The following is a 57,222-nucleotide window of genomic DNA, read 5'->3' on the forward strand; positions in this document are numbered from 1 at the left end:
AAATGAAGAAAGCTCTGCTTTCTCCATCTGATACCTTCTTACATATAATCTTCCTTCCGATAACCAAAGTCGGACAGGTCCATCTTCCGGTCCCGCCAGTCGTTCTTGATTTTGACCCAGGTCTCGAGATAGACCTTGTCACCGAGCATGAGCTCGATGTCACGCCGGGCCAGCTGGCCAATCTTCTTGATCATACCGCCGCCCTTGCCGAGGATAATCCCCTTCTGGCTCTTGCGCTCGACAATGATGGTCGCCATGATATGGATCTTCCCGGTCTCTTCGTCCCGCTTCATGCTGTCGGTTGTCACAGCGATACTATGAGGAATTTCTTCTCTGGTCAAGAGCAGGATTTTTTCACGGATCATCTCTGAGACCAAAAAACGTTCGGGATGGTCGGTAATCTGGTCAGCCGGGAAGTACTGAGGTCCTTCGTCCAGCTTGCTTGAGAGGGTGTCAATCAGGGCTGAGGTGTTATTGCCCTGAAGTGCTGAAATCGGCACGACTTCTGCAAAATCCATCTGACTGGTATAATCTGAAACAATCTCAAAGAGCCGGTCTGGATGGACCTTATCGATTTTATTGACCACCAAAAGGACGGGCACTTCAGCCTTTTTCAAACGTTCGATAATCATGTCCTCACCGGTAGAACGAGGCTCATCGGCCGCCACCATAAAGAGGACCACGTCACATTCCCGCAGGGTCGAGTAGGCCGACTGGACCATGAAGTCACCCAAGGCATTGTGGGGCTTGTGAATTCCAGGCGTGTCAATGAAGACAATCTGCTCTGTATCGGTCGTGTAGATCCCTTGAATCTTATTTCTCGTGGTCTGTGGCTTATCACTCATGATGGCAATCTTCTGCCCCATGACATGGTTGAGGAAGGTCGATTTCCCAACATTTGGTCGCCCAAGAATGGCGACAAATCCTGATTTGAAAGTATTTTCTGTCATATCGCTATTGTAGCAAAAAAGCTGGCTTTCTGCCAACTTTGCTTTAGAACTTAATAACTAGACAACCACTCCTTCCAAACTCGCTCAAAGCCAGCCTCCACAGCCCGAGCAAAACCAGCTTCATCCTGAAAAAGCTTCGAAGCAAAGAGCTTAGAACGAAGTCCTGCCCTCAACTCACTGATCCGGTCCAAATCAAAGGCCAAATCACAACCCTTACGAATAAAGTCATCTTCATTTTTAGCAATCAGCTCGTCTAAGCCCAGGACCCGATTGACAGAAGCTGTCCCCCTCGACTGCATGGTGCTTCCTGGCATGGTCAGGGTTGGGATGCCCATGGTAGCCTGCTCGATCGTGATGGTCAAGCCGCTAAAGGGCAGGCTGTCCAGGGCGATATCGGCCAGCTGATAGGCCTGGTAGTGACTGGCCAGGCTGTCCGACCTTAAAATCAGGCGGTCTTCAGGGATTCCTAGCCCCGCAAAGTCCTGCTTGATTTGCTCTTTTTTCATGTGGCTGAACATATTGGTCCGGTAAATCAAAAGCTTGGAGTCCGGCACGGCCTTAAGGAGCCTGCTCCAGAGTTCTAGGGTCTGTTCTGAGAGCTTGGAGAGGTCGTTAAAACTGCCAAAAGTGATATAGCCATTAGCCTTGACCGGAGCCTCACCCAGCTCTGGAAGGACCTGCTCTTTTTCATTAAAGCTAAAGCGGTGGAGGCCTGAAGGCAGATAAAAGGGCTTTTCTGTGTAGCCGTCCGCCTCATTTTCCGGCAAGACAAAGTCGTCCGCCCAGATATAGTCGATTTCCTGGATGCCCAGACTGTTGACAAAGCCCAAATACTGCATCTGGATAGGGGCAGGCTTGTAGAACATGGTAAAGCTCCGGGTATGCGTATAGCCCCCCAGGTCGATGAGAATGTCTATCCCATCTGAGAAAATCTTGTCGGCAAGCTCTTCATTTGACATTGCCTGACAGTCGATAAAGGTCAGGCCGGTCGCCTTGATTCGCTCCGTGACCTTATCCGCCTCATCCGTCGTCGAATAGAGGCGGATGTTAAAACGCTCCTGGTCATGATTTTCCAATAATGGAAGGACGAACTGCATCATGGCATGGCTCTTAAAATCCGACGAAATGTAGGCGATACTGAGCTTTTCGCCCGCTTCCTTGTCAAACTTAGGATGGAAGAAGGCCGGCTTTTCCGCCAGGAGCTTGCGGCGAAAGAGCTCGACCTTGTCCTCCAACATGGCTTTGATTTGGGCCTGGCTGTATTTGCCAGATTTAAGTATTGAAATCGCCTCCGTCGCAAAAGAACCCTCGTCCAGCTTGATAGCCAACGAGCGTTCATAGTAGGCGATAGACTTGTCCGCATCATAAAAATAATAAAGCCAACCCAAAATCGAGAGAATCCCCTCAGCATCATGGTAGAGAAAAAGCGTGTTCTCATAGCAAATTCGGGCATTATCCCAGTCTTCTAGGCTAAAATAAGCGTTGCCAAATTTCCGCCAGAACTCTGCCTGCTCTTTTGGAGATAGGCCTTTCAGGTCCTTACTGGCCAGAAGATATTCCTGGACTGCCTCAAAATATTTGCCCTGGTTCAGTGCCAGGTCGCCTTGCGAGGAATGGATATCGAATGTCTTGTTCATAGTTAAATTATAACACACTCAAAAAAGAGCCCTAAGGCTCTTTCAATCTGCTGATGTTTCATAAATTTCGAGAAAAGCACTGTGAGGCCGGAAGCGAAGCTTAACGGCTTCCATTCCTAACTGTCGAGCCCAAAGGTCTCGACAGTTGCCTTCTTTCACGGTGTTTTCTCAGAATTTCTTCTACTCTACTCTACTATCTGAAAAATTTTTTATCACTCTACAAGAATAAGATTTTTCTAGGCTCTGAGAATTCTACACCGCCATCCTCCGATACTCCTCCGCCTCGTCCTCCGTCGAATAAACAAAGTGCCCTGGCACAATCTCCCGAAGCTCTCGCTCCTGGCCGTCCAGCTCTGTGGTCGGGTCGTAGACCAGCGGTGTCCGCTCCCATTCTGAAATCGGGTCAGGTGCCGGAATCGAAGAGAGCAGGCTCTTGGTATAGGGATGAATCGGATTGTTGTAAACCTCGTCCGAGGTCCCAATCTCCAGCATCTTTCCCCAGTGCATAACACCAATCCGGTCAGAGATGTACTTGACCATCGACAGGTCATGGGCAATGAAGAGATAGGTCAGGTTTTCCTGCTTTTGGATGTCCTTAAGCAGGTTGACCACCTGGGCCTGAATCGAGACATCTAAGGCCGAAATCGGCTCGTCTGCCACGATAAACTTAGGCTTCACAGCCAGGGCCCGGGCAATCCCAATCCGCTGGCGTTGCCCGCCTGAAAACTCATGCGGGTAGCGGGTCAGATGGTCCTTATTGAGACCGACCAGATTAACCAGGCTCTCGACGATGGCATCACGCTCTTGCGCTGACTTAGCCAGGCCATTCACATCCAGCCCTTCAGCAATCACATCCTTGACCCGCATCCGACCATTCAATGAAGCTTGAGGATCTTGGAAAATCATTTGTGCTTCCGCACGAAATTCCTTTAATTCTTCCCCTTTAAGATTAATGACATTCTTGCCATCAAACAAAATCTCACCACTATCAATATCTTTGTCATAGAGTTTTAAGATAGCTCGACCAATCGTTGTTTTACCTGAGCCAGATTCACCAACAAGACCAAATGTCTCTCCTTCATAGATATCAAAGGAAACATTATTGATTGCTTTATTGGCATTGCGTTTCCCCTTGTTAAATATTAAATCAATATTTTTTAACTCAACAAGTTTTTTTCTTTCTTCTACCATTTATTCAGCCTCCCCCTTTAACATTTGACTCCAGCGTTCCCAGCGCGCTTTTATCTTATCAGATGGCTCAACTTTAGGTGCACGTGAATCAAGGAGCCAAGTTTTTGCATAATGGGTAGGAGAAACTTCAAAATAAGGTGGTTCCTCTTCAAAATCAATATCTAACGCATATTTATTACGTGCAGCAAAGGCATCCCCTTTGGGAGGATTCAACAAATCAGGAGGTGTCCCTGGAATTGAAACTAGACGATCAGCATCAGAATCAACCATAGGCATAGAATCTAAAAGTCCCCATGTATATGGATGTTGTGGATTATAAAAAATTTCTTCAACCGTCCCATATTCTACAATTTCCCCCGCATACATAACAGCAACTTTATCAGCAAAACCTGCAACAACTCCCAAATCGTGAGTAATGAAAATAATAGATGATTCAATACGTTGTTGTAACTCAGACATCATGTGCATAATTTGTGCTTGAATAGTAACATCAAGCGCCGTTGTTGGTTCATCAGCGATTAATATTTCTGGGTCTCCAGCAAGTGCAATCGCAATAACAGCACGTTGGCGCATTCCTCCAGACCATTGATGCGGATAATCCTTGATATGCTTTTCAGCATCTGGGATTCCAACTTGTTTCATAAGTTCTAAAGCACGCGCGAGCGCTTCTTTTTTCTTCATTCCCTTATGCTTAATCAAAGGTTCCGCAATTTGTTTTCCAATTTGCATCGTTGGGTCTAAAGAAGTCATAGGATCTTGGAAAATCATAGAAATTTCATTTCCGCGGAGCTTTTGCCATTCTACTTCTGTATTTTTTAGTAAATCTTTTCCTTTATAGAGAAGTTGTCCTTCTGGAATTTCTGCATTTGAAGCATTTAAGCCCATCAATGTTTTAGTCGTTACTGACTTACCTGAGCCAGATTCTCCTACAATAGCTATCGTTTGCCCCTTATCCAAGTCAAACGAAACATTACGGATAGCCTTTACTTGTCCAGCATAAGTTTTAAAATTTACGTGTAGATTTTTTACTTCTAATATTTTTTCAGCCATTTCTCAGTCCTCACTAGATTTAGGGTCAAATGCGTCACGCAATCCATAACCAAATAGGAAGAATGAAAGTGACAACAAACACAGTACAACAGCAGGAACCGCCAATTGGAATGGATAAAATTGAAGACTTGAAATACCATCAGAAATCAAAGAACCAAGTGATGATGTTGGAGGTTTAACTCCAAGGTTAATCGCCGATAAAGTTGCCTCAGCAAAGATGACAGATGGAATATCAAACATGATTTGCACAATGATAACTCCAAGCATATTAGGCAACAAATGACGAATCATAATACGGAATGTACTTTCACCCAAAGTACGCGAAGCCAAAATAAATTCACGTTCTTTCCAGCTTAATGTCAGATTACGCACTTGCCTAGCAATCCCTGTCCAAATAAACATACCTATTGCCAAAATAATTGATATAACTCCTTGTCCAAAGAGCATTCCAAGCATTGTAACAATAACAAGATAAGGAATTGAGGAGATAATTTCAATAATACGTTGCATGATATTATCCACCCTACCACCTATCCAGCCTGAAATTAAACCGTAAGTAATACCGATAAATATATCAAACAAAATAGCCGAAAAAGCAATCAAAAGTGAGATACGTAATCCAACAACAGTACGTTTTGCAAGAGAACGCCCCAGACTATCTGTTCCTAAAATAAATGATGTATCTTTTGGAACTTTCTGTACTTTATAAATATTTGTTGCATCTGTATTCCCAGGAGATGTAAAGTTGCCATCCCAGCCTGGAATACCTACATTTCCAAGCTTTGGTGGCAAGTTTTTATAAACTTGCACCTTATTTGGATTGAAATTATTAGCAGATTTTTGTGGTACAATCACGATTGAAACCAGAGCAAAAAGAATTGTAAAAACAACAACAACCATTGCTACAACTGCTACTTTATTTTTCTTAAATCGACGCCAAGCATCTTGCCAAAAAGTAAGAGCAGGTTTAGAAATTAATTCCATATCGTGGGTATCTTTTGTTCCCACGAGAGTAAACTTATTATTTATATTTTCCATTTTCTACTCTCCTCTCTAGTCTAACCTTACGCGTGGGTCAACGAATGCCGTAATGATATCTGTAATAAGAATCATAGCCATAAGCATGACCGCATAAACTATCGTTGTTCCCATGATAACAGGGAAGTCTTTTGATGGAATAGAATTGACAAATTGTTGCCCAATACCTGGAATACTAAAGATAGACTCAATAAGAACTGAACCAGTCAACAAAGCAGCGGTCATTGGACCAATCAATGTCAACATAGGAATCATAGAATTACGCAATGCGTGCTTCCAAAGAACTTCTTTACTTGACAAACCTTTGGCACGTGCCAAAAGTATATAGTCCGAATTCAAAGATTCAATCATTTCAGAACGAACAAATGCAGTTACTTGCGCCATTGAAGCAAGGGATAGTGCAATCGCCGGCATAACAGAAGTGCCACTCATAAATCCATCCCAGCCAGTAACTGGCAAAGCTTGTAAGGTATAACCAAATATCAAAAGCAGAACAGTACCCACAACAAATGAAGGAACTGAGAATGAAAATGTTGAGATAAGACTCAAAATGTTATCAACCCACGTGTTTCTGTAACGAGCAGAAAGTACCCCAAAAACTACCCCAAAAACAATGGCAATAATCATGGCTTCAAGTCCAAGTTCAGCAGAAACTGGGAGACGTTGTCCAATCATCATACTTACAGGTTGATTAGTGTAAGTGAAAGATGTTCCAAAGTTACCAGTAAAGGCGTGCCCCAAATAAATAAGATATTGTACATAGAGTGGTTTATCCAACCCATAACTGTGCATCAATACTTGAAGCTGACTTGGAGACAGTTTAGGATTGTTGAAAGGTGTTCCTGGCATTACTTGCATCAAGAAAAAAGTTGCCGTAACCACCAAGAAAAGTGTCAGCACCATCAACAAAACACGTTTCAAAATATATTTTGCTAGCATAAATAAATTTCCTTATAAAAACACGAAAAAGTAGGTACCTTTTTTAGGTCCTTGCTTCTTCGCCTGTTTATTTTCTATTTTCTATTTTTTAATATAAACTGATTTAAAGTCATAATTTAGACCAGTACCATGGAATGTCAAACCTTTAAGGTCTGGGTTTTTAAGTGATGGTGTTGTACGGAAATATACAGGATTGAAGCTGGCTTCTTCATATAATGCTTTTTCTGCATCTTTATAATCTGCATTACGTGCTGCATCATCTAATACATCTGGTAATGTGGCAGCTTTATTAAACGCAGTAACATAAGCTGGATTATTAACTTTACCATCATTTTGACCAGATGTAGGCAAGAAGAGATTCAAGAATGTAGATGGTTCAGCATAATCTCCACCCCAAAGTGACATAACCATATCAAAATTCTGAGTTTGCGAATCTTTCAAACGTTGTTGGAATGGAACGATTCTTTCAGTAATTGTCAATCCTGGTAAGGCTTTAGCCAAAGATGTTTGAAGATAGTCAGCTGTTGACTTAGCGACAGGTTTGTCAGCATCAGTAGTGTAAGTAAGATTTACTTTTGTTGCTCCAATTTCTTTCAAACCTTTTTCCCAAAGTGTTTTTGCTTTTGCAACATCATAGCTATAAGGTTGTGCTGCATATTTTGAAAAGTCTTCGCCAGTTTGTGTCTTCGCCATATTTGCAGGGACAAATCCTGTAGCAGGTGTTGAGCCTGGATAGAATTGACTAACAAGGTCTTTACGATTTGTAGCAAGATTAATTGCTTGACGAATATCTTTATTTTGAAGTGCTTTAGCAGCTGTTGGATTAGAAGTTCCTTTGCCTGATTGGTTATATTCAATGTAAGCCGTTGTTGCTTCTTTCAATGGTACATAATCTTTGCCACCATTGTAATCTTTGTTTGCTGCATATAAATCTGGAGAAGCGATAGGCGTTTCATCAAGTTTACCAGATTTGAATAATTGAACTGCTGTATTAGGGTTCTTTACAACTTGGATATCAATCTCTTTAGATTTTACATCTTTTTTATCATAGTAGTTAGGATTTTTAACTAATGAGAATGATTCATTTGTACCTGTCCAGCCAGCATTTTTCTTGAAGATAAATGGTCCAGAGTAAACTGTTTTAGCTGAAGATGTACCGTATTGCTTACCATATTTATCTACTGCTGCTTTTTGAACAGGGTAGAATACAGGTTCAGCAAGTAAGAACTTGAAGTATGGAACTGGTTGTGTCAATGTAACAGTGATTACATTTCCTTTAGCAACTGCGCCCAATTGGTTAAGGTCTTTGATTTTTCCAGAATTGATTTCAGCTGCATTTTTGATATGTCCAGCATCTGAAAGGAGATAAGCATAAGCAGAACCAGTTGCAGGATTGATTGCACGTTGCCAAGCATAAATAAAGTCTTTAGCTGTAAGAGCTGTGCCATCTGACCATTTCAAACCATCTCGAAGTGTAATCGTATAAGTCAAGCCATCAGAGGACTCTTTAATACTTTTTGCGAAAGCATTTACAGCTACATTCTTATTATTAACGCGTGTAAGTCCCTCTTGTGTATTCCCTGTGATTTCACCTGAATATGTATCTGTCAATGTTGCAGAATCAAGTGTTGAAATATCCGTTGTTAATTCTAACTGCGGATTTCTTGATGAAGATGATTTTGAACCTCCACAAGCTGCAAGAACAGCTACAGAAACTAATGCTACAGTTCCTAAGCCTACTTTTTTCCAAGTTTTCATGAAATTTCCCTCTTTCATTTAACATTTTTCTGAATGTGATATCGTCAGAAAATTTATTATATTGATTATTGTACTTAATCTATTCTAAAATGTAAAGTGAAATGACGTTTATCTTTTCTATGTTCATATTAAAAATTTTTTAACTCAAATCACTGTATTTAGTTTTATTAAGTATCTTAATAATTCTCGAATTTATTCTATAGTTGTCTGAAAATTCGATATGTTTATTATTTTATCAGTTTAAATTAAGCTTGTCAAGGGCTTACAATTTTTTTATAGATATTTTTGTTTCATTTTATGGAATTTGTTTTCACAAAAAAGACGTAGTCTTTACTACGTCTCCCTTATATTTAATTATTTAAGATATGCCGTTTTCAAGTCATAAGCTAAACCTGTAGAATGGAACTGTAAACCTTTGATATTTGGATTCATCAGGGCAGGATTGGCTTGAAAATCAACTGGGTTGATATATGAGCCTTTATAAAGAGTATCTTCCAACAATTTATAATCTGCATCTGTTTTAGCTTGACTTAAAACATCTGGAGTAGTTGTCGCTGCCTTAAAAGCATCATCATATGTTTTACTTGAGAACTTTCCATCATTATAAGACTGACCTGTCGTAAAGAGTTGAAGGAAAGTAGATGGCTCTGCATAATCTCCACCCCAGACGGACATGACCATATCAAAGTTCCCGTTTTTAGAATCCTGCAGACGTTGAGCATAAGGAATGATTTTCTCTGTCAGCGTCAAGCCTGGCAGGGCCTTGCTGAGTGAGGTCTGGAGGTAGTCGGCAATCTGCTTGGCAGAAGGCTTGTCAGCATCGGTCGTGAAGGAGATGTTGAGCGAAGTCTCGTCGATTTCTTTCAGCCCTTGTTCCCAGAGGGTTTTGGCCTTAGCAGTGTCGTAGGCATAGCCTTGAGCTGCATAGCTGGCAAAGTCTTCGCCAGTGGCGTTCTTGGCCATGCCGACCGGTGTGAAGCCAGTCGCTGGCGTTGAGCCTGGGACAAACTGGTCGACGATGTCTTTCCGGTTGGTCGCAAGGCTAATAGCTTCACGGATTTTCTTGTTCTTGAGGGCCTTGGCTACAGCTGGGCTCGACGTATTTTCGCCAGACTGATTGTATTCGATGTAGGCTGTTGTTGCTTCCTTCAGGTCGATGTTGTTCTTGCCACCATTGTAGTTCTTGTTAGCGGTGTAGAGGTCTGTGGTTGAGAGTTCAGCCTGGTCCAGCTTGTCCTGCTTGAACAACTGCACAGCCGTGTTTGGATTTTTGACGATTTGGTAGTCAATCTCTTCGGATTTGACATTCTTCTTATCGTAGTAATTTTGGTTCTTGACCAGCTTGAAGCTAGCGTTAGTACCTGTCCAGCCGGCGTCCTTCTTGAACTCAAAAGGTCCTGAGTAGACGACCTTGTCTGACGCCGTCCCGTACTGCTTGCCGTATTTTTCAACCGCCCCCTTATTGACCGGCATATAGATATTTTCCGTCAAAAGATACTCAAAGTAAGGGGTTGGCTTGCTGAGCTTGATTTCAAGTTCAGTGTCGCTGAGGGCTTTGACACCAAAGCTTGACAAGTCTTTATTTTCGCCTGTGTGGATGGCTTCGGCATTTTCAATGTTGGCCATAAGGTAGGCGTATTGAGAAGCCGTCTCTGGTGCGTTGGCCCGTTGCCATGAATAAACAAAGTCTTTGGCAGTCAATGCATCACCGTTCGACCACTTGAGGCCATCCCGGAGCTTGACGCTGTAGGTCAGGCCGTCATCTGAGACCTTGATGCTCTCAGCAAGAGCGTTGGCAGGCTTGCCGTCCTTGCCGACCCGAGTCAGGCCTTCTTGTGTGTTACCAATCAGGATGCCTGAGTAGGTCGAAGTGTTCGTCGCCGAGTCAAGTGTCGTCGGGTCCGTCGTCAGTGAAAGCTGTGGGTATTGTGAACCAGAGCTTGAGTTCCCACAAGCTGCCAGAAGCGCGACCGTCGCCAGCCCTGCAGTTCCAAGTGAAAGTTTTTTCCATGTCTTCATATCAAATAATTCCTCTCTTTTTGCACTCCCTAAAGCTTTATCCAAAAGATTCTTCTTTCTCGATAACCTTCAGAAAATTATAATATGTCGTTTATTGTGTCATCTGTTTTTAATTCTGTCAACGCTTTTCTTAATAAATTTTAATTAATTTGGTCATAAGTGATTTTTATGGAAGCGATAACTTCTGCTAGATAACGCCGTTTTCAACCATTGCATTTTTATAAGAAAATTTTATTTTAACTTATCTTTCTCTAATGTCTTCTGAAAACTTAATGTTTTTTGGCCGATTAATCTAACATAATATAGTAGAAAGTTGCAGTCTAAAAAAATAGGGCATAAGAAAAAAGCCTGCCAAAGCAGACTTTGAATGCAGTAAAGGAAAAGGACCTCATGCCAGCCCGCTCCTCTGACCACGAAAGAGGAACGCTCCGCTTTCCCTATCCAAAAGCTTTTTTACAGAGTTTTGACCCTCGATGCTCCCATTGGTCGCATTGCACCTCAAAACTTCTAGCAAAAAAGCCCATCTAACGATGGACTCTCATTAAAGGCGGCGATCGGATTTGAACCGACGATTAAGCTTTTGCAGAGCCATGTGTTACCACTTCACTACGCCGCCATAACACTGACCATTATAGCGAAATTCGCCTTCAAAATCAAGACTCAGATTATTCTTCATAAAAGGATATAATTTTTTGACAATTCGATACAAATACATTATAATAAGTATCATCCTCTTACATCAGGTCAATCGACCATCAAGACATCACCCATCACTGAGGAAGTCAGCTTCAAACTGACAACATTTATTTACTTATACATTCGTTTTCGGAGGAAATTATTATGTCATTTGCAAAACGCTCGAGCTTTGACGCCTACAAACAGGCCGACACCAAGCTCGAAAAAGTCCTTGGCGTCCGAGACTTCCTGGCACTGGGTGTCGGGACCATCATCTCTACCTCAATCTTTACCCTCCCGGGTATCGTCGCCGCTGATTTCGCAGGCCCTGCCGTCGTCTTCTCCTTCCTGCTCGCCGCTGTCGTCGCAGGCCTCGTTGCCTTCGCCTATGCCGAGATGGCCAATGTCATGCCCTTTGCCGGCTCCGCCTTTTCTTGGATTTCTGTCCTCTTTGGCGAAGGCTTTGGCTGGGTAGCCGGCTGGGCCCTGCTTGCAGAGTACTTCATCGCCGTCGCTTTTGTCGGCTCCGGCTTCTCTGCCACCTTCCAAAACCTGCTGAGCCAGCTCCACATCACGCTTCCTGCGACCCTCTCGAATCCTTTCGGGACCAAGGGCGGTATCGTCGACTTGATTTCGCTCCTCGTGATTGCTATCGCCGGTGTCATTGTCTTCATGGGGGCCAATGACGCCGGCAAGGTCTCACAGGTCCTGGTCTTCCTCAAGGTCGCTGCCATCCTGGTCTTTGTCGTTATCGGTATCACAGTCATCAAGCCACAAAACTACGTACCTTTCGTCCCTGCCCACAACCCTAAGACCGGCTTCGGCGGCATGTCCGGCATCCTCTCTGGTGTCTCTATGATTTTCCTGGCCTACATCGGTTTTGACTCGATTGCTGCCAACTCTGCTGAGGCAAAAAATCCAAAGCGGACCATGCCCATCGGGATTCTCGGCTCCCTCGCCATCGCTGTCGTCCTCTTCTCAGCCGTGACGCTGGTCCTTGTCGGTATGCATCCTTATAGCGACTACGCTGGCAACGCTGCCCCTGTATCTTGGGCACTTGCCCAATCTGGCTTCAAGAATCTGTCCATCATCGTCTCTGTCGTCGCTGATGCCGGCATGTTCGTCGCCCTCCTCGGCATGATTCTTGCAGGCTCCCGCCTCCTCTACGCCTTTGGCCGTGACGGGCTCCTCCCTGCCAAGCTTGGGAAATTTGACAAACGGGGCCTGCCGTCAAACGCTTTGATTACGATCACCGTCGTTGCCATCGTCATCGGCGCCTTCTTCCCATTTGCTTTCCTGGCCCAGCTGATTTCTGCAGGGACACTGGTCGCCTTCATCTTCGTGTCATTGGGCATGTTTGCCCTCCGCCCTCGTGAAGGCAAGGACCTGCCAGAAGCCAGCTACAAGATGCCCTTCTATCCAATCCTGCCAGCCCTTGGTGCGATCGGCTCTATCATCGTCTTTGAAGGTCTCGACTCATTAGCTAAGATGACTGCCTTCATCTGGTTCCTCATTGGGATTGTGGTCTACTGGCTCTATGGCTCTAAGCACAGCAAAAATAATAAAGAGGCTTAAAAAAAAAAAGCAGATTCTTGTCGAATCTGCTTTTTTATTTATAGACTGCCGCCAAGACCAGGCTAGATAAGCGTTTCAAGAGTTGTTCATCTTCAGCCACATACTGGTTAATCTGCCGGGTCGCCTTGTCTACCTCAGAGTGGAGGACGACCTGATGGGAGCCGGGAAACTCAGCCAATAGCTTGGCAATCGCCTTGTTTTTGCTATTGTCTTGCAGGTTGAGCCAGAGCTTGCGGTCGGTCTCGACCAGCTCAGAAATCCGGTCGGCCGCCAGCTGGAGCTCGTCGTTTCTCTCAGTGACCTTGCCGGTCATGAGATAGTAGTGGCCTTGCTCTAGCCGGCCCATAAAGTGCCGATAATTTTCAGGGAATAGGGTGACACTAAAATTATTTTTACTGTCTGAGGTCGTCAAAAAGGCCATGGTCTCGCCTGTCTTAGTCCGGTGAGTCCGGATGTTTAAGAGCTCGACTAGAACCGTCTGTCGCTTGTTTTTCTCAAGCTGTTCAAGCGGGGTGAATTGGGCCAAAAACTTGCCAGCTAAACTCTGCAGAGGATGAGGCGTAATCCCCACGCCCAGCAAATCCTTTTCAAACTGATATTTCTCAGAAGGGCTAAAATCATCAGCCGTCTGATAAGAAAACTTGAGCTGACTATTGCTCTCCTTAAACAAATCCAACTGGAAGGTCTGGTGGTAGTCAATCAGCCGTTCTATATTGGCCGCGAGCATCCCCCGGTTGCTGTCTTCCAGGTCATCAAAGGCACCAACCTGGATCAAAGGCATCAGATAGTCCTTCTTCTGCCAGTTTTCAGGCAGACTCCGGACTAGGCTTGACAGGCTCTCAAAAGGCCGATTTTCGACCAGCCAGAAGGCCAGGTCACGAGGCAGGCTGTGGAGTTGTCTGAGGCCAATCGAAATCCGGTGCTCGCCGACCCGGTCATGATAGGGCATCTTGTTGACGGCCGGCTTGTCAAGTACTAAACCATTGTCCAGAGCATCAGCCAGCATGGTCTCACGCTTGCGGTCGCCCAGCTGGACCTCGTAAAATTCGTCTGGAAAATGAGCCTTAAAATAGGCCAACTGAAAGGCCAGGGCCGCATAGGCATAGGCATGGGAACGGTTGAAGCCGTAGTTGGCAAAGCGTTCAATCAGGTCATAAATCTGGCTGGCCTGGCCCTCGCTGTGGCCGAGGCTCTTGGCACCTGCCAGAAACTCAGAGCGGAGCCTTTCAAATTCGCCATCTTTCTTTTTAGAAATGGCCCGCCGTAAAAGGTCGGCACGGCCGAGCGAAAAGCCTGAAAAGCGTTGGGCCACCTGCATGATCTGCTCCTGATAAATCATGATACCGTAAGTCGGAGCAAGAATGTCCTGGATAGAGGCATCAACCTCAGGCACCGCCTCCTTACCATGTCGTCTCGCCACAAATTGCGGGATAAACTGGCTAGGTCCCGGCCTAAATATTGAAGTCGCATCGACAATATCGTCGAATTTTGTCGGGGACAGATTTCTCAAAAAACGCCGCATCTGCGGGTTTTCAAATTGGAAGATACCGAGGGTGTTGCCAGCCCTAAATAAAGCCAGCGTCTCCTCGTCTTCCAGGTCAATCTTGACCGGGTCGACATCGAGTTGCTTGCGAGTCTTAACCAGACTCCGCATCCGCTCAAGGACAGAGAGGTTTCTCAGACCCAAGAAATCGATTTTCAAGAGGCCAATCGCCTCAATGTCGCCGGCTTCGTATTGGGCCAGGGCCAGGTCATCCGATGGTTTGAGGGCCACATAGTTGACCAGCGACCGCTCAGAAAGAACAACACCAGAGGCATGGACCGAGGTCTGCCTTGGCATGCCCTCAATCCTGCGGGCGAGCTCGTAAATCTTCATCAACTGGGGGTTTTTGAGGAGCTCAGCCTTGAATCTTGGATTGCTCTCATATTCATCGGCCAGGCTACCAAAGCGGTTAGCCAAAAGTCTAGTCATCCCAGAAATCTCGATTTCCGACAGACCAAAGGCCTTAGCCACATCACGAATTGCCTGACGCTTAGCCAGGGTCGAGAAGGTAACAATCTGGGCCACATGGTCATTGCCATAGCGGTTTTTCATGTAGGCCAAAAAATCCGCCCGCTTGTCGTCTGGCATGTCGATGTCAATATCGGGCATGGCAATCCGCTCAGGGTTCAGGAACCGCTCAAAGAGCAGATGGTTCTTGACCGGATCCACCTGGGTAATGCCGAGAGCATAGGCTACGAGCGAGCCCGCCGCAGAGCCACGCCCCATCCCGCAATAAATGCCTTCTTCTTTGGCATAACGCAGGAGGTCGGCGACAATCAGGAAGTAGTCGTCAAAGCCCATCTGGTGAATGACCGAGAGCTCTCTGTCGAGGCGGTCTTGGTAGGCTACCGTATCACTCGAGAGCTGTCTCAGGGCAAGGCCAGCTTCTGCTTCTGCCCTCAGATGCTCAACCGCAGGCCTCGTCTTATCAAAGCGGGGCAGGGCCAGCTTTTCATCGGTCTCATAGCTGATGTCTGCAACTAAGATTTCTAGATTTTTTACAGCTTCTGGAAAATGCTTCTGGAAATAATCCTGGTAACTCTCTGGACGTTGAAGGAGCTCGCTCTGCCCCAGCATCCGGTCGGGGTCATAGACCAGGCCGTCGCGAATGGCGTGGAGGACCTCCAGGCTCTCAGCATCTTCAGGGTCCAGATAGCGGACGCTCGGAAAAGGCAGGGCAGGCAGGAGGAAGCGGGCCTCTTTTGAGGTCGAGCGATTGATGCCGACATAAAGCTCAGGGACAAGCTTAGCTAACTCAGGAAGATTGCCGTAGGCCTCTGGGACGACCAGAGCAAGGCCCTCCAGATAGTTCTTAATGTCCTCAAAGCTCCGCCGTTCATAATTGTGCAGGGTCAAAATCCGCAGGAGATGCTTGTAGCCAGTCGTATTTTTGGCAATGAAGGCAAAAGTAATCGGCAGACCCTGCCAACTAAAGCTCAATTCAAGACCGACCACCGCTTTGAGTCCATAGTCTTTCGCCCTAGTCATCAACTGTCTAGCTGCATAGAGATTGCCGACATCCGTAATCCCAATCGTCTCAAAGCCCAGATGCTGTGCCCGCTCAAAATAAGTCCTGGTCCTGACCACGCTGTCTAAGAAACTATATTCGGTTTTAGTATTCAGCTGGGCGAACATAGGGCTCCTTTCTGGGGTTTTCTGTCTCTGCAGGTTATTTTTCTATTTTGGTCTGACAAGTGGAGTTAGAGCCGAGCCACAAGTTGCTGTGAAAAAGTCAAATGGTGAGATCGAAAGGCTCGGTTTTTAGCAGAAGAAAAATAGTCAAACTTGAAAAAACATCTTATAAGTATTATACTAAATAATAGATAAAATATCGAAAGAAGACCTATTATGAAAGTCATTGTCACCCTATTTTGGACCCTTGTGATTGGACAAGTCGTAGGCTATATTATGACCGCTCTCGCTGGCGTGCCAGATAACCCCCTCTATGTCTTATATGCATCTATCGGATTTGCGATTTTTATCCTGATTTTTCAGGCCATCGCAGTCACTCCACAGAAGAAGGCTTAGGCCTTTTTTATTTTTGGAAATCTCTGCTGGGTGGTGCTGCTCCAGAAAACCGCCAGCAGACCGCAGTGGGCCGGAAGCGAAGCCTACGGCTTCCATTCCTAGAATTTGAGCCTTAGGTCTCAAATTCTGCCTTTTTCACTGCAGTCTGCTGGCGGTTTTCTGGAGCTACTAACTCTCAAAAATTGAATAAATCCTAATTTTATAATTATAGTCTCGCAATAGTGTAATGGAAGAAATCCTGCAAAAATGATGTAAAAAAGGCAGACGGCGAGACCGCAGGGCTCGACATCTAGCAATGAAACCGAAGGTTTGCTTGCGTGCCTCACATCATCTTTTGCAGGATTTCTGGAATGGAACGAACCCATTCATGGGACTCCCAAATTTGCATTTATACCCCCTCCGGTATATAATAAAAACTATGAAAACAATTAGTACACATGAACTCTTAAAACTCCTCCCTGAAAAGCCTCATCTGGTAGATGTTCGGGAGGATTCCGAATTCTCTGACGGTCATATCAAGGAGGCTAAAAATGCCCCATTGAGCAAGTTTAAGTTGGGCATGTTCAAAAAAGATGAGCCCAACTACATCATCTGTCGCTCTGGTGGCCGCTCGATGAAGGCCTGCGAATTTCTAGAAGCCAATGGCTACGAGGTCGTCAATATTGACGGCGGTATGATGGCCTGGAATGGAGAAATTAGTCATGACTAAGGTCTACGATGCCAAGATGGTCAATCGGCTTAAGCGGGCTGAAGGCCAGATGCGTGGCGTCCAAAAGATGATGGAGGCTGAAGAAGTCTGCGGCGACGTGGTCACCCAGCTCACAGCTGTGCGAAACAGCATTGACAAGCTCATCGGCCTGATTGTCGCTGAAAACCTCAAGACGACCGTGCTCGAAGCGGAAGAGGCTGGCGACCGGGAGGCAAAAATCCAAAAAGCCATCGACCTCATCATCAAAAAATGATAAAATGGATGAAAGAAAATCCTAATTTAGAAAAATTAAAACATGCAAAAGATAAAAATTAATGGCGGAAAACGCCTTTCTGGTAAGGTCACCGTCTCTGGTGCCAAGAACTCTGTCGTTGCGCTGATTCCGGCGACCATCCTCGCCAATGACATCGTCACGCTCGAAGGGGTCCCTGACATCTCTGACGTGGCCAGTCTCGTCGAAATCATGGAAATCATGGGGGCTGTCATCGAACGTGATGTCGATGGCGGAAAACTGGTCATCGATACCCGGCCTGTCGTCTCTAAGCCCCTGCCTTATGGAAAAATCAACTCCCTGCGTGCTTCTTACTACTTTAATGGTGCCCTCCTCGCCCGCTTTGGCCAGGCGACGGTCGGCCTGCCTGGAGGCTGTGACCTTGGTCCCCGCCCGATTGACCTGCATATCAAGGCTTTTGAGGCACTCGGAGCTGAGATGTCTTATCAAGAAGAAGCCATGCACCTGGAGAAGACTGGCGACCAGCTCAATGGAGCCAGCATCTACATGGACGTGGTCTCTGTCGGAGCGACAATCAACACCATGCTGGCGGCTGCTGCCGCTGACGGTGTGACCATCATCGAAAATGCCGCCCGCGAGCCCGAAATCATTGATGTGGCGACGCTTTTGAACAACATGGGAGCCAAGGTCCGTGGGGCTGGGACGGACATCATCCGGATTACCGGCACACAAGACTTCCACGGGGCTAGCCATACCGTCATCCCTGACCGGATCGAGGCTGGGACCTATCTGGCACTCGCCGCTGCCATGGGCGACGGGATTGTCGTTGACAATGTCATCTATGAGCACCTAGAAGCCTTTGTGGCCAAGCTCGAAGAAATGGGCGTCCGGATGACCATCCGCGAAGATTCTATCGAGGTTCATAAATCTGACAATCTTAAAAGCGTCAATATCAAGGCCGTACCATACCCTGGCTTTGCGACCGACCTGCAACAGCCAATCACCCCCCTCCTGCTTTTAGCAGAAGGCAAGGGCTGGATCATGGACACGATTTATGAAAAACGGGTCAACCACGTGCCTGAACTCGCCCGCATGGGGGCTGAAATCACAGCCGTCGGCGATCGGATTCATTATGGGGCTCCCAATAAATTGACTGGCAACCAGGTCCATGCGACCGACCTCCGGGCCGGTGCCTGCCTCGTTGTCGCTGGTGCCATTGCTTCAGGCAGTACAGTCATCAGCAATATTGAGTTTATCCTGCGAGGCTATGACAATATCATCGAAAAGATGACAGCTCTAGGAGCCGACATCCAAATCATCGAAGAAGATTGACATCTGGCTTTATTTTACGGATAAAGCCTAGGAGGACAAGATGGCAGAATTAAAATATGAAATCGTCGAGCACCTGATCACACTCTCAGAAAACAAGGCCGGCTGGACCAAGGAACTCAATCTCGTCTCTTGGAACGACGCCGACGCCAAGTACGACCTGAGAAGCTGGTCGCCTGACCACACTAAGATGGGGAAGGGGATTACCTTGACGGATGAGGAGTTTAAGGCCTTGGTTAAGGAGTTGACGAATTAGGAAAAGCAGTCGGGTGGACTGCTTTTTTCTTACTTTCTGACAACAGGAATCCAAATCTTTCCCCAATAAGTCTCGTTAGCTAAGGCTTCAGACGACAGAACCAAATTTCGTTCAGGCAGACAGGCCTTCACAAAATCCAAGAACTCTGGGCGTTCTTCTACTGCAAACGTCTCTAAATCATGCTTATAGTGGTTCTTAAAATAACGGGCATCATTCGCCCGCAAGCCAGCAGGACGAGCCTCGATGTTAAAGACGACGAGCGGTTGGACTATTTTGTGCATTGGTTGATATATTTCGGGAAAGGGATAAGGTTTAGGAAGATTCCAGAAGTTTTGCTTGGGCTTATTAAAGAGGAACTGGCCGGCTTTGATAAGATGCTTGATGAGGAATAATGAGATTGCTTTTAGATCCCCAGAGGAAATCCATATTGATAGGCCTCGAGTGGAAGAAATTCTGCAAAAACACTGCGAAACATGGCAACTGGCGAGACCAAAGGGCTCGATAGTTAGCAATGAAAGCGAAGCTTTGCTTGCGGGCCTCACAGTGTTTTTGCAGAATTTCTGGAACGGGACTCGTTCTTAACTGCTTAAAATTTTTCCTGCTTGACTCAACTCCCGCTCCTCGACAATTCCAGTAATAGCATCATTTTGCGAGAACAGAAAAAATATCCACTAGGTATAGCATTTTCTATAGGCCATAGGCTCTTAGCTTTTCCTGAATGTACTGTCTTTTTGTTTCCAATGAAACGTTGTGATAGCAGCATGCTGCGAGATTAGAAAAACATACTGAGTATAAATTACTTTTATTGGCTATAGGCTCATAGCTTTATCTGAATGTATTGTCCTTATCTGTTCCACGGCATGCTGTAATAACACCATGCTGCGAGATTAGAAAAACAGTGCGTTAGCACTGTTTTTTACTCAAACACAAACTGATTATGATAAAGCTCAGCATAGAAGCCACCTTGAGCGACGAGCTCGTGGTGGTTGCCTTCTTCGATGACTTGGCCGTCTTTGAGGACGACGATTTTGTCAGCGTTCAAGATGGTCTTCAGTCGGTGGGCAATGACGAATGAGGTCCGGCCTGCAATCGCAGCTTCCATGGCCCATTGGATTTGTTGCTCAGTGACGGTGTCGACGTTAGACGTTGCTTCATCGAGGATGAGGAGGTCAGGATTTGTCAAGATGGTACGGGCAATTGAAATCTGTTGCTTTTGTCCGACTGAGAAGACGGACTCTTCATCAGAGACATGGGTCTCATAGCCTTCAGGCAGGCTCATGATAAATTCGTGGATGTGGGTGGTCTTAGCCACGGTCTCGATTTCTTCTTGAGTCGCATCCTGCTTCCCGAATTTAATATTATCGGCAATCGTGCCGTCAAAGAGGACAGACTCCTGGAGGACAATCCCTACCTTAGAACGCAGGCTGTCCAGGTCAAATTCACGGATGTCTGTACCGTCAAACTTGACAGCCCCGCCATTGACATCGTAGAAGCGGTTCATCAGGTTCATAACAGTCGTCTTACCAGAGCCGGTTGGGCCGACCAAGGCGACCATCTGGCCCTTCTTGACGTCAATGTTGACATCACGGAGGACCGGCTTGCCAGGCAGGTATTCAAAGTCGAGGTGCTCGATTTGTACGCCTTCTTTGATGCCTGTAAATTCCTTGCCATTTTCAGGACGAATTTCTTCAGGTTCATCAAACATAACATTTAAGCGGGTCGCACCGGTAATGGCAAGCTGGAGTTGACCAAAGTTTGACGACACCTGCATGATCGGATTGTAGTAGGTCTGGGCATATTGCACAAAGGCTACAATCAGGCCAAGGCCGACAGCCAGTGAGGTGTTATTGTCATTCAAGACGATAGAAGTCCCACCAAAGATAACGATGGCGATGGTCAAGAGCTGGAAGCCGTTCATGAGTGGGAAAATCATACCAGACCAGGCCTGAGCCGCAAAGGTCCGTTTTTTGACTTTCTCATTATGTGACAGGAAGCCAGCCACAGAGTCTTCTTGGAGGCCTTCGACGATGATGGCCTTTTGACCAGAAATCTTTTCATCCATGTAGGCATTCAATTGTGAGACTTCTTCTTGTTGCCGGTCAGTCGACTTTTTGGCCTGACGAACGATGATAAAGGCTGCAATGATGGCAATCCATGAGACAGAAACCGTCAGCAAAGCAAACTTCGTATCCTTATGGAACATCTGAATCAGGACACCGATAAAGAGAGCACCGTTTGAAATCACAGAGACCAGGGCCTGGTTGAGCGTGTTTTGGATATTATCCAGGTCAGACGTAAAACGGGCCAGGATGTCACCGTCTTGATGGCGGTCAAAGTAGCTGATGGTCAGTCGCTCAAGCTTTCCAAAGAGGCCTTTCCGCATGCGATTGGTCGAATGAGCCACGATGCGGGAGAACAGGAGGGTGTAGATCAGCATAGAGACGCCAGTTGCGATATAGGTCGCAAGGAGCTTCCACATACCGGTCATGAAGCTTGAGATATCAGCCTTAGGGCTTGTGGCGACCGTCTTAAGCAGGTCAAGCGTTGTACCCTTTGGCAAGTGTGACGTGATCTGGCTTTGAGCTGCCTCTGGCAGGTGTTTCACCACTTCAGGCACCTGTTGCCAGCTGACACTTTGATGAGTCATTTGTGAAAGCTGGGCCGCAATCTGTTGCAGGGCCTGCTGGGATTGACCTGCACGCTGATGGACAAAGTAGGCCTGGACGTACTTGGTCAAATTGGTAATCGCATCCCCCAAGAGTGACGGAGCGATGACCTGCAACCAGGTCGCTGCGATAATGAAAATCAAAATCACAACAAACTGGAGCTTGTATTTTTTCAGATAAAGGTAGAAGAACCTGATCGCACGACCAGTATCAGATGTCTTTTTCATATTTTTAGTATTTTCCATCTTTTAGTCCTCCTTTGCTTTCTGAGTTTCGTAAATTTCTTGATAAACGGCATTGCTAGCAGCGAGCTCGCTGTGGGTTCCTTCGCCGACCAGTTTACCCTGGTCAAGGACCAGGATCTTATCAGCATGGACGACAGAAGAAATCTTCTGGGCAATGACGATGGTGGTCGTGTCCTTGAGGTCCTTGTTCAGAGCCTCTTGGACTAGCTTTTCAGACTTGGCGTCAAGGGCTGAGGTCGAGTCATCGAGGATCAGGACATTCGGGTTCTTGACGACACCCCGTGTGATGGACAGGCGTTGCTTTTGACCGCCGGAGAAGTTGTTACCGCGTTCTTCGACTTCTGCATCGTACTGGCCCTCCTTGTTTTGGATGAACTCAGCGGCTTGGGCAATCTGTGCAGCCCGTGACATGTCAGCCTCAGTCGCATCAGCCTTTCCCTGCTTGATATTGCCCGCAATCGTGCCGGAAAAGAGAATTGCCTTTTGGAGGACAATCGAGATATTTTGCTTGAGAGTCCCACGAGAGACGTTTTTCAGGTCTTTACCACCGACCTTGACCGTCCCTTCAGTCGGGTCAAAGAGCCGAGGAATCAGCTGGGCCAGGGTGGATTTACCAGCCCCAGTCGCACCAACAATCCCGACCATCTGACCAGGCTCGATCTTGAAGCTGATGTCTTTGAGCATGGCTTCTTCATCGTGTGGATAGCTAAATGAGACATGGTCAAACTCGACAGAACCTGCAAGGACTTCGTCTTGCGCAGTTTCATCAAACTTCATGGCAGGCTCAGTCTTAAGCACCTCATTGATACGGCCGATAGAAACCATCCCACGTGAGGCAAACATAGAAATCATCCCACCCATGATGATGGCAAACATGATCATGCCCATGTAGGTCATGAAGGTAGAGAGGCCACCGATGCTTTCTTGGGCAATGCTGGTTGAGTTGGTCACAAAGGTTGAGACGAACCAGATGGCCAGCCAGATGGCACCCTGAGCAATGACGGTAAAGAGGGGAATCATGGCAGAGAAGAGCTTGCCGACCGCCCAGTTGTGGTCATAGAGGGTGTCTGAGGTCTTGTCAAATTCATCGATTTGATTTTGCTCTTGGACAAAGGATTTGACGACACGAGAGCCCCGCAGGTTTTGCTTGGCAATGGCGTTGATTCGGTCCATGAGTTTTTGGAAGGCCATAAAGTGAGGCCCCATCCGGCCCATCAGAAGAGCTGTGACAGCGAGAATCAAGATGATCAAGATGACCGTAATCCACCAAAGGCGAGGCAGGGTCGTGATGGAAAGAATCACACCCCCAATCAGGAGGACCGGAATCCGCATGAGGATTTGAAAGACCATGAACATCAGATTTTGAATCTGAGTCACGTCATTGGTCATCCGGACGACGAGGTTGCCAGCGTTAAATTCTTCGACGTTTTCATAAGAAAATGTATTGATTTTCTTATAAGTTGCTTCACGAACATCAGCCCCGATGGCCTGGGCGACGCGGGCTGCAGCTAGCGTGCTGAGGATAGCTGCGACAATCCCGATGCCTGCGACAATCAGGAGTTCAATTCCGTAGCCTGAGACCTTCTGCGACATCTCATGACGCGTATAGGTCGTCGATGAGAGGACGGTCAGGATGTGTTTCATGACTTGGGGTTGGTAGAGTTGGGTACCCGCATAAATGAAGGTGGCGAGGATTGCTCCAAGGACCACCCAGATATGCTTTTTGATGGATTTGAAAATCATGTTTTCCCATTTCCTTTTCTAATATTTCTTCTATTTAAGACTCAATCATTTTAACACTTTCAGGATTTGTTTTCAAATTAAAAATACTAATAGCGTTAATTTATTTTGATGTTAATGATTTTCATACTGAAGAGTCGTTGCGTTCTGGAAATCCGGCTAGCCTCTGTGGGCACGCAAGCAAAGCCCTGCGGGCTTTCATTGCTAAGTGCTGAGCCCTTCGGTCTCAGCACTTGCCTTGGCACAGGGGCTGACCGGATTTCCTCCACTCCACTATAACCTCCTTAATTTTAATTCAAAACAAAACTGCTAGCCAGAGCCAAGGTGGCGAGACCTCCCTGAGTCAGGATAATCTTCTTATCACTGGTAAAACTGCCATAGAGGGCGACCAGGATGATATAAATCAAGAGTAGGCGGAGGATTTCAAGGCCTGAGGCTGAGAAAAAGAGGGCATAGAGCAGGCCCAGGCCAATCAGGCCATTATAGACGCCCTGGTTCTTGAAAAGGGTCTGAACACTGGGCCGGCTGAGTTCTTCTTGGGGCATCTTAAAGACCCGGGCCGTCACCTTTGAGCTAGTCGCAAGGGTCTCTAGGGACATGATATAGAAAAACTCGAGGGCAACGAGCAGGCTCAAAATCATCGTTATATTCGACATCAAAAAGTCTACTTTCTTCTATTATTTGAAGCTGGTCAGCTTTTCTGCTGGGAGACGGGAACTGCCGTGGCCTTCTACGGCTCCCTTGCCGATAGCGATAATCATGACAGGGATATAGCGGTCCTTGTCCATGCCAAAGGCTTCAGCAAGCTGGTCTGCCTCAAAGCCACCGATAGGATTGGTCTCATAGCCGTGGGCACGGGCAATGAGCATGAACTGCATGGCAGCGAGGCTGGCATCGATTTTGACGACATCGTTCATGACCTCTTTTGAAAAGCTTTCATAGTAGGGAATGTAGGCGTCAAGGAGTTGATTCTTCGTTGCTTCGTCCATGTGACCGTCAGCGACGGTCTTGCCGTAGATTTCTTCAGCGTATTCGTAGTTTTTCATGTCGCCAAAGACCAGGACCATGGCTGATGAGGTCTCGTTTTGTCGGGTGTTAAAGCGGACGAGAGGATGGAGGGTCGCTTTGGCCTCGTCTGATTCTGCCACGACAAAACGCCAGGACTGCATGTTGACAGAAGATGGGGCAGTCGTCGCCTCCTGGATCATTTCCAGCATTTCTTCATGTGAAATCTTGTAGTCCTTGTCAAAGACCTTGACGGATTTGCGGTTGAGGGTGATGTCTGCGAAGTCGTTGTTCTTAAAGTTTGAAGTCATTTTGATTTCCCTTAAAAATTCTTAATTTATTAACCTCGCTATTATAGCTTTATCAGCCCTCTTTTTCAAAGATTTGGACCGGAATTTTAATCGTTTCCCAGAATACATTTTTTGCTATAATAAGAACTATGAACAACGAACGTCGAAGAAAATTAAAATTGGCAGAAAAAGGGATTTGGCTATCCATTTCAGCCTATATCCTCCTGTCCATCGGCCAGATTGCGGTCGCTGAGCTGACCCACTCTGAGGCCTTGCGGGCCAACGGTTTTAACAACCTGACCGACATCCTTGGCAACATCGCCATTCTCATCGGCATCCGGATTGCCCGGATTCCTGCCGACGACGACCACGTCTATGGCCACTGGAAAATCGAGTCTATTGCCAGTCTGATTTCTTCCTTCATCATGTTTCTGGTCGGCTTTGAGGTCCTCCGTGAGACCATCATGAATTTCATTGCCAACAAGAACGAGTCTATTGATCCTATCGGTGCCTGGGCTGGTGTCATCTCAGCCATCATCATGTTCTTTGTCTACCTATATACTCGCCAGTTGGCCAAAAGCACCCAGTCTCAGGCTCTTGCGGCTTCTAGCAAGGACAATTTGGCCGATGCCGTGACCAGTATCGGGACGGCCATCGCCATTGTCGCCGCCAGCTTTAACATGGCCTGGCTCGACCATCTGGTCGCCCTGATCATCGGCCTTTTCATTATCAAGACCGCTTATGAAATCTTCAGAGACAGTGTCTTCTCGCTCTCTGACGGCTTTGACGAGAGCCTGATTGATACTTATAAAAATGAAATTGAACAACTTCCTAAAATTAAAAAGGTCAAGATGATTCGGGGACGGACCTACGGCAGCAACATCTTTCTGGATGTGGTCGTCGAAATGTCGCCCGACCTCTCCGTCTTTGAGAGCCATGAGATGACGGAGAAAATCGAGCAGCTCCTCCAAGATAAGTACGAGGTCTATGATACCGACGTCCACGTTGAGCCGGCCGACTTGCCCGAAGAACGCCACTATGCCTCACGTAGCCTCGAGCTCCTCAGCAAGGAAGAAAAGGTCCTCAACCGGCAAAAATCGCAAGAACTCCTGGCAGAAAACTTCCAATTCATTGCTGAAAATGGCCGGATTTATGATAAAGAAGCCTATAAGAAGCTCATGCCAAGGGAAAATCTGGCCCTCCATCATTACGAGGCCCAGCAGGTCAGCAAGAAAACCTTCTTGCTCGAATACCGATACACCGATGGCCACAGCTACCAGGTCAGCTCCATCTGGCGTCGCAATGACAACTGGTACTGCATCCATAGACAGGAGACCGAAATCCATGACTAAGCAAGCTGAAATCATGACCGAGCTGACCGACATTTTTAACAAGAACAACCGCCTGAGAAAACCATTGATGGAAAAAGCTTTTGAGGGCTTGAGTCTCTCTGAAATCGAGGCCCTGGAAATCATCGGCCAAATCAAGCAGGTCAACGTGACCAAGCTCGCTAGGGCCCTCTACATGACCCGGGGGGCGGCGAGCAAAATCAGTAAGAAACTCCTGGCCAAGGGGATGATTAGGGATTATAGCTCGGCTGAGAATAAGAAGGAAATTTATTTTGAGCTGACCCCGCAAGGTCAGGCTGTTAACGACCAACACGAGGGCTTGCATAAGGACTTTCTAGCCCAGGATAAGGTGGTTTTTGATGAGCTGAGTCCTGAGGAGTTTAAGTTTTTAGAGAAGTTTTTGAAGGATTATAATTCGCATTTGGACCGATTGTTGAAGGAAGGCCTGGCTTAGGGCTTTTTTTTGATTGTCCTCAACTGCATAGAAAAAGAGCCCGATTTCAAGGCTCTTTTCTCTCTATACATTTTTAACTTTCTTTGACTTTCTCAGCAAATAAATCCCAATAGCAAACAATACCAAGGAAGGCAACATCATATAAGGTGCCGCACTCCCCCAAAAGGCATGGGAATAAAGGGCAAAGCCCTCAAATCTGATGTCGCTTGGTGCTGTAAAGGGATCGACCGTCATCCCAATGAAGGCTCCGACTATCGCTTCCAGAAATCCTAAGAAAATGAAGGCTAAACCCCAGTTGATATAAGTCTTTTTCATGATATCCCCGCCTTTATATATTAATTTATTAGCTCGCCCAAACGAATGTTTTCGCTTTCAAGATTATAATATCATACTTTTTCATAAATCGCTTAAATAGAAGATTCAAAGCAAGGCAGAACGCCATTCTTAGTCGGATTTTCATCCAAAAAAATCTCTCTAAAACTCATTTAGTTGACAAGGAAACAAAAATAAGTTATACTATATTTGTTTCCGAGGAAACCACAAACAAGAACAACAACCATCTCAAAAAACGAGGTCCACCTATGAACACCAATAAACACGCCCTAAGCTTCGGGCTCATCACTAGCTTCTTGACCGGTCTTGGCTTTACCATCATCTCGCCGGTCGTCCCCTTTATGGTCCAGCCCTTTACTAACAGCCAGCAGCAGGCCCTCATCGTGACTAGCCTAACGGCTGTCTACGCCCTCTGCACTTTTCTGGCAGCTCCCGCCATCGGCAGCCTGTCTGACCGCTTTGGCAGACGGCCCATCCTGATTTTCAGCCTACTTGGCTCTGCCATTGGCTACCTGATTTTCGGCTGGGCGGGCTCCCTCTGGATGCTCTTTGCTGGCCGGATCATCGACGGCTTGACTGGCGGTAATATCGTCGCCCTTTTCGCCTATCTCTCTGACATTTCTGAGCCTAAAGACCGGACCAAGATTTTCGGTTGGGCAGCCGCTGCTGTTGGTGTCGGCACTATCACTGGCCCCGTCATCGGTGGCCTCCTGGCCCAGTTTGGCAACAGCGTCCCCTTTATCTTTGGAGCCCTGATTTCCCTGATCAATATGGCTTACGGTCTGATCGCCATGCCTGAGAGCCTGACTGCAGATAAACGTTTGAGCAGTCTTCCTGCTCGACGGCTCAATCCCTTTACCAGCCTCTTTGACCTCTTCAGCCTGCCCCAGCTTTCCCGATTATTTATGGTCGGCCTCCTGGTCTGGCTCCCTTCAGGGAGCCTACAAGCCATTGTCAGCCAGTTTGCCCTGGACAGCTTTGCCTGGCAGGCGGTCATTATTGGGCTTATCTTTGCCATCATGGGCTTGATGGACATTCTCACTCAGACCCTCGGCATGAAATTCCTCCTCAAGCACTTTAGCGACCAGGACCTCATGCGACTGGCTTTGACTAGCGAGCTCATCGGCTACCTCCTCATCAGCCTCTCTGCCCTGCTCAGCCTCTGGCCTCTCTTTATCCTGGCCATGTTCATCTACGCCTTTGGCGACTCTGTCTTTGGGACTGCCTATAACGGCCAGGTCTCTAAGACAGCGGATGAAAACGACCAAGGCAAGGTCCAAGGTGGCTCTCAAGCCCTCCAGTCACTGGCCCGAGTCGCAGGTCCCCTCCTTGGTGGCGGCCTGTACAGCAGCCTCGGCCACGCCAGTCCAGCTTTTCTCGGCGTCCTCTTCCTTGGCCTTGCCCTGATTACTGTTGCCCTCAATCGCTCAAGCATCTAAGACTCAAAAAAAGCCAGCCTTCATCCTTAGTAGGCCAGCTTTTTTATTTTCATGATTTCTGGTAAAAAAACCATGATTAAGATTGTCCGAATCGGAATTTGTATGAGCAAGGGCAATCGGCTCAAGAGCAGGACCTTGAAAGGCGTGTTATACATGAGCGACAACCAGAAGCTGTTGAGAATCAGGGTTTGCAGGAGCATGATGATGCTAACGATCATCAAGACAAAAAGCCAGTCTCGCCAACTCCTCCGGTCGAGTCGCCTCCGATAAAAAGCCCAGCCGTAGAGCCATCCGACTATGAAGGCTGTGACCGTCATCCCAGGCGAGGAGACTGCCCCACGAAAGAGGACACCGAAGACATCGCCCGCAGCTAAACCCAGCCCCGCCCAAAAGGGACCTGCAATCCAACCAATCAGGCTGTCTGCCAGAAAGCCCGGCGAGAGCTTCCAGAAGCTCGTCCCGATGGTCAGTGACCTGAGGATGACCGAAATGCCGATGAGCACAGCAATAAGGACCAAGTCTCTGACGCTTGGTCTTGTGAAATACTTTTTCATGAGTTACCTCCAATTCAATGGCGAGTAACTGATCTTGAGTTAAAAAATTTCAAAAAATCAGCGGATGCGAGCCTGCACCGCGTCTGCCTCTATCTAACGGCAGACTTCGTCTGTGGACGACATCCCATTCCACAACACTTAACGCTTGGCCCTACTCTGTTTATTCATGAATAATTTTATTTTAGCTTAGTCTCGGGAATCTTGCAAGGCTAGTTTTTTTAGAATTGAGGCTTGGTCGTTCCAGAAAATGGGTGAATATTGCAGTGAGGCCGGAAGCGAAGCCTTACGGCTTCCATTCCTAAGTTTGGAGCCCTATCGGTCTCCAAACTTGCCTATTTTCACTGCGATATTCGCCCATTTTCTTCCACTCCTTCAATCGCAAAAAAATAGCCTGATTTGGAGAATAAGGCAATTCTTCAGGCACAAGTGGAGTGGAGGAAATTCTGAAAAAACACTGTGAGAAAGGCAAATGACGAGACCGCTAGGGATCGGCATTTAGCAATGAAACCGAAGGTTTGCTTGCGGGCCCCACAGTGCTTTTTTCAGAATTTCCGGAACGCAACGACCCAAAACAAGAGAACAAGCCCTCCAACAGGGCCTCCCTATTACAAATTATTAATCTCATCCACCAGCTTCTCAGGCTCTTCTACACCCAAAATCAGCCGGTCTTGCTTCTCAGCCCTTAATTGAATGACAACAGGCTTTTCTCCACGAGTGACGTTATACCAAAAACTCTCGCCGTCTTTAGCAAAGAACCCAGCCCATTTCCCTGGACTCCTCAAACCGCCAGTTCTCCAAACATGTTCGTTAAGAATCCCTTCATCAACCGTCGCTCCAGCGATATGTTCTTTAGGGATTTCAATCCGCTTTTTAAGTGCCCAGAGCCTAAGCCCTTTGGTTCAATGATTAGAGCTGTTTCAGTCCATGAAATATGATTACTTGCCATTTTTCTTACCTCTTTTCTCGTCTTTCATCTCTAGTTTTCCTCTTTCCAGAAGACAAGCCCCAAGCTCTCTCGTAAAGTCTGGCCCCTTGCCTTTTAGATAGGCCTCGAGTTGCTCTCGAATTGCTTCATCTCTCGCCGACAACTCCATCATCGCCACCAAGATGAGCTCCATTGACATTGGATGCTTTTCTTTAGCCATTGCCCTTGCTAGGCTAGCCAGAAAAATTCCCCGCTTACTACCAAAGGCCGCATACAGACTTCCCCGTAAGAGCCCTGTCTCTTCTACCAACTGGTCAAGCGAGCAAGCTTCAAAGCCGTAGCGTGCAAAACACTTGCCTGCCTGCTCCAAGACCAAATCTTCATCAAAACTTTTTCTTCTTCCCATATTTTTAATATAAGCTTTCTTGAACGATTAGTCAGGTATTTTGTTGAATGTTTGTTCAAAAAAGAACAATTCCTCTTAATAGCTGTAACAATCATGTTGGAAAGCACAAGTGGAGTGAAGGAAATTCTAAAAAACGCTGTGGAAAAAGGCAAGTTGGAAGACCAACGGGCTTCCAACTTAGCGATGAAAGCGAAGCTTTGCTCGCGGGCCTCCACAGTGCTTTTCAGAATTTCCGGAACGCAACGACCCAGAGCAAAAAAAAAGCCCTATCCCAGATAGAGCTTCATTCTCAAAGCTTCCCTTCCACAGCAACAATCGCCGCTTCCAGTCCAGCCTTTTGATTTTCAATCAATTTAACACGGGCTTCAATCTGCTTGATGGCCATCTCAATCGAGCGTTTCAGGCCAGGATTGCTGAGTTTTGGCTCAAAGAAGGCCTTGTACTCGGCCAGCTTTTCAGCCGTCTTGAAGTGATTGCCCGGATAGATAACAAACTTGTCATAGCTCATATCGCCACCGAGCTTTTCAGCCAGCCAGTCCCAGTTGGCTGTCTCCCAGGCCCAGGCCGCATCTTGAGAGAAGTCCTTGTTGAGAAGGTAGAGCCATGAAAAGGCGATGTCTTGAGGCTTAACTATGTCTGCATTTTTCATATTGTCAAGGAGCTTAGCTACAGCCTCTTCATCCTTGATGTTGGCCACAGCATTAGCCAGCTCACGCTTGAGCTCTTGCAGGCTGGTCTTGACGTAGAGGTCCATATAGCTATCGACCAGAGCCACATCATTAGCCTGCTTGATTTCATTATTCAGGACAATCGGGCGAATGTCGGCAGGGATGCCGGCCAGATTTTCCTTATGATCTGCAAAGATGCTTCTAGCCTGAGCAATAGCTGATTCGTTTTCAGCATAAAGCGTCCTTGCAAGGACAGTCCCGCGCAGGCTCTCATCGCCTGCAGACTCACCTTCCTGCTTCTTCCAGCCCAGACGGGCATAGTTCTTGGCAAAGAGCTTGCCGACCAGTGATTTATAGGTCGCCTCAAGCTCAGTATCGCTGTCGATAAAGCTGTCAAGCTCGCCCAGGAGCTGGCTGATAGCCGTACCGACGATATAGCTTTCTTCATTAATAAAGTAAGGCAACATCTCAACCACATCAGCATAGCTGATGAGCTCAGCCTTGGCCAGGAGCTTGCGATCTTGGATGAGCTGGAACTTGGTCACATCTTCAAGGCCAGCCAGGTTTTCCAGCAGGTCAGTCAAGAGCTCACCCTTGTAGTCGATGATATAGTGGGCCATGTTGGCATCATTAAGGAAGAGGGCCTTGCCTCTATTAGCTTCCTTGAGGGCTGTAAAGCCAGGAATTTCGACTTTTTCTTCAGAGAGGAGGTCAGGAAGCCCGGTCCAGTTGCTATTGAGCGGGATGTTCCAGAGACGGCCTTGCTCCTTGCCTTCGCCGATGAAGAATTGCTTTTGGCTGAGAACGAGGCTATCGTTAACTACTTCTGCTGTCACGACTGGATAGCCTGGCTGGTTGACCCAGCTGTGCATGAAGGAGGCTACATCCTTACCAGAAGCTTCTGCCAGGGCATTCCAGAGGTCATCACCGACTGTATTGCCATACTGATGCTTGGCAAAGTAGAGGCGGAGGCCTTCAGCAAAGTCCTTATCGCCCAGCCATTTGCGGAGCATGACCATCAGGCGTGAGCCCTTGGCATAGACAATGGCAGGGTCAAAGAGGGTGCCGATTTCGTCAGGATGATTAACATCGACGTGGACAGATTGGACACCATCGGTCGCATCACGATCGAGGGCAAGACTCGCTTCCTTGATAGAGAAAGATTCCCAAACCTTCCATTCTGGATGGATGGCGTCGATGGCCACATATTCCATGTTGTTGGCGAAAGACTCGTTGAGCCAAAGGTCATCCCACCATTGCATGGTGACCAGGTCACCAAACCATTGGTGGGCCAGCTCGTGGGCAATGACAGTGGCCACGTACTGCTTACTTGCTACTGTGGCATTGTTAGGGTCGACCAGCATGCAGACTTCACGGTAGGTGATACAGCCCCAGTTTTCCATGGCACCAGCTGAAAAGTCAGGCAGGGCCACATGCCAGCTGTGTGGCAATGGATAAGGAGTCTGATAGTAGTCTTCGTAGAATTCAATAGATTTCACAGCGATATCAAGAGGGAAATCAAGAACTTCTGGAGCGTGAGCTTTCGTAGAGAATGTCCCTACTTCAACGCCGGATTTTGTCTTGGCTTTTTTGTACTGCATGTCACCAAATACAAAGGCGAGCAGGTAAGAGCTCATGCGGACTGTGGTGTCAAAAGTGTGGATGCCATTTTCATTGCTGACTTCTGGCATGTTGGCCACGATAATGTCGCCTGGCTCTTCGTCAAATTTGACAGAGAGGTCAAAGGTCGCCTTAGCTTCAGGCTCATCGATAGACGGGAAGGCCTGGCGGGCAAAATGGCTCTCAAACTGAGTGCCGACCAGCATCTTCTTGACCCCATCGACTTCGTAGTATGAAGGGTAGATGCCCATCATGTTGTCAGTCAAGACAGCCTCGTACTCAAAGCTGACGGTTACGTCGCCAGCATGGTCGAGCTTGACAGCGACTTCTTCATTTGCTGCATCAAGGCTGAAATCAGCATCTACGCTGAAGGCCTTGACAGAGCTGATTTTCAGGTCTTTGGCATGGAAATAGACCGTGTCGCTCTTGGCCTCGCCATGGATTGCGACCTGACCCTTGAAGGTCTTTGTTTTTCTGTCAATGTCCAGGAAAATCTTATAGTTTTCTGGGACAAAAGTTTCAATGAGACGTTTTACTGCCATTTTCTTGCTCGCTTTCTTTTTTAATCTATCTTTAATTATAACAGAATTCAATACAAAAAACCTCTGCTACTGCCGAGGTTCATCTCTAGTTAGTATTTTAAGAAGCCTGTGTGATAAGCAATCACACCTGATAAGTCCAGTTGTTTCACTTTTTCAAGTGAGGCTTCTGCTTGCTCCATATTCCAAGTCATAGCAGGATTAGAGCCAATCAGTTCACCATTCTGAACATTGACTGCATCACCACCGATAAGGACCTTTGAAGCCAGCAGCAAAGTCAAATTCATCGCCATCCTTAATCAAGTGGTCGACTGGAATAAAGCTTTCTGCAAAACCGTTTTTTAACATGCTGTGGAAGCCTATTTCTGACTCACTAAGTGTTTCACCTGCATCAAGCTTTGCTTCTAGACGAGCAAGCTTTGTCGGCACTAGCTCACCTGTGATGTATACGGCGTCTGTTTCATCTGCATAAAACTCTGCATTAGGAGCAAATTCCTTGAGGGCACGGGCAATCATCAAGCGGCGTTTCATCCCACCAGACAGCATGCGGGCACGGTCGTTCCGCTTTTCCCAGAGCTCCAGCATGCCGAGGTATTTCTCAGCTCGCTCCATGGCAAGCTTGCGGGGCACGCCATAATAACCGGCTTCGTTGACACAGATTTGGAGGACGGTTTCAAAAGGGTTAAAGTTAAATTCCTGGGGCACCAGGCCTAATTGTTGCTTGGCCTTGACCATCTGTTTGACACTGTCATAGCCGAAGACAGAGACTTTCCCTGAGGTCTTGTTGACCAGGCTTGAGATGATACCGATGGTGGTTGACTTTCCGGCTCCATTAGGGCCGAGAAGAGCGTAAAAATCCCCCGCCTCGACGGAGAGATTGATACCCTTGAGGGCTTCTACCCCATTATTGTAGACTTTTTTCAAGTCCTTGATTTCCAACGCTAAATTTTCCATAACGAAAAGTATAACACAAAAAAAGCCCTGGGGCTTTTAATTTGTTTGTTAATTTAATTCGTCAACAGCCATCATGACTTCATCATAGCTAGGCTCATTGCCGATGTTTTCAACGATTTGGCTGTAGACAATCTGGCCGTCCTTAATCAGGTAGACCGCCCGAGCCAGCGTCTCGCCGTCATCGAGCAGGAGGCCGTAAATGTCGCCAAAGGTCCCGTCATCTGAAATCATGTGATGGCCGTCGCCAGCCGCTGCACACCAAGCCCGGTGCTCTTCAGAGCTGTTTTTTGACACAGTCAAAAAGCTGATGCCAGGATGCTTCGCCGCCTCCTGGTTAAAACGCTTGGTCTGCAAACTACAGACCTCATGCGTGATGTCAGGCACCACGCTGATTAAGATAGGGCGCTTAAAGTCTGCCAGACTGACCCGGTGGTCATGCTGGTCAGGCAGGCGAAAGTCTGGGGCAGGTCCGTCTACTTTAGGATTGAGTGCGGCAATCATCTTGCCGTCTGAGTAAATATCAACAGTCATTTTCATACTCCTTTATCTGAGCTTTGCTAGCCGACAGCTTTATTTTAACATGGCCGAAGCATTGAAAATACTGGAATTGCTCATGGTTTTGATGTGAATTTCTCAGAAATAAGACTGGAAGATTTTTGCCCACCAGAGCTAATTGACTTTAGAAAACGGCACGAGCGCAGTGAAAAAAATTATGAAACGGACTTTATGGACGGCTCGTCTAGCTTAGGCCAAAGCTGCTTCAAGTGCTGCCTCATAATCCGGCTCATCCGTAATCTCTTCCAGGACCTCAGCATAGACAATCTCGCCAGCCTTGACCACAAAGACAGAGCGGGCCAGGCGACCCTCGAGGGCTCCAGACTTGAGCAGAAGGCCATAGGCCTCGCCAAAGGCTCCTGTATCTGAGAGAATCGTCATATCGACATCCTCAGCCGCGCACCAGTTCTTCTGCTCTTCAGGCGTATTGGTCGAAATGCTCAGAAAATCCAGCTCCTGGTGGCTGGCCGCCGCCTTATTGAATTGCTTAGTCTGTAGGCTACAGACCGATGTGTTGATGTCTGGGAAAACGCTGATAATCAGGGGCTTAGTCAGGCTAGAGGCCTTGACCGGCTTGCCATTGATGTCTTTGAGCTCAAAGTCTGGGGCCGGACCGCTTGTGACAGGCTCGATTTCAGCCAGGGCTTCTCCTTGAAGTTTGATAAAAGTCATTGTACTACCTCTTTTCTATTGATTAAATTCATTTTACCCTTTTTGAGGCACAAAAAATAATGATTTGATTAGGAATTTTCATTTCCTTCTTTTTTTGCTATAATATGCTTATGAAAACGACTTTTACAGTGACACTAGACGATAAATCCTTACAGCTCAAGCTTTCTAATCAGGCAGAACTTTTTATTCTTGAGCAAAACAATGCCCGCTTTAAGCTGTCAGAAGAACAGATTTTCCTGCTCTTCAAAAAGGGACAGGTCCAGCAGATTGGACAAAGCATCAATCAAATCGGCAAAATCGAGTTTGACCGTGTCCTCCTGATTCGCCCAAGCGACTTTGACCTGGAAAAGGAACAACTTGCCAGTCATCTGGCCAACATGGCTCTTGAGGCAGGCATCAAGCTCAAGAAGGCCCCTGAAGCCATGAAACTCCCCAAAAATCTCTACAACGCGTCTGCCAAGGCGGCTGACGAGATTTTCTCTGTCTGCCAGCCCTTTGACCTCCATCTCGAAAAGAAGAAGGCCGTCTCTCCCAAGGCCCAGCACCGCTGGAAGAAGGCCATCTCTACAATCGAATTTGAAATTCGACACGAGGGCTGTGCCGGCCAGGTCATCTGGGAAAAGTCGACTCAGCTCCGACTGAAGGCCGGTGCCATGCTCCTGCCTGACGACCAGGTCCCCTTGCGAAAAGACGGTAGTCTTAGCTTTACCGGCAAGTTTGCGACTGGCCTCAGAGAGGACCACGCCAACAGCATCGACAAGAAGCACTGGACGACGACTGAGGACATCCTCCTTCGCTCGGTCAATGAACTCGGCCACCTCGTCTATTTTGCCGGCACGAATAGCTGGTTAGAACTCTTTGACGCTGAGGGCAGGACGATTCATGAGTTGACTGTCGTATAAAGTAAAAAAGCACAAGCTGTCTATTCCGAGACTGCTTGTGCTTTTATCTATCTGTAGTCTAACAAATCTATTTTTCAAAGTCAACCAAGTCGCCTTGCTTTGTAATCAGCATCAGTCGCTTTATTCCTTTGAAATGATAAAACTGCTTGCTGACCTCCCGGATAATTTTTCCACTGGGCATTTTGAGGCGACGTGCATCAAAGACCAGATGTGAAGATTGCTTAACAGCACGCCTGAACTGATTTTCAATCGTCCATCTACTGCTTCCTTTGGGGGTCTTTATTTCCCAAGCTATCTCAAGCATTCTAATATCCGGACTCCGAAGCCCTTCAATCCTGCTGGGCGGAATCAATTCGATATCATAGCCCAATTCCGTAAGAAAGACGACTGTTGCCATCTCATGATTTTCAAGGACAACGCCATTTGGCAGAATTTTTCCTTTAGACTTCGCCACCAATTCCCCCTATCGTTCAGACTTGAAAAAACAGGCCAAAATCTCCGCCGGACTCATCCGATAAATCATGCCATCCCGCCCCTCAAGGAGCCGAGCAATCTCTGCCCGCTCATAGGGCAGGCCAATCAGGATCGCCTTAAAATCCTCCAAATCTTCCAGGGCAAAGAAGTCTCCCGTTAGCTCACAGGCATGAATCCGGCCATTTACCAGGCTGAGCTGGACCTCTAGTTGACCTCCCTCAAACTGCTGGACCCTTTTTATGGTCATCTCAACATCAGGATTCTTTCCAAAATTCCAATCCCAGCTCCGCCATTTTTTCTGGGCCAGCTCATCAATGCTCCTGCGATCGGCATCTGTCAGCTCGTAGACCCTCGTCCCCGGCTTCAATAACTCCGCCAGCATCTTCTCGCCAAAGACTTCCGGTGACCATTTGTCGACCAATATCTCTTGAATATTGATGGTCCGGCTTTTGACCGAGCGGATGCCCTTGGATTTCAACTTATAGGCTGGGACATTAAGATATTCTGACATCTTAGACAGGTCGGTCGCATAGAGGAGGGAGCCGTGATGTAGGGTCCGATTATCCCTCGTCGCCTGGGCATTCCCTGAAATCTTCTTGCCGGCCAGGGTCAGGTCATTGCGACTATTATAGTCAGCCGACAGGCCCAGGCTTTGCAGGGCTTTGACAATCGGGTCCATAAAGCGACTAAAGTCAATTTCATCGCTCTGCTCTGGGCTGATAAAACTAAACTGCCAGCCTCCCAAGTCGGTAAATATCGTACCACCACCCGTCTACCGGCGGACTATCCGGACATTATCTCGCTTGACCGCCTCCAGATTAAGCTCTTGATAAGCATTTTGATAACGGCCCAGCATGACGGTTGGCTGGGTCTGCCAAAATAAGAGGACCAGCTCATCCAGCTTTTTTTCCGTCATGAAATATTCTTCGACCGCAAAGTTAAAATAGGGATCCGTCGACCCTGTATTGACGTATATCATTACTTGACACCTACTTGCAGGGCCTCGTGGGCCTTATATGAAGAGCGGACCTGTGGGCCCGAAGCCACAAACTTAAAGCCTTTAGACAGGGCCAACTTTCGATAGTCGGCAAAGTCAGCAAGGCTGATGTATTCCCGGATTTGGAAATGCCGCTCTGAGGGCTGGAGATACTGGCCGATGGTCAGAAAGTCCACGCCCACAGCCCTGGTGTCCTCCATCAGCTGGTCGACCTCCTCCCGTTTTTCGCCTAGGCCAAGTATGATACCAGTCTTGGTAAAAATCTCCGGAGCCTTTGCCTTACAATAAGCCAGAACATCCAGCGTCCGCTGATAGGTTGCCCGGTGGCGAATCTGGGGTGTCAGGCGTTTGACGGTCTCGATATTATGGTTGATGATGTCCGGCTTCGCCTTAATAATGCGATCGAGCGACTTCTGCTCCCCCTTCATGTCTGAAATCAAGACTTCAATCGTTGCTTCAGGCAGTTTTTCACGGACAGCCTTGATGGTCCGGACAAACTGAAAGGCCCCGCCATCTGGCAGGTCATCCCTGGCCACACAGGTAATCACGACATGATTCAGCCCCATCTTATAGGCGGCCTCCGCCACATGTGCCGGCTCATCGACATCGACCGGCTCCATACCGCCAAAGGTCACATCGCAAAAACGGCAATTTCTGGAACAATGCGAGCCCAAAATCATAAAGGTCGCCGTCCCGTTGGCAAAGCACTCAGCCATGTTAGGGCAGCTGGCCTCGGCACAGACCGTGTTGAGCCCGGCATTTTCCATAAGCTGCTTGACCTCATCGACAGCCCCAGCCTTAAAGCGGACCCGGGGCTTGACCTGGGCTTTTGGAGCAGTGTCAATCAGGCTGATTTTGACCTCCGGGCGAGAGCTTTTCTTGCCACAGCAACATCCTCCATGCCCGCAAGCACAATTTTCTGTCATCCTCATCTTCCCTCCTATTTTGGGCTAGACCTCAGCAAGCGCTAAAACATCTCCCTGATGAACCTCATCGCCTGCCTCAGCCTTGATTTCGAGCAGACGGCCAGAAAAATCCACCTCGACCTCAGAAATCGTCTTGCTGGTCTCGACATCGTAGAGGACTTCGCCAATCTCAAAGCTATCCCCTAGCTTTTTATGCCATTCCACAATGGTCCCTGCCTCAGCCTTGGCCGTCAACTGCGGAAAGAAAATCTCTCTTTTCATCCTGTTCTCCCTTATGAATCTGCTTACATGATAAATACTCCTTCATTTTACAATTTTATCCAGCAAATATCTTAGATTTTGACCAGAAAAAAGACCGCCATTTTGCGGTCTAAGACTATCTATACATTTTAATAAAACCAGCCTACTGAGCCGTCAAATAATCATAAAGGCCACCAAGGTCGCCCTCAAAATCTACCGCCTTGCCATCAATCTCAAGCTCCAAGACCTTGAAATTATCAGGATAGAGGGCCTCGTCAGCCAGCTGGAGACTGATAAATTCCTGGATGCTTTCAAATTCATCCTCAATCACTGAGCCCATCGGACTTTTAACCTTAAATTTCATCATGATTTTACCTCCATATCATCAAAGACCAGACTCGGATGGGCGTTGAGCTTAAGGCCTGCAAAATGCTGCTTCTCGAGCTCAACATAGGCCGCCGCTGCAATCATGCCAGCATTGTCCCCACAGAGCCGAAGCGGTGGCACAATGACCTTGACATCTTGAATCTCTGTCGCCAAACGTTCCCTCAGTCCCTGGTTGGCAGATACGCCACCGCCGACAATCAGCGTCTTGACCGGATATTTCTCAAGGGCCAGCTTAGTCTTGCCAATCAAGACATCAAGCACTGCCGCTTGGAAGCTCGCCGCAAGATTGGCCTTGTCTGTGGCCACCAGGTCTTCTCCCTTTTGCTCGGCATTGTGGACCAGATTAATAAAGGCAGATTTCAGGCCTGAAAATGAGAACTCAATCTCTCCAGTCGTCATCATGGCCCGGGGGAACTTGTAAGTGTCCTCGCCCTGGTGGGCCAGCTCATCAATCGGCTTGCCGCTCGGATAGGTCAAGCCCATCACACGCCCGACCTTGTCATAAGCCTCGCCAGCCGCATCATCCCGGGTCTCGCCGACCTTACGATAGTCGCCTTCGCTCGCCACATAAACCAGCTCAGTGTGGCCGCCAGAGACCAGAAGGGCCATGGCAGGGTATTCAATCTCATCGACCAGGCTAGCCGCCATCAGATGGCCGGCCATGTGGTTGACCGGAATCAATGGAATCTTGTGGACCCAGGCAAAGGCCTTGGCTGCCATGACCCCAATCAGGAGGGCACCAACCAGGCCAGGACCTTCTGTCACGGCCACCGCCGTGATGTCATCGGCCGTGACAGCAGCTTCTTCAAGGGCCGCTTCAATACAGATGGTAATCTGCTCGACATGGTGGCGACTGGCCACCTCAGGGACCACACCACCAAAACGCTTGTGGCTATTGACCTGGGAGGCGATGACGTTACTCAGAAGCTCCTTATCATTTTTAAGGACGGCCACTGAGGTCTCATCGCAGGATGACTCAAAGGCTAAAATATATGTATCTTTCATTTTATGCTTCTTTCTTCATTAAAATTGCATCTTCAATCGGATGACTGTAATAATTTTTCCGTTCATGGAAGGCTTCAAAGCCGAGTTTCTTATAAAGTCCTTGAGCTTTTAGATTTGACCGTCGGACCTCTAGGAAAAGCCGGCCCTCAAAATAAGAAAGCTGCTGCATCAGGCTGGTCGCAATGCCTTGGCCCTGACTTTCTGGTCTCACAGCAATATTGGTGATTTCTAGCTCGTCGACCAGCTCGGTCACTGAAAGAAAGGCCTGAAGGCGGTCTGCCTCGTCTTCAGCTAAAAAATAAATGCTCGACGGATTCTGCAAATTGCCCTCAATGACCTGCCTGGTCCAGGGCGAGTTACCCTCATAGACCTCATCGAGCAGGGCAAAAATCCGCCCGGCCAGCTGATCACAGTTTTCCTGGCTGGCCTCTAGCCGCCTAAGCCTGATCATCAAGCGCTTCTTTCTCGTCAGGAGCATCAGACAGGCCCGCCAGTTTCAGGCTCTTGCCCATCAGGACAGCATCACCACCATCATCATAATATGAAGGCAGGATTTTCTTGGTCTCAAAGCCCTGCTTGCGGTAGAGGCCCTGGGCCAGTGTATTGTCCCGCCTGGCCTCTAGGGTCAGCTCCTCCTTGCCCAAGTGACTGGCAATCTTGACCAGTTCTTGAATCATGTGGCTGGCAATTCCCTGTCGCTGGACGCTTGAGCTGACGGCGATATTGGTAATATGGGCCTCGTTGATACGGAGCCCCTGACCAAGCCTCAGACCAATAAAGGCCACGACCTTGCCGTCTTCATTCTCAGCGACCATAAAGAAAGATTGGTTTGACTGAACAATCTCATGGTCAAAGTGAGAAAAGGTCCAGGGCACCTCGCCTTCGTAGACATCACGCTCGATGGCCAGCATCTGGACGATGTCTTCTCGATTGGCCAGGCGATAGATCATCCCGTTTTGACTGCTCTCCAGCTCGAGCTCTTCAATGGCTAAATATTTTCTGGGATTAAAGCCGTTGGACATAGTCCTGAGCTTCGTTAGGATCTTGTTTATCATGAGCCTCGAGCCACTTCTCCTCTGCTTCTACTTTTTTTAGATAATCGGGGGCAAAGGCGTGGATATTGTCCACGACCTCTGCGGTCTCAGCCAGTCTAGCCAGGGCATAGGCACTCGGCAGGACGGCTTCGCTGTCCGTGATGATTTGGTCGTCTTCAAAGCCCGCCTCTAAAATATCTGCCTTAAAGCCAGCCGTCTCGCCTGTAAATACGAGCTTCTGGTCTGGATAGGCTTCTTTCAGCTCTGCCAAAAAGTCACTGAACTTGCAGTGCTGGTCAGGCATGAGGGCATTAGCCCCGTCATATAGGCCAGCATAAGCATTCCCACGCCGGGCATCAATGACAGGAACGACCAAGCCATCCGTCTTCAGGCCACCAGCAATGGCAAAAAGACTTGACATTCCCACCAGCTCCTTATCCATCGACCAGGCCAGCGTCTTTGCGACCGTCACAGCAAGCCGGAGGCCCGTGTAGGAGCCAGGGCCTTTAGCGACGGCAATCCGGTCAATATCGCTCCCCTCCATATCCATCTGGGCCAGCAAAAAATCAATGCTGGTCATCAGGGTCGTGCTGTGATTTTTCTTGAGGTTCAGGCGGATTTCCCCCAGAAGTTTTCCATCTTCTGTGACGGCAATCGCCAGGGCCTTACTTGAGCTATCAAAGGCTAAAATTTTCATTTTTTTATCCACGCTTATACTTGTCTAAATTTTACTTCTAGCCTTTATTTTATCACATTTCGAGAAATTCCTCAGCCTTTCAATTCTTCCTTAATTGTGATAAAATGAAGAAAATATATCGTGAGATAACAAGACAAAAGAAAGGATATGCAGGATTTCCTGCATGGAAACTTATGATTTTCAAAGTATTTTATCAAGAAGACAAGAGTCGCAGCCCACGCCGGGAGACTACTAAATCTCTCTACCTCGACCTCGACGTCAAGACCGAAGAAGACGGCGTCATCAAGGGACGTGCCATCCTCGCTGAAAAAACAGACTATCTAGTGGAATTCATCGAAGCCCTCTCAGACGAAGCTTTTGACTACGAAAAAGAAAACAGTGAAGCAAAAATCACTGAACTTTAATGTGAAATAAGAAAAGGCAGGAAGCCTTTTTCGTCATTTAATAAAATTGAAAGGACAATATGTCAAATCTTAAAATAGCCTCTGAAGAAGTCGCAGTCTATGCTGTCGGCGGACTCGGAGAAATCGGTAAAAACTGTTATGCCGTCGAATATCAGGATGAAATCATCGTCGTCGACGCTGGTGTCATGTTCCCTGAAGACGAGCTCCTCGGTGTGGACTACGTCATCCCTGACTACAGCTACCTGGTTGAAAACGTTGACCGTATCAAGGGTCTCTTTATCACTCACGGTCACGAAGACCACATCGGTGGGATTCCCTTCCTGCTTAAGCAGGCCAATATCCCAATCTATGCTGGGCCATTCTCTTTGGCCCTCATTCGTGGAAAGCTCGAAGAACACGGCCTCTTGCGGGAAGCCAAGCTCTTTGAAATCCATGCGGACTCAACCGTCAACTTCAAGCACTTGAAGCTCTCCTTCTTTCAGACCACCCACTCGATTCCAGATCCTATCGCTGTTGTCATTGATACACCCCAGGGTAAAATCGTTGAGACCGGTGACTTCAAGTTCGACTTTACACCGATTGGTACGCCTGCCGACCTCCACCGGATGGCGCAACTCGGCTCTGAAGGGGTCTTGCTCTTGATGAGTGACTCGACCAATGCTGAAATCCCTATCTTCTCAAACTCTGAGAAGGTGGTCGGTGAGTCGATTCTTAAAATCATCGAAAAAATCGAAGGTCGGGTCATCTTTGCCTCATTTGCCTCAAACGTCTATCGTCTCCAACAGGCCGTTGACGCAGCGGTTAAGACTGGCCGCAAGGTCGCTGTCTTTGGCCGATCTATGGAAAAAGCCATTGTTAACGGGATTGAACTGGGCTATATCAAGGCGCCAGAAGGTACCTTTATCGAGCCCAACGACCTGACCCAATTTGCTGCCCACGAAGTCCTCATCATGTGTACGGGTAGCCAGGGCGAACCTATGGCTGCCCTCTCACGTATCGCAAATGGCATGCACCGTCACATTACTTTGCAAATGGGCGACACCGTCGTCTTCTCTTCAAATGCTATCCCTGGTAACACTTACGGTGTCAATCAGTTGATTAACAAAATCGAAGAAGCTGGCGCTGAAGTCATCTACGGTAAGATGAACAACATCCACACTTCTGGGCACGGTGGCCAGCAAGAGCAAAAACTCATGCTCCGCCTGATCAAGCCAAAGTACTTCATGCCTTGTCACGGTGAGTACCGGATGCTCAAGATTCATGCAGGTCTCGCCCAAGACACTGGTGTGCCTAAGGAAAACTGCTTCATCATGGGAAATGGTGATGTCCTTGCATTGACTGCGGATTCAGCACGACTTGCTGACCACTTCTCAGCTGAAGACACCTATGTCGATGGCTCTGGTATTGGTGATGTCGGAAATGCCGTCCTCCACGACCGCCACGAACTTTCTGAAGATGGTATCGTTCTTGCCGTTACTACTGTTGACTTCAAGAACAAGACCGTCCTTGCAGGACCAGACCTCCTCAGCCGTGGATTCATCTATATGCGTGAATCCGGCGATCTCATCCGTGGTGGTCAGCGAGTCCTCTTTAACGCCATCCGCCACGCCATGCTAGAAGACAAGGCTAACGAAGCCAGCGTCGCCCGTGCCATGCGGGAGGCTTTGAGTCCTTACCTTTATAAGGAAACAGAACGCCGGCCTTTGATTGTGCCGATGGTGATGACACCGGATAAGTAAAGCAATATGAAAAGAGAAGTCTAGAGACTTCTCTTTTTCTTATCTTCCAATCATCGACATCAACTCAACCTCAACATTCCCTGCCAAGGCCCTAGTAATCATACAATTCGACTCTGCCCGTTGAGCCAGCTTTTCAGCCATTTCTAGCTTGGCGTCAGACGTATCCTCTGCCAGCATCAGGTCCAGATTGTGGACGATTTTCTCAACCCTGACGGTCATCTTGCTTTCATCGACGATTAGCTTGGAGTCAACCTTCATCGAAGCGACCTCAATGCCAGAAGCATCCAGCATGGCGGCCAGCGTCAGTGTGAAACAGGTCGATGCTGAAGCCAGCAAAAGGTCGTCTGGGTTGCTCCCCATCCCAGGACCCGAGAGTTCAGCTGGGATAGAGACCTCACGAGACAGATCGCCAATCATCAGCTCGCCGATGCCAGCCCGGCCACCAGGGTGGACGATGCTCGATGTGAATTCGTGTTTCATAAAACCTCCTTTGGGCAGCCTTCCTAAAACTGCCTGATTTTTTTATTTTATAAAAAAACAGACGAATGCCTGTTCTCTTATCAAGATTAAAATGCTTTTGCTGCTGCTTCTGCTTTTGCAACAAAGTCAGCAACGATTTCTTCTGTTTTTTCTGGAGTGTAGGCATGACCTTCAGCAGTGAGAGTCTTGTAGTCAGAACCGATGAAGCCAAAGATTGTTGACATGTAAACAGTCGCAGGATCTTTTTCTTCGTAGATACCACCTTTAGCTTGGAGGTGAAGGACTGGTTTTCCACCTGTAAGTCCTACAGGACCATTTTCAGTGTATTTGAATGTTTTACCAGCAACATTGATTGTATCAACCCATGCACGCAATTCTGTAGGAATCATCAAGTTATAAAGTGGGCTTGCGATTACAACTTTATCAGCAGCGAGGAATTGTTCTGTCAATTCACCGAACCGTGCCAATTTTGCTTTTTGTGAATCTGTCAATTCAGCCCCTTCTCCTGCAAACATTGCTCCAAGAAGTTCTGCGTTCAATGTTGGGATTGAACCATCGAATACATCAAGTGTTTCGATTTCGTCATTTGGATGAGCGGCTTTATAGCTTGCTACGAAAGCGTCAAGACCTTTCAATGAAACTGAAGTTTCTGAAGTGAGTGGATGGCCTTTTACAACGAGTAATTTAGTCATAATATTTCCTTTTATTCGATAAATTTGCTCAGTGCTTTTACATTCTAACAGAAAAACTTTGGCAGGTCTAAGGATTAGTTTGTGAAGTTTGTGAAGCACTCCTGCTGATTCGTTTCACTCCAGAAAAGCCCCGTTCTTACTATGGGCCGCAAGCAGACCGCTTTGCGGTCTCATTGCTAACTTTTGAGCCCTTTGGTCTCAAAAGTTACCTTTTTCATAGTAAGAGCGGGACTTTTCTTGCGTTCCACTTAGACTAATATCCTTATTATTCAAGCACTTAATGCAAGAAACTTTCTTTAGCTACGAGTGAAATGAAAGAAATCCCACAGAAAGCCGTGAACTAAGACAAGTGGCGAGACCTTATGGGCTCGACACTTAGCAATGAAAGCCAAAGGCTTTGCTTGCGTGTCTCACAGCATCTTTGTGGGATTTCTGTAATGAAACGGAACTCAAAAGCAGGTTTTTCATCAAACCGTCTTCTTTGCCTTCCGATTCCCCAGCATTCTCATAAGGCTGAGAATCCAAGTGATGATAACCAAGACCAAGCTGACAAAGAGGGAGATATGCATGCCGTCTAGGAAGAGCTTGGGCTGGCTGGCGATATAGGTCGTGATGTGACGGCCGGCGAGGCTAGACATGGCAAAGAAGAGGGAGATTGTCGCTAGGCTCGTCCCCAAGACAAAGGCGATGTTACGGGCCAATGAATTGACAGAACCTGCGATGCCGAGGTATTTCTTGTCGACAGTTGACATGACCAGGGCATTGTTAGGACTTTGGAAGAAGCCAACAGAGAGGCCGTGGAGGGCGAGGGCTGCGATGACAAAGCCATAGGGCGTATTTCCACTAATGGAAAGATAACCCAGCTGGGCAATGATAATGCCTGAAATCCCAATGAAGGTAATCAATTCCTTATCATACTTATCAGAGAGGACACCTGAGATAGGGCTTGAGATTAGCATAGCGACGGGATAGGCCGTCATCATGAGACCTGCAACACCGGCAGACAAGCCGTGGTAATCCTGCAGGAAGAAAGGCATGAGGATATTCACAAACATGGCGGCTGTAAAATTCAGCATGGCTGTCAGGACAGAGAGCGAGAAGAGCTTGCTCTTAAAGATGCCTAGGTCAATCAGGGGCACAGACTTGCGATTTTCTGTCCGGATAAATAAGACAAAGAGAATCACCGCCAGGATAATCGCGCCAATGACGAAGGGATTGCTCCAGCCTGCGATTTGACCGTAATTGATGCCCAAAAATAGGAAGACAATCGTCAAGGCCATCAGGGCTGAACCTATAAAATCGACCTCCTGGACAGAGCCCTTGGCCTTTTCTTTTGGCAGGGCATGAGAACCCAGGAAATAAGCGATAATACCGACCGGGACGTTGATCCAGAAGATGTAATTCCAGCTGGTAATCTGAAGAATTAGACCACCAATGGCAGGGCCTGCAATCGAGCCAACAGAGACAAACATGGAGTTAATCGCCATGGCACGGGCACGGGTCTCAGGCGGAAAGATTTGAGCGACCAGGCCAAATGAGGTGGCCATAAACATCGAGCCACCGACAGCCTGCACAATCCGGGCAAAAAGGAGGAAGGGCAGGCCCCAACCAAGATTGATTCCGGCCAAAAAGCTACCAATCGTAAAGATAATGGCACCGGTCCGGAAGACATTGGCCTTGCCCAAAAGGTCGCCCAGCCGGCCAAAAATCAGAATGACGGCTGAAATCACAATCAAATAAATCGTGACCACCCAGGTAACCTGGGCCAGGCTCACCTGAAGCTCACGAGACATGGTCGGCAGGGCGACGTTGACAATCGAGCCGTCCAGCGTCGACATAAATATAAAAATCCCGATGGAAATCAGGGCTAAAATCCTATTTTTTTGCATCTTAAATTAAAACTCCTCTTCTTTCAATACAGTGTTTTGAACCCTCTTGACATCCTCTAAAAAGCGGAGGACCAAAGCTTTTTCTTTTTCAGTATAATGGTCAAACAGCTCACGCTTTTGGTAGGCGTCTGCCACTTCGTGCATGGCATCGTGGACAGCCGCCAGCTTCCAGCCTTGATCGGTCAGGCGGTAATAGATTTTCTTCTTGTCCTCTGCCAGCTGGTAGCTGGCAATCATCTCAGATTCAAGAAGGGCCTGGGCCGCCCGGCTTACGCCACCTCGAGTGGCATCCAGGACTTCAGAGAGCTCTCGGCCTGTCATATCCCCAGTCGTCAGGCTCGAGAGGATATGATAACCCAAGATAGAGAGACCTTTGGCGACTGGCCTCATCTCAGGAGCAAGGTGCTTGAGGATCCATTCCTGCTCATTGTTTTTCCCTGAAAATTGAAACTGTCTGAGCATGCTGGCCAGGCCACGATTTTCTTCAGTGATCATCTTGCTCCTCCTTTGACTTTTGTTGACAGTCAACATTATACGATTATTTTTGTTGTCTGTCAACAAAGGGGAATTGAAAAAGAGCTTTCGCTCTCTCGGGATAACTAAACTTCTCAGTGGAGTTGGCAAACCAGAAGGGAAAAAGCTGGTACGAGTGAAGTGAAGGAAATTCTAAAAAAAACACTGTGAATAAAGGCAAACGGCGAGACCGTTAAGGCTCGCCGTTTAGCAATGAGACAGCAAAGCTGGCTGCTTGCGGCCTCACAGTGATTTTTTCAGAATTTCCGGAACGAAACGGGCCTTGAGCCCTGGCATTGTCTAAAGAATATCTACCCCGATCAAAGCAAATCCCCAAACTCCGCATCCTGTTGCTCTTCTTCCTTATCCCAGTTTTCGCCTATGATTTTAGAAATCATGATACCTTGCACGGCCCGCTCTACCATGCCTTCAACGTCTAGGCGCTCTTCGTAGGCGATGGCGTTTTCCAGCTTTGGATTGGTCTTTGGTGCCTTGGGAGCAAAGACGGTACAGCAGTCTTCAAAGGGCAAGATAGAAAGATTAAAAGTATCGATTTTTTCAGCGATGTCGATGATTTCAATCTTGTCCATCGTCACGACGGGCCGGATGACTGGCGTGTTGGTCACTTCATTGATGACGCTCATAGAGCCCAGGGTCTGGCTGGCTACCTGGCCCAGGCTTTCGCCGTTGATGATGACCTTGCCCTTTCTTTCTTCACGAATCTTATCGACCACCCGCATCATAAAACGGCGGGTCAGGGTCATCAGGTAGGCTTCTGGAGCCTTGGCCTTGATTTCTTCTTGGATTTCCGTAAATGGAACCTCGATGAAAGTAATCGCACCGCCAAAGGCTGTGAGCTTGGCCGTCAGGTCTTTGGCCTTCTTCAGGGCACCTGGCGAAGTATAAGGGGGGCTAGCAAAGTGGACGGCCTCAATCTCGACCCCACGCTTCAGGGCAAGATAGCCAGCAACCGGCGAATCAATCCCACCTGAGAGCATGAGATGGCCACGGCCGGCGGTCCCGACAGGAAGGCCAGCTGCAGCCTTGATGGTCTCAAAGCTGAGATAAGCCGCTTCAGGCCGGACCTCGACTCTGAGCATAATGTCAGGCTTTTTCATCTGGACCTTGGCATAGCCAAAATGATCAAAGACCGTATTGCCCAGCTCCAGATTGAGCTCGGTCGAATCCAGCTCAAAGCTATGGTCACTTCGCTTGGCCGCAATCTTGAAGGTCATGCCTTCCTTATATACCTCGCTCATAAGCTTGACAACGGCTTCTTTCAAGGCCGGCACCGACTTTTCGACCTTCAGCGAAGGTGAAAAGGTCTGGATGCCAAAGACCTTGATGAGCCGGTCGGCCACGGTCTGATAGTCTGTTCCATTTAAGAAAATATGGGTCCGGTCACGTTCGGCCTTGATGCCGAGCTGGTCTAGGTCAGCCAAGACTTCACGAATATTCTTTTCCAGTCGCTTGATAAAGAAGCTCCGGTTTTTTCCTTTGGTTGACAGCTCGCCGTAGCGGACCATCACTTCATCGTATGCTAGCATGTTATTTCCTTTATTATAATAAAAGTTTAATTAAAATTACCGCCACAATCACCTGAAAGGCAATCGTCGCAAAGCCGTAGAGCATGAGCTTCTTACCAGCTTTTATAAACTGTATCAAGTTAAGCCTTAAGCCAATCGCAGCAAGGGCAATGGTCTCACACCAAGAGCTCAGAAAATGAGCTAGCTGAGAGACAGCCTGGGGGAAATGCAGGAGGCTATCGCCAAAACAGAGGACGATGAAGCCAATCACATACCAGGGCAGAAAGCTGTTCCGCTTGAGGGGGACGGCTCCTGAAGTGTTTGTCTCACCCTTTTCATCCCGCTTGCGGAGGTAGGCAAAGAAGAAAATCACAGCGACCAAGAGAATAATCCGCATGATCTTGAAGAGGGTCGCCGTGGTCGTCGTCTCTACATTGACAATGGTCGCCGAAGCCACCACCTGGCCGACCGACTGGACCGTCCCACCAATCAAGGCTCCCCGCAAGAGGTCTGAAGCCCCAAAAATCCAGGTCCCCAAGGCCGGCAGTGCCAGCATGAGGACTGTCCCCATGAGATTGACCATGGTAATGGCCGTCCGCCGCTCTGTGATGCTGGCTCCAACCACTGGCTCAACCGCCGCAATGGCCGAGGAACCACAGACCGCATTCCCGGCCGCCATGAGCTTGGCATCATTTTTAGAAAAGCCGAGCCTTTTGCCCATGAAAAGGACAAAGGCAATGGTCAAGACCATCTGAATGATGATGAAACCGACACCGTTCAATCCCAATTTCTCAATGGTCTCAAAGGTCACCGTCGCCCCCAAAAACATGACCGAGAACTCGAGGAGCTTCTTCTCAGACCAGGCTGTACCTGTGTCAAGCTGGGGCTGATGGAAGTAGGCATTGCCCAGGATAATCCCCAGCAAAATCGCAAGGGTTGGTGCCCCAAGACCTTTGATGAGGTAGAGGTTGATAAAGTAAGCTATGAGGGCAACTACTAGGGATAGTCCTATCCCTAGCCAGTCATTTCGCTTTGGCATTTTTCTTTTTCTTCCTATAAAATTTAACTTTTATATTATAGCATAAATTTACTAGCTTGCAGCTGGCTGATTTCCCTTCGGGACTGGGGATGTTTCTAATAATGGCTGCTCGGGGCTTGCTTGGCTAAAGCTTTTGAGACAGCAATGCGATCAAAGAGAGTATTGAAGTCCAAAAGCTTCCACGCAAGGTTGCAGATAAAGAAAGCGGAACTTTTGATAATCTCACTCATAGAAAATCCCCCCCAAGGGAACAAGCCCGCCTGCAAGGCAAAAAAAGCAGGCCACAGCCTACTTCTTCAAATGATAGTTATAACTAGCAATAATAATATCCTCATGTGCGTTCAGATAATAGCGCAGACGAAGACCGGTCTGGTTGTGGAGGCCTTGTTGCCATGGCTTGGCAGGGATGAAGGTCGGCACAAGGACCGTTGTGGTGTAGTTGCGGGCCTTAGCTTCCTTGCTGGCCAGCTTAATAAAGCGGACGGCTGGTGTGATGATTGACCGGTAGCTGGTCCGGATGACGGTCAGGTGCAGGTCTGGGAAGGTCCGTTCAAACTCTTCTTCGATTTCCTGTTCCTTAGCCGTGTTTTCCTTGGTCGAAACGTGGAGGGCAATCACATAATCCCCGATAGAGCGGGCGTAGTTGATGGCTCCGACGTCGACATTGGTCACATTACCAACCAGGACAATCACGGTGTTGCCATCAAACTTATGCTCAGCGACCTCGTCCCGCAGGCGAAGCTGCTCAGCCACATTGACATAGTGGGTGTGGAGGCGGACAAAGGCGAAGATCAGGACTGGCAAGACGATGAAGAAGGGCCAGATTTCTGAGGTTCTAAAGATGACCAAAATCAGGACAATCACAAAGGAGATGATCGATCCCAAGATGTTAAAGCCAGCCTTGGTCAGGAATTTGTTGCCCAATTTCTTTCGCCAATGCACAACCATGCCGGCCTGGGCCAGCGTGAATGGCGTGAAGACACCAATCGCATAGAGGGGAATCAGGCGTTCTGTCTCACCATTGAAAATGAGCAAGAGCAGAATCGCACCTACTGCCAGGCTGATGATCCCGTTTGAATAACTCAGACGGGCGCCACGGCCGGTAAACATGTGAGGCATGTACTTGTTCTTGGCCATATTGTAGGCCAAAATAGGAAAGGCTGAATAGCCGGTATTGGCGGCCACTGCCAAAATCAAGGCCGTCGAGAACTGGAAGATCAAGAACATGACCTGACCGACCGGCCCTTGACCAAAGACAGACTGGGCGACCTGGGCGATGACGGTCACTTCAGACATTGGCCCAACCCCGAGCCAGTAGGCCAGGAAGGTCACACCACCAAAGAAGACGGCCAGAATCAGGCCCATGGTAATCAGGGTCAATGAAGCATTGCGTTCCTTCGGCCGTTTGAAGAATGGCACGGCGTTTGAGATGGCTTCCACCCCTGTCAGTGATGAGGCACCGGTAGAGAAGGCCTTAAGCAGAAGGATGACACTGACACCTGTCACGGTCGCCCCGATATGGGTCGGTGCATGATAAGGCAGAGTGCCCGTCAAAATCCGGAAAATCCCTACCCCCAAAAGAATAAAGGTCGATGTGATGAAGGTATAAACCGGGATGACCAGGAAGGAAGCAGATTCCCTCAGACCCCGCAAGTTCATAAACATCAAAATCAAGGCCAGGATGATGGCAATCGGCAGATTAAAGCGGTAAAGCTCTGGAATGGCTGAAGTAATCGCTTCAGCACCAGCCGCCGTTGATACGCCGACGGTCAGCATGTAGTCGACCAAGAGCGAGCCACCAGAAATCAGACCTGGAATGGTCCCCAGATTTTCTGTCGACACCAGGTAGGCCCCACCCCCTGAAGGATAGGCGTGAATGACCTGGGTATAGCTGGCAATCAAGGCCAGCAAAAGGATCAAAATCACGCCCGCAATCGGAATCGAATACCAGCTGGCTCCAATCCCTACTGTGACCAGGACCAAGAGAATCTGCTCGGTACCATAGGCGATAGATGACAGGGCGTCAGACGACAGCATGGCCAAGGCCTGAAAACGTCCCAGGAGATGGGAGTCGTCAGACGTTGTCTTTAAGGGTTTTCCGATTAAAACCTCTTTAATATTTTTCAAAAGATCAGCTCCTATATTTGCTAAAAAGAATGCTAGAAATATTATAACACTTTTTCCTAAAAGTATAGCCAATAACATCAAGGAGAAGGCCTGTTCTTTCAAGAAATCTGAGAAAAATATCCGGCCGGCTCGCCTCCCCCTCCATGGCAGGATTCCCCAAAATATGTTAAAATTGATACGATAAATATCTATTATAAAGGGGAATTAAATTGGCTGAAGTCATTGAAGAATTAAACGACCAAATGAAGGTCCGTCGTGAAAAGATGGAAAAACTTCGTGAAGAAGGGATTGATCCTTTTGGTCATAAATATAGCCGGACCCACAACTCTGCTGAGCTCCACACAGCTTATGATGAAAAAACCAAGGAAGAGCTCAATGAAATGGGCTTGAAAGCGACCATCGCTGGCCGGCTCATGACCAAGCGGGGCAAGGGGAAGGTCGGCTTTGCCCACCTCCAAGACCGCGAAGGTCAAATCCAGATTTATGTCCGCAAGGATGAAGTCGGCGAAGAAAATTATCAGATTTTTAAGACAGCTGACCTGGGCGACTTCCTCGGTGTCGAAGGCGACATCATGAAAACAGACATGGGCGAGCTTTCTATTAAAGCGAAGAAACTCACTTTCTTGAGCAAAGCCCTGCGTCCATTGCCTGAAAAATTCCATGGCTTGACGGATACTGAAACACGTTACCGTAAACGTTACCTTGATTTAATTTCAAACAAGGAAAGCTTTGACCGTTTTGTGACACGTTCTAAAATCATCAGCGAAATCCGTCGCTATATGGACGGACGTGGTTATCTTGAAGTCGAAACACCTGTTTTGAACAATGAAGCTGGTGGTGCTGCTGCCCGTCCTTTCTATACTCACCATAATACACTTGACATCGATATGGCCCTCCGTATTGCGACTGAGCTTCACTTGAAACGCTTGATTGTCGGTGGTATGGAAAAGGTCTACGAACTTGGCCGTGTTTTCCGTAATGAAGGCATGGACCAGACCCACAATCCAGAATTTACGACGATGGAGTCATACGAGGCTTACGCTGACTTTGAAGACATCATGGACCTGACTGAAGGCATCTTCCAACACGTCGCTAAGGAAGTCGTTGGCAAAGACGTCATCGAATACGCTGGCAAGGAAATCAACGTCGGTGGTAAGTTTAATCGGATCCACATGGTTGACGCCATCAAAGAAGTTTCTGGCGTTGACTTCTGGCCTGAAATGAGCTTTGAAGAAGCTACCGCCCTGGCTAAGTCCCACGACATCTACGTTGAAAAGCACTTTACGACCGTCGGCCATATCATCAACGAATTCTTTGAAAAATATGTCGAAGAAACATTGATTCAGCCGACCTTCGTCTACGGCCATCCAAAAGAAATCTCTCCACTGGCCAAGATGAACGCTGAAGACCCTCGCTTTACCGACCGCTTTGAGCTCTTTATCAATGGTAAAGAATACGCCAATGCCTTCTCTGAGCTCAACGACCCGATCGATCAGCTCGAACGCTTCGAGGCCCAAGCCAAGGCCAAAGAACTCGGCGACGACGAAGCCACCGGCGTCGACTACGACTACGTCGAAGCCCTCGAACACGGCATGCCACCAACAGGTGGACTCGGCATCGGTATCGACCGGATGGTCATGCTCTTTACCGGGACTGAGACGATTCGGGATGTGTTGCTTTTCCCTACGATGAAATAAAAAAGTCGGGCCACCCCGACTTTTTCTTTTCTCGCAGAATGCTGTTAAGACTATCATTCTGAAAAAAAGAAAGCCTAGCCTCAGAAAAGGCTTAGAGCCTATCGCCTCTAACAATATAAGTACCATAAAAAAGACCTCCCGGCACCGCCAGAAGGTCTTTTTCCTATTACTTATCCCGACTCAAATCCACCTTTTCCAGCGGAATAATCTTCGTATTATACTTCCACTTATAACCCAGATAAAGCAGAACAAAGATTGGCAGGGCCGCATAGATGGCCAGGGCTTCTCCCCAGCGAGCACTGAAGAGCTGGCTTGGGTCCAGCAGGAGGGCGATGAAGACCGTCATCATCAAGGCAATCAAAGGCCCAAATGGGAAGAGCTTGGCCTTATAAGGCAGGTCGGCCAGGTCCTTGCCCTGGGCCAAATAGGCCCGGCGGAAGCGGATGTGGCTGATGGAAATCCCCAGCCAGGCCAGGAAGCCAGTCAGGCTTGAGACGTCGACCAGGAAGAGATAAATCTGCGTTCCGAAGATCCCCGTCAGAAAGGCGATGAAACAGATGATCGTCGTCACGATCAGGGCGTAGACCGGAATCCCATTTTTTGCTGTCCGGCCAAAGACCCGAGGAGCACCGTGCTCCTGCCCCAGCGAATAAAGAATCCGGGTCGATGCGTACATGACCGAGTTGGCACTAGAAATTACTGAAGTCAAGATGACAGCGTTCATAACACTGGCTGCCAGGGCAAAGCCGATGTTTTTGAAGACTATTGTAAAGGGGCTCATGACCGCAGTAGATTGCGGGTTCAAAAGTCTTGGGTCCTTCATATTGATGATCGCTGCAATAATCACAATCGCAAAGATGTAAAAGAGGAGTATCCGCCAGAAAATCGAGTTCATGGCCTTGGGAATGCTTTTAGATGGGTCTTCAGACTCGCCAGCCGTCACGCCCAAAAGCTCCGTCCCCTGGAAGCTAAAGCCTGCAATCAGAAGGACACCCGCAAAGCCAGCAATCCCGCCAGCAAAGCCGTGGTTACCCTCGGTCAGGTTTTTCACGACGTCAATATTGCTACCAGAGCCAAGCAAGCCGACAATAGTCAGAATCCCTACCGCCAGGAAAATCACGATGGTAATGACCTTAATCGTCGACAGCCAGTACTCGGTCTCGCCAAAGGCCTTGACAGCGAGGATATTGACCAGGAAAATGAGAATCGTCGCAATCCCTGAGAAAATCCAGGCCGGCACATGAGGAAACCAGAACTGGGTAATAAGCCCAGCCGTGGTCAAATCGACCGCAATCGTGATGGCCCCGTTGAGCCAATAGTTCCACCCCAAGGCAAAGCCAAAGGCCGGGTCAACATAGCGCCCACCATACTCAGCAAATGAGCCAGAGGTCGGGAGGTAAGTCGCCATCTCGCCCAGCGACGTCATGACAAAATAAACCATGATGCCGACAAAGACATAGGCCAGCACCGCCCCCCAAGGACCAGCCTGGCTAATGGTCGCACCCGAGGTCAGAAAGAGACCGGTCCCGATGGTCCCCCCCAGGGCAATCATCGTGATGTGGCGTTGCTTGAGGCTCCGCTTGACTTGATTGTTGTTGTTTTCCAATATTATTACCTATCACTTTTTGTTATTTTATGTCACATTTGAGACTCTACCATTTTATCATTTTATGAAGCAAACCGCCATAGGGGCCGACTCATTCACTAAGCTTGCCAGGCCAGACATTACGGCCAAACCATTTTTGAGAAATCTGAGCAAATTGGCCATCTTTGACAAGCTTATTAATGCCTTGATTGATTTTATTCACTAATTCCTTATCGCTCTTTCGAGCCCCAACGGCAGAGGGTTCTACGCCATAGTCAAGAAGGATACGGCTATAATCTTTCGTCAAGCCTTTTTGATTCAAGTAGTAGTCTGCATAGGTCTGGTCGATGAGGACCCCATCAATCCGTCCATTTTGCAGGTCAAGCAAGGCCTGGTCAAAGTTGCTATACTGGCTAATGGTCTTTCCTGCCAGATAGTTCTTCAAGACCTTGGGTTGGTCGTTAAAATCAGAATAGCCTGATGAACCTGCTTGCACACCTGCCGTCTTCCCCTTCATATCTTCGACTTTAGTGATGTTAGAAGATTTCTTATTGAGAATTTCCTGCTTGCTAGCCATGTAGGGTTCAGAGAAGAGCACTTGCTGTTCACGCTCCTTGGTAATGCCATAGCCATTCCAGATGAGGTCAATGTCCCCCTTCTTGAGCTCTGCTTCTTTCATAGACCAATTTATCGGTTGCCATTTGACCTTGATGCCGTATTCTTTGAAAACTGCGTTGGCGAGGTCGATGTCAAAGCCCTTGTTAACGCCATCCTTGTCTTTGAAGCCCATGGGAACAAAGGTATTATCAAAGCCAATCGTGATAGACTTGCTCTGCTCAGCCCTCTGCCAGGTGTTTTGACGAGGACTTGATGAGCTTTTGCCACAGGCAGAAAGACTCAGAGCTGCGACGATGCTAAGACTGGCGATTGCGATTTTTTTCATTAGATTCATGTTCATAGTCATTTTTCCTTTTCTTTTTTAATTTCTTGGATTCACTTGTAAAATTCTGTCTGCGACCTTTTCAGCAAAATCCATATCGTGGCTTACGACGATCTGTGTGGCCCCTCCTGCTTTATTTGCCAGGATCATCTCGGCGACCTGGTCCCTAAGTTCAGGATCCAAGGCGCTGGTCGGTTCATCATAACAAATAATTTCTGGGTCAATCATCATAGCCCGGGCCAAGGCCACCCGTTGCTTTTGTCCGCCGGACAAGGCATAGGGGTAAAGCTCAGCTAATCCCGATAGTTCTAAGGACGCAAGCGTCGCTCCTGCTTTTGCGACGGCTTCTTTTCTTGGAAGCTTTTGAGTCTTGACGGGGCTGAGAATCAGATTTTCCATCACTGTCAGATGCGGAAAGAGCTGAAAGTCTTGAAAGACAAAGCCCAGGGAGGCTTGGCTGAAGCTCTGATTTTTTATCTTATAGACTTCGCCCTTCAAACTGATTTCTGCCCAATCAATGCTTTCAAGGCCCGCCAACATCCTAAGCAAGGTCGTTTTACCCCCACCAGAAGGGCCAACAATGGCA

54 protein-coding genes, 1 tRNA gene, 3 pseudogenes and 1 riboswitch (2 of these 59 cut by a window edge) are annotated in these 57,222 nt (G+C 47.8%); of the genes and pseudogenes, 13 read left to right on the forward strand and 45 right to left on the reverse strand.

Annotation, left to right across the window (positions count from 1 at the left end):
* From NtB2_RS08775 to NtB2_RS00885, 10 genes are all read right to left on the reverse strand, one after another.
* Positions 1-27 carry the 5' end (the start) of a hypothetical protein gene (locus tag NtB2_RS08775; RefSeq protein ID WP_263970094.1) on the reverse strand. The gene continues 102 nt to the left of window position 1, outside the view, so 27 of the gene's 129 nt are visible here — the first part of the coding sequence; its start codon is at positions 25-27; its stop codon lies off the left edge, out of view.
* 11 nt (positions 28-38) lie between these two features.
* Positions 39-950 (reverse strand): GTPase Era, encoded by a 912-nt coding sequence (gene era, locus NtB2_RS00845; protein ID WP_109245155.1) that lies wholly within the window; start codon positions 948-950, stop codon positions 39-41.
* 50 nt (positions 951-1,000) lie between these two features.
* Positions 1,001-2,587 carry an O-linked N-acetylglucosamine transferase, SPINDLY family protein gene (locus NtB2_RS00850; RefSeq protein WP_109245052.1) on the reverse strand — a complete coding sequence of 529 codons (1,587 nt, stop codon included), beginning with the start codon at positions 2,585-2,587 and terminating at the stop codon, positions 1,001-1,003.
* Positions 2,588-2,839: 252 nt separating this feature from the next.
* Complete coding sequence (locus NtB2_RS00855) at positions 2,840-3,778, reverse strand: ABC transporter ATP-binding protein (protein ID WP_109245053.1); 939 nt, start codon at positions 3,776-3,778, stop codon at positions 2,840-2,842.
* On the reverse strand, positions 3,779-4,828 hold the full coding sequence (locus tag NtB2_RS00860; protein WP_109245054.1) for an ABC transporter ATP-binding protein: 1,050 nt from the start codon (positions 4,826-4,828) through the stop codon (positions 3,779-3,781).
* A 3-nt stretch (positions 4,829-4,831) separates the two neighbouring features.
* On the reverse strand, positions 4,832-5,866 hold the full coding sequence (locus NtB2_RS00865; protein ID WP_109245055.1) for an ABC transporter permease: 1,035 nt from the start codon (positions 5,864-5,866) through the stop codon (positions 4,832-4,834).
* A 15-nt stretch (positions 5,867-5,881) separates the two neighbouring features.
* Positions 5,882-6,805: an ABC transporter permease gene (locus tag NtB2_RS00870; protein ID WP_109245056.1), complete on the reverse strand. Its 924-nt coding sequence runs from the start codon at positions 6,803-6,805 to the stop codon at positions 5,882-5,884.
* Positions 6,806-6,886: 81 nt separating this feature from the next.
* Positions 6,887-8,563, reverse strand: a complete 1,677-nt coding sequence (locus NtB2_RS00875) for a peptide ABC transporter substrate-binding protein (RefSeq protein WP_109245156.1) — start codon at positions 8,561-8,563, stop codon at positions 6,887-6,889.
* Positions 8,564-8,917: 354 nt separating this feature from the next.
* Positions 8,918-10,582, reverse strand: a complete 1,665-nt coding sequence (locus NtB2_RS00880; RefSeq protein WP_109245157.1) for a peptide ABC transporter substrate-binding protein — start codon at positions 10,580-10,582, stop codon at positions 8,918-8,920.
* Between the two features lie 545 nt (positions 10,583-11,127).
* Positions 11,128-11,198: transfer RNA gene (locus tag NtB2_RS00885), tRNA-Cys, on the reverse strand.
* A gap of 224 nt (positions 11,199-11,422) precedes the next feature.
* Here NtB2_RS00885 and bcaP point away from each other — a divergent pair.
* Positions 11,423-12,832 carry a branched-chain amino acid permease BcaP gene (bcaP, locus tag NtB2_RS00890; protein ID WP_109245057.1) on the forward strand — a complete coding sequence of 470 codons (1,410 nt, stop codon included), beginning with the start codon at positions 11,423-11,425 and terminating at the stop codon, positions 12,830-12,832.
* Between the two features lie 34 nt (positions 12,833-12,866).
* On the opposite strand, the gene NtB2_RS00895 is transcribed toward bcaP, so the two are convergent.
* Positions 12,867-16,010, reverse strand: coding sequence for a DNA polymerase III subunit alpha (locus tag NtB2_RS00895; RefSeq protein ID WP_109245058.1), 3,144 nt, complete (start codon positions 16,008-16,010; stop codon positions 12,867-12,869).
* A gap of 213 nt (positions 16,011-16,223) precedes the next feature.
* On the opposite strand from NtB2_RS00895, the gene NtB2_RS00900 reads away from it, so the two are divergent.
* The 5 genes from NtB2_RS00900 to NtB2_RS00920 all read left to right on the forward strand — a co-directional run bounded on the left by NtB2_RS00900 (position 16,224) and on the right by NtB2_RS00920 (position 18,929).
* Entirely contained in the window at positions 16,224-16,403 is a 180-nt protein-coding gene (locus tag NtB2_RS00900) for a DUF2929 family protein (protein ID WP_109245059.1), read from the forward strand.
* 418 nt (positions 16,404-16,821) lie between these two features.
* Positions 16,822-17,112: a rhodanese-like domain-containing protein gene (locus tag NtB2_RS00905; RefSeq protein WP_109245060.1), complete on the forward strand. Its 291-nt coding sequence runs from the start codon at positions 16,822-16,824 to the stop codon at positions 17,110-17,112.
* Positions 17,105-17,365, forward strand: a complete 261-nt coding sequence (locus NtB2_RS00910) for a metal-sensitive transcriptional regulator (RefSeq protein ID WP_109245061.1) — start codon at positions 17,105-17,107, stop codon at positions 17,363-17,365. Before NtB2_RS00905 ends, NtB2_RS00910 begins: the two co-directional genes overlap by 8 nt.
* 42 nt (positions 17,366-17,407) lie before the next feature.
* Positions 17,408-18,676, forward strand: coding sequence for a UDP-N-acetylglucosamine 1-carboxyvinyltransferase (gene murA, locus NtB2_RS00915; RefSeq protein ID WP_109245062.1), 1,269 nt, complete (start codon positions 17,408-17,410; stop codon positions 18,674-18,676).
* A 40-nt stretch (positions 18,677-18,716) separates the two neighbouring features.
* Complete coding sequence (locus NtB2_RS00920; RefSeq protein ID WP_109245063.1) at positions 18,717-18,929, forward strand: YdbC family protein; 213 nt, start codon at positions 18,717-18,719, stop codon at positions 18,927-18,929.
* 29 nt (positions 18,930-18,958) lie between these two features.
* Here the strand turns inward: NtB2_RS00920 and NtB2_RS08510 are convergent, their stop codons facing one another.
* The 5 genes from NtB2_RS08510 to NtB2_RS00950 form a co-directional block, all read right to left on the reverse strand.
* On the reverse strand, positions 18,959-19,210 hold the full coding sequence (locus tag NtB2_RS08510; protein WP_125194924.1) for a DUF8821 family protein: 252 nt from the start codon (positions 19,208-19,210) through the stop codon (positions 18,959-18,961).
* 635 nt (positions 19,211-19,845) lie between these two features.
* Complete coding sequence (locus NtB2_RS00935) at positions 19,846-21,840, reverse strand: ABC transporter ATP-binding protein (RefSeq protein WP_109245066.1); 1,995 nt, start codon at positions 21,838-21,840, stop codon at positions 19,846-19,848.
* Positions 21,841-21,843: 3 nt separating this feature from the next.
* Positions 21,844-23,583: an ABC transporter ATP-binding protein gene (locus NtB2_RS00940; protein ID WP_109245067.1), complete on the reverse strand. Its 1,740-nt coding sequence runs from the start codon at positions 23,581-23,583 to the stop codon at positions 21,844-21,846.
* Positions 23,584-23,870: 287 nt separating this feature from the next.
* Positions 23,871-24,236 carry a DUF1304 domain-containing protein gene (locus tag NtB2_RS00945; protein WP_109245068.1) on the reverse strand — a complete coding sequence of 122 codons (366 nt, stop codon included), beginning with the start codon at positions 24,234-24,236 and terminating at the stop codon, positions 23,871-23,873.
* Positions 24,237-24,257: 21 nt separating this feature from the next.
* Positions 24,258-24,896: a nitroreductase family protein gene (locus NtB2_RS00950; RefSeq protein ID WP_109245069.1), complete on the reverse strand. Its 639-nt coding sequence runs from the start codon at positions 24,894-24,896 to the stop codon at positions 24,258-24,260.
* 128 nt (positions 24,897-25,024) lie between these two features.
* Between NtB2_RS00950 and NtB2_RS00955 the strand changes: the two genes are divergently transcribed.
* Both NtB2_RS00955 and NtB2_RS00960 read left to right on the forward strand, forming a co-directional pair.
* Entirely contained in the window at positions 25,025-26,227 is a 1,203-nt protein-coding gene (locus NtB2_RS00955; protein WP_109245070.1) for a cation diffusion facilitator family transporter, read from the forward strand.
* Positions 26,220-26,678, forward strand: coding sequence for a MarR family transcriptional regulator (locus tag NtB2_RS00960; protein ID WP_109245071.1), 459 nt, complete (start codon positions 26,220-26,222; stop codon positions 26,676-26,678). Before NtB2_RS00955 ends, NtB2_RS00960 begins: the two co-directional genes overlap by 8 nt.
* A gap of 63 nt (positions 26,679-26,741) precedes the next feature.
* On the opposite strand, the gene NtB2_RS00965 is transcribed toward NtB2_RS00960, so the two are convergent.
* Positions 26,742-26,993, reverse strand: coding sequence for a DUF3169 family protein (locus NtB2_RS00965; protein ID WP_109245072.1), 252 nt, complete (start codon positions 26,991-26,993; stop codon positions 26,742-26,744).
* A 266-nt stretch (positions 26,994-27,259) separates the two neighbouring features.
* On the opposite strand from NtB2_RS00965, the gene NtB2_RS00970 reads away from it, so the two are divergent.
* Positions 27,260-28,450 carry an MFS transporter gene (locus NtB2_RS00970; RefSeq protein ID WP_109245073.1) on the forward strand — a complete coding sequence of 397 codons (1,191 nt, stop codon included), beginning with the start codon at positions 27,260-27,262 and terminating at the stop codon, positions 28,448-28,450.
* A 26-nt stretch (positions 28,451-28,476) separates the two neighbouring features.
* Here NtB2_RS00970 and NtB2_RS00975 read toward each other — a convergent pair whose 3' ends face one another.
* The 8 genes and pseudogenes from NtB2_RS00975 to NtB2_RS01010 all read right to left on the reverse strand — a co-directional run bounded on the left by NtB2_RS00975 (position 28,477) and on the right by NtB2_RS01010 (position 35,343).
* Complete coding sequence (locus NtB2_RS00975; RefSeq protein ID WP_109245074.1) at positions 28,477-29,004, reverse strand: folate family ECF transporter S component; 528 nt, start codon at positions 29,002-29,004, stop codon at positions 28,477-28,479.
* 56 nt (positions 29,005-29,060) lie between these two features.
* A riboswitch (THF riboswitch) is annotated at positions 29,061-29,165 on the reverse strand.
* A gap of 444 nt (positions 29,166-29,609) precedes the next feature.
* Positions 29,610-29,882, reverse strand: a pseudogene (locus NtB2_RS00980) (hypothetical protein); the annotation flags it as partial.
* A 57-nt stretch (positions 29,883-29,939) separates the two neighbouring features.
* Positions 29,940-30,335, reverse strand: coding sequence for a TetR/AcrR family transcriptional regulator (locus NtB2_RS00985; RefSeq protein ID WP_109245075.1), 396 nt, complete (start codon positions 30,333-30,335; stop codon positions 29,940-29,942).
* 289 nt (positions 30,336-30,624) lie between these two features.
* Positions 30,625-33,165 (reverse strand): M1 family metallopeptidase, encoded by a 2,541-nt coding sequence (locus tag NtB2_RS00990; RefSeq protein ID WP_109245076.1) that lies wholly within the window; start codon positions 33,163-33,165, stop codon positions 30,625-30,627.
* 89 nt (positions 33,166-33,254) lie between these two features.
* Complete coding sequence (locus NtB2_RS00995; protein WP_109245077.1) at positions 33,255-33,449, reverse strand: MBL fold metallo-hydrolase; 195 nt, start codon at positions 33,447-33,449, stop codon at positions 33,255-33,257.
* A 211-nt stretch (positions 33,450-33,660) separates the two neighbouring features.
* Positions 33,661-34,116, reverse strand: a pseudogene (locus tag NtB2_RS01000) (ABC transporter ATP-binding protein); the annotation flags it as partial.
* A gap of 48 nt (positions 34,117-34,164) precedes the next feature.
* Positions 34,165-34,647 (reverse strand): redoxin domain-containing protein, encoded by a 483-nt coding sequence (locus NtB2_RS01005; RefSeq protein WP_109245078.1) that lies wholly within the window; start codon positions 34,645-34,647, stop codon positions 34,165-34,167.
* A 213-nt stretch (positions 34,648-34,860) separates the two neighbouring features.
* Complete coding sequence (locus tag NtB2_RS01010; RefSeq protein WP_109245079.1) at positions 34,861-35,343, reverse strand: thiol peroxidase; 483 nt, start codon at positions 35,341-35,343, stop codon at positions 34,861-34,863.
* Between the two features lie 110 nt (positions 35,344-35,453).
* Here NtB2_RS01010 and NtB2_RS01015 point away from each other — a divergent pair, with 110 nt between their 5' ends.
* Positions 35,454-36,245: a hypothetical protein gene (locus tag NtB2_RS01015; protein WP_225867027.1), complete on the forward strand. Its 792-nt coding sequence runs from the start codon at positions 35,454-35,456 to the stop codon at positions 36,243-36,245.
* A gap of 67 nt (positions 36,246-36,312) precedes the next feature.
* On the opposite strand, the gene NtB2_RS01020 is transcribed toward NtB2_RS01015, so the two are convergent.
* The 10 genes and pseudogenes from NtB2_RS01020 to tsaB form a co-directional block, all read right to left on the reverse strand.
* Positions 36,313-36,699, reverse strand: a complete 387-nt coding sequence (locus tag NtB2_RS01020; RefSeq protein ID WP_109245081.1) for a CdiA C-terminal domain-containing protein — start codon at positions 36,697-36,699, stop codon at positions 36,313-36,315.
* Positions 36,700-36,708: 9 nt separating this feature from the next.
* Positions 36,709-37,101, reverse strand: coding sequence for a lipoate protein ligase C-terminal domain-containing protein (locus NtB2_RS08870; protein ID WP_439956792.1), 393 nt, complete (start codon positions 37,099-37,101; stop codon positions 36,709-36,711).
* Positions 37,099-37,698: pseudogene (locus NtB2_RS08875) on the reverse strand (lipoate--protein ligase family protein); the annotation flags it as partial. The pseudogene NtB2_RS08875 and the gene NtB2_RS08870, both read right to left, overlap by 3 nt.
* A complete protein-coding gene (lipA, locus tag NtB2_RS01035) occupies positions 37,698-38,642 on the reverse strand; it encodes a lipoyl synthase (protein ID WP_109245158.1) in 945 nt (314 codons plus the stop codon). The gene lipA and the pseudogene NtB2_RS08875, both read right to left, overlap by 1 nt.
* Positions 38,643-38,666: 24 nt before the next feature.
* Complete coding sequence (locus tag NtB2_RS01040; protein WP_109245084.1) at positions 38,667-38,903, reverse strand: biotin/lipoyl-containing protein; 237 nt, start codon at positions 38,901-38,903, stop codon at positions 38,667-38,669.
* 142 nt (positions 38,904-39,045) lie between these two features.
* Positions 39,046-39,249, reverse strand: a complete 204-nt coding sequence (locus NtB2_RS01045) for a DUF4649 family protein (protein WP_109245085.1) — start codon at positions 39,247-39,249, stop codon at positions 39,046-39,048.
* Positions 39,246-40,274: a tRNA (adenosine(37)-N6)-threonylcarbamoyltransferase complex transferase subunit TsaD gene (gene tsaD, locus NtB2_RS01050; protein ID WP_109245086.1), complete on the reverse strand. Its 1,029-nt coding sequence runs from the start codon at positions 40,272-40,274 to the stop codon at positions 39,246-39,248. Before tsaD ends, NtB2_RS01045 begins: the two co-directional genes overlap by 4 nt.
* Before the next feature lies 1 nt (position 40,275).
* Positions 40,276-40,725: a ribosomal protein S18-alanine N-acetyltransferase gene (gene rimI / locus NtB2_RS01055; protein ID WP_225867028.1), complete on the reverse strand. Its 450-nt coding sequence runs from the start codon at positions 40,723-40,725 to the stop codon at positions 40,276-40,278.
* The gene (rimI, locus tag NtB2_RS01060; protein ID WP_439956793.1) at positions 40,712-41,326 is read right to left on the reverse strand and encodes a ribosomal protein S18-alanine N-acetyltransferase; all 615 of its coding nucleotides are present in this window, start codon (positions 41,324-41,326) and stop codon (positions 40,712-40,714) included. Before rimI (NtB2_RS01060) ends, rimI (NtB2_RS01055) begins: the two co-directional genes overlap by 14 nt.
* Positions 41,280-42,005: a tRNA (adenosine(37)-N6)-threonylcarbamoyltransferase complex dimerization subunit type 1 TsaB gene (gene tsaB / locus NtB2_RS01065; protein ID WP_109245088.1), complete on the reverse strand. Its 726-nt coding sequence runs from the start codon at positions 42,003-42,005 to the stop codon at positions 41,280-41,282. Before tsaB ends, rimI (NtB2_RS01060) begins: the two co-directional genes overlap by 47 nt.
* Positions 42,006-42,178: 173 nt before the next feature.
* On the opposite strand from tsaB, the gene NtB2_RS01070 reads away from it, so the two are divergent.
* Together NtB2_RS01070 and rnjA are read left to right on the forward strand one after the other, a co-directional pair.
* Positions 42,179-42,409, forward strand: a complete 231-nt coding sequence (locus NtB2_RS01070; RefSeq protein WP_109245089.1) for an RNA polymerase epsilon subunit — start codon at positions 42,179-42,181, stop codon at positions 42,407-42,409.
* A gap of 59 nt (positions 42,410-42,468) precedes the next feature.
* Positions 42,469-44,148: a ribonuclease J1 gene (rnjA, locus tag NtB2_RS01075; protein WP_109245090.1), complete on the forward strand. Its 1,680-nt coding sequence runs from the start codon at positions 42,469-42,471 to the stop codon at positions 44,146-44,148.
* Between the two features lie 39 nt (positions 44,149-44,187).
* Here the strand turns inward: rnjA and NtB2_RS01080 are convergent, their stop codons facing one another.
* The 7 genes from NtB2_RS01080 to kimA all read right to left on the reverse strand — a co-directional run bounded on the left by NtB2_RS01080 (position 44,188) and on the right by kimA (position 52,414).
* Entirely contained in the window at positions 44,188-44,628 is a 441-nt protein-coding gene (locus NtB2_RS01080) for an OsmC family protein (RefSeq protein WP_109245091.1), read from the reverse strand.
* 86 nt (positions 44,629-44,714) lie between these two features.
* A complete protein-coding gene (locus tag NtB2_RS01085) occupies positions 44,715-45,320 on the reverse strand; it encodes an NAD(P)H-dependent oxidoreductase (protein WP_109245092.1) in 606 nt (201 codons plus the stop codon).
* A gap of 467 nt (positions 45,321-45,787) precedes the next feature.
* The gene (locus NtB2_RS01090; protein ID WP_109245093.1) at positions 45,788-47,209 is read right to left on the reverse strand and encodes a DHA2 family efflux MFS transporter permease subunit; all 1,422 of its coding nucleotides are present in this window, start codon (positions 47,207-47,209) and stop codon (positions 45,788-45,790) included.
* Positions 47,210-47,215: 6 nt separating this feature from the next.
* Positions 47,216-47,704, reverse strand: coding sequence for a MarR family winged helix-turn-helix transcriptional regulator (locus NtB2_RS01095; RefSeq protein WP_165814928.1), 489 nt, complete (start codon positions 47,702-47,704; stop codon positions 47,216-47,218).
* 338 nt (positions 47,705-48,042) lie between these two features.
* Positions 48,043-49,269, reverse strand: coding sequence for a tRNA uracil 4-sulfurtransferase ThiI (gene thiI / locus NtB2_RS01100; protein WP_109245095.1), 1,227 nt, complete (start codon positions 49,267-49,269; stop codon positions 48,043-48,045).
* A gap of 13 nt (positions 49,270-49,282) precedes the next feature.
* Positions 49,283-50,287: a YeiH family protein gene (locus tag NtB2_RS01105; RefSeq protein ID WP_109245096.1), complete on the reverse strand. Its 1,005-nt coding sequence runs from the start codon at positions 50,285-50,287 to the stop codon at positions 49,283-49,285.
* A 288-nt stretch (positions 50,288-50,575) separates the two neighbouring features.
* Entirely contained in the window at positions 50,576-52,414 is a 1,839-nt protein-coding gene (kimA, locus tag NtB2_RS01110; RefSeq protein WP_109245097.1) for a potassium transporter KimA, read from the reverse strand.
* Between the two features lie 209 nt (positions 52,415-52,623).
* Here kimA and lysS point away from each other — a divergent pair, with 209 nt between their 5' ends.
* Complete coding sequence (gene lysS / locus NtB2_RS01115) at positions 52,624-54,111, forward strand: lysine--tRNA ligase (RefSeq protein ID WP_263970095.1); 1,488 nt, start codon at positions 52,624-52,626, stop codon at positions 54,109-54,111.
* Positions 54,112-54,277: 166 nt separating this feature from the next.
* Here lysS and NtB2_RS01120 read toward each other — a convergent pair whose 3' ends face one another.
* From NtB2_RS01120 to NtB2_RS01130, 3 genes are all read right to left on the reverse strand, one after another.
* Complete coding sequence (locus NtB2_RS01120; protein WP_109245161.1) at positions 54,278-55,663, reverse strand: amino acid permease; 1,386 nt, start codon at positions 55,661-55,663, stop codon at positions 54,278-54,280.
* 145 nt (positions 55,664-55,808) lie between these two features.
* Positions 55,809-56,648: an amino acid ABC transporter substrate-binding protein gene (locus NtB2_RS01125; protein ID WP_109245162.1), complete on the reverse strand. Its 840-nt coding sequence runs from the start codon at positions 56,646-56,648 to the stop codon at positions 55,809-55,811.
* 27 nt (positions 56,649-56,675) lie between these two features.
* Positions 56,676-57,222, reverse strand: partial view of an amino acid ABC transporter ATP-binding protein gene (locus NtB2_RS01130; protein WP_109245098.1) — the 3' portion only. It continues 89 nt past the right edge of the window; only the last 547 of its 636 coding nucleotides appear in the window; the start codon falls outside the window, past its right edge; the stop codon is at positions 56,676-56,678.

It is taken from the genome of Lactococcus termiticola (assembly GCF_003116835.1).
GTDB lineage: Bacteria > Bacillota > Bacilli > Lactobacillales > Streptococcaceae > Lactococcus > Lactococcus termiticola.

Excerpts from the sequence above, each read along its gene's own strand:
- NtB2_RS01095 (WP_165814928.1), bottom strand. The coding sequence starts at position 47,704 with ATGATCACTGAAGAAAATCGTGGCCTGGCCAGCATGCTCAGACAGTTT.
- NtB2_RS00950 (WP_109245069.1), bottom strand. The coding sequence starts at position 24,896 with ATGACTTCAAACTTTAAGAACAACGACTTCGCAGACATCACCCTCAAC.
- NtB2_RS01085 (WP_109245092.1), bottom strand. The coding sequence starts at position 45,320 with ATGACTAAATTACTCGTTGTAAAAGGCCATCCACTCACTTCAGAAACT.
- thiI (WP_109245095.1), bottom strand. The coding sequence starts at position 49,269 with ATGCTAGCATACGATGAAGTGATGGTCCGCTACGGCGAGCTGTCAACC.
- NtB2_RS00880 (WP_109245157.1), bottom strand. The coding sequence starts at position 10,582 with ATGAAGACATGGAAAAAACTTTCACTTGGAACTGCAGGGCTGGCGACG.
- rnjA (WP_109245090.1), top strand. The coding sequence starts at position 42,469 with ATGTCAAATCTTAAAATAGCCTCTGAAGAAGTCGCAGTCTATGCTGTC.
- NtB2_RS00910 (WP_109245061.1), top strand. The coding sequence starts at position 17,105 with ATGACTAAGGTCTACGATGCCAAGATGGTCAATCGGCTTAAGCGGGCT.
- NtB2_RS00860 (WP_109245054.1), bottom strand. The coding sequence starts at position 4,828 with ATGGCTGAAAAAATATTAGAAGTAAAAAATCTACACGTAAATTTTAAA.
- NtB2_RS01070 (WP_109245089.1), top strand. The coding sequence starts at position 42,179 with ATGATTTTCAAAGTATTTTATCAAGAAGACAAGAGTCGCAGCCCACGC.
- NtB2_RS00985 (WP_109245075.1), bottom strand. The coding sequence starts at position 30,335 with ATGGGAAGAAGAAAAAGTTTTGATGAAGATTTGGTCTTGGAGCAGGCA.
- NtB2_RS00865 (WP_109245055.1), bottom strand. The coding sequence starts at position 5,866 with ATGGAAAATATAAATAATAAGTTTACTCTCGTGGGAACAAAAGATACC.
- tsaB (WP_109245088.1), bottom strand. The coding sequence starts at position 42,005 with ATGAAAATTTTAGCCTTTGATAGCTCAAGTAAGGCCCTGGCGATTGCC.
- NtB2_RS01010 (WP_109245079.1), bottom strand. The coding sequence starts at position 35,343 with ATGACTTTTATCAAACTTCAAGGAGAAGCCCTGGCTGAAATCGAGCCT.
- NtB2_RS00935 (WP_109245066.1), bottom strand. The coding sequence starts at position 21,840 with ATGGAAAATACTAAAAATATGAAAAAGACATCTGATACTGGTCGTGCG.
- NtB2_RS00850 (WP_109245052.1), bottom strand. The coding sequence starts at position 2,587 with ATGAACAAGACATTCGATATCCATTCCTCGCAAGGCGACCTGGCACTG.
- NtB2_RS00960 (WP_109245071.1), top strand. The coding sequence starts at position 26,220 with ATGACTAAGCAAGCTGAAATCATGACCGAGCTGACCGACATTTTTAAC.
- NtB2_RS01105 (WP_109245096.1), bottom strand. The coding sequence starts at position 50,287 with ATGCCAAAGCGAAATGACTGGCTAGGGATAGGACTATCCCTAGTAGTT.
- tsaD (WP_109245086.1), bottom strand. The coding sequence starts at position 40,274 with ATGAAAGATACATATATTTTAGCCTTTGAGTCATCCTGCGATGAGACC.
- NtB2_RS00940 (WP_109245067.1), bottom strand. The coding sequence starts at position 23,583 with ATGATTTTCAAATCCATCAAAAAGCATATCTGGGTGGTCCTTGGAGCA.
- era (WP_109245155.1), bottom strand. The coding sequence starts at position 950 with ATGACAGAAAATACTTTCAAATCAGGATTTGTCGCCATTCTTGGGCGA.
- NtB2_RS00945 (WP_109245068.1), bottom strand. The coding sequence starts at position 24,236 with ATGTCGAATATAACGATGATTTTGAGCCTGCTCGTTGCCCTCGAGTTT.
- NtB2_RS00905 (WP_109245060.1), top strand. The coding sequence starts at position 16,822 with ATGAAAACAATTAGTACACATGAACTCTTAAAACTCCTCCCTGAAAAG.
- NtB2_RS01005 (WP_109245078.1), bottom strand. The coding sequence starts at position 34,647 with ATGACTGTTGATATTTACTCAGACGGCAAGATGATTGCCGCACTCAAT.
- NtB2_RS00900 (WP_109245059.1), top strand. The coding sequence starts at position 16,224 with ATGAAAGTCATTGTCACCCTATTTTGGACCCTTGTGATTGGACAAGTC.
- NtB2_RS00895 (WP_109245058.1), bottom strand. The coding sequence starts at position 16,010 with ATGTTCGCCCAGCTGAATACTAAAACCGAATATAGTTTCTTAGACAGC.
- bcaP (WP_109245057.1), top strand. The coding sequence starts at position 11,423 with ATGTCATTTGCAAAACGCTCGAGCTTTGACGCCTACAAACAGGCCGAC.
- NtB2_RS00855 (WP_109245053.1), bottom strand. The coding sequence starts at position 3,778 with ATGGTAGAAGAAAGAAAAAAACTTGTTGAGTTAAAAAATATTGATTTA.
- NtB2_RS00965 (WP_109245072.1), bottom strand. The coding sequence starts at position 26,993 with ATGAAAAAGACTTATATCAACTGGGGTTTAGCCTTCATTTTCTTAGGA.
- NtB2_RS08510 (WP_125194924.1), bottom strand. The coding sequence starts at position 19,210 with ATGCACAAAATAGTCCAACCGCTCGTCGTCTTTAACATCGAGGCTCGT.
- NtB2_RS01040 (WP_109245084.1), bottom strand. The coding sequence starts at position 38,903 with ATGAAAAGAGAGATTTTCTTTCCGCAGTTGACGGCCAAGGCTGAGGCA.
- NtB2_RS00975 (WP_109245074.1), bottom strand. The coding sequence starts at position 29,004 with ATGAAAAAGTATTTCACAAGACCAAGCGTCAGAGACTTGGTCCTTATT.
- NtB2_RS00955 (WP_109245070.1), top strand. The coding sequence starts at position 25,025 with ATGAACAACGAACGTCGAAGAAAATTAAAATTGGCAGAAAAAGGGATT.
- NtB2_RS01090 (WP_109245093.1), bottom strand. The coding sequence starts at position 47,209 with ATGCAAAAAAATAGGATTTTAGCCCTGATTTCCATCGGGATTTTTATA.
- NtB2_RS00870 (WP_109245056.1), bottom strand. The coding sequence starts at position 6,805 with ATGCTAGCAAAATATATTTTGAAACGTGTTTTGTTGATGGTGCTGACA.
- NtB2_RS01125 (WP_109245162.1), bottom strand. The coding sequence starts at position 56,648 with ATGAATCTAATGAAAAAAATCGCAATCGCCAGTCTTAGCATCGTCGCA.
- NtB2_RS01080 (WP_109245091.1), bottom strand. The coding sequence starts at position 44,628 with ATGAAACACGAATTCACATCGAGCATCGTCCACCCTGGTGGCCGGGCT.
- NtB2_RS01045 (WP_109245085.1), bottom strand. The coding sequence starts at position 39,249 with ATGATGAAATTTAAGGTTAAAAGTCCGATGGGCTCAGTGATTGAGGAT.
- NtB2_RS00995 (WP_109245077.1), bottom strand. The coding sequence starts at position 33,449 with ATGAATTTGACTTTGCTGCTGGCTTCAAAGGTCCTTATCGGTGGTGAT.
- murA (WP_109245062.1), top strand. The coding sequence starts at position 17,408 with ATGCAAAAGATAAAAATTAATGGCGGAAAACGCCTTTCTGGTAAGGTC.
- NtB2_RS01120 (WP_109245161.1), bottom strand. The coding sequence starts at position 55,663 with ATGATTGCCCTGGGGGGGACCATCGGGACCGGTCTCTTTCTGACCTCG.
- NtB2_RS00875 (WP_109245156.1), bottom strand. The coding sequence starts at position 8,563 with ATGAAAACTTGGAAAAAAGTAGGCTTAGGAACTGTAGCATTAGTTTCT.
- lipA (WP_109245158.1), bottom strand. The coding sequence starts at position 38,642 with ATGACAGAAAATTGTGCTTGCGGGCATGGAGGATGTTGCTGTGGCAAG.
- NtB2_RS00990 (WP_109245076.1), bottom strand. The coding sequence starts at position 33,165 with ATGGCAGTAAAACGTCTCATTGAAACTTTTGTCCCAGAAAACTATAAG.
- NtB2_RS00970 (WP_109245073.1), top strand. The coding sequence starts at position 27,260 with ATGAACACCAATAAACACGCCCTAAGCTTCGGGCTCATCACTAGCTTC.
- rimI (WP_225867028.1), bottom strand. The coding sequence starts at position 40,725 with ATGATCAGGCTTAGGCGGCTAGAGGCCAGCCAGGAAAACTGTGATCAG.
- NtB2_RS08870 (WP_439956792.1), bottom strand. The coding sequence starts at position 37,101 with ATGCTGGCGGAGTTATTGAAGCCGGGGACGAGGGTCTACGAGCTGACA.
- NtB2_RS01015 (WP_225867027.1), top strand. The coding sequence starts at position 35,454 with ATGAAAACGACTTTTACAGTGACACTAGACGATAAATCCTTACAGCTC.
- NtB2_RS00920 (WP_109245063.1), top strand. The coding sequence starts at position 18,717 with ATGGCAGAATTAAAATATGAAATCGTCGAGCACCTGATCACACTCTCA.